Here is a 46,314-nt window from a genome sequence, read left to right on the forward strand (position 1 = left end):
GTTAACGGAGGTGATGAAAAACCTAAGTTAGCTTAACAATTCTTCAGGGTCTGTTACACAAAAGTTACCATTAATTTAAAAATACTTAACAGAATTTTAGAAAAAAGTTAGTTAAACTCTAGAAAAGGCAGAAGAAAATTTTAGAGGGTCTAATTATATGACAGCTATTACAACATCAAGAGTGGAATCAATCAAACCGCGCTGGCAAGCAATTGTCATGGTGGCCTTAATTTTCTGGCTCAGTGTTAGCCTGATTTTGGATCTAGTCATTATGCCCAGTCTCTACGTATCTGGCATGACGACATCTCCCGAGTTTGCAACGGCCGGGAATTTAATGTTCTGGGGATTCAACCGCGTTGAGTTAATCTGTTCGGGCCTGGTGGCAACGGGTTTGATGGTTTTGAGCAATTTAGTCGGTGACTTCGGCAAGCGCAGCCGCACAGCAATTTTATTATCATTGGTACTTCTGGCGATCGCCCTGATGGACACCTACGCCCTGACACCCCAAATGAGCGCCTTGGGAATGCAGCTAAATCTGTTCGATTCCGCAGCAGAAGTGCCCGCCGGGATGAATCTACTGCACCAAGGCTATTTTGCATTGGAAGCGCTGAAGTTGGCTGTTGCCGGTACGCTGCTGGGCTGGTGCTACCAAAACCAAGTTTAATCGACACAATGCTCAGATGTTGAGTGGAGAAAAACTCAACCTTTAGCAGCGGGCATGAATTCACGCCCGCTGCTAATTTTTTTTTAATTTTAACGCTCGTAAACTAGGCTGGAATTGCAGGCATTAGCTCTCCTACGGAATTGATATTCATCTGCGTTAATCTGTGTTTATCTGCCCTCATCTGCGGTTAAAAAAAGAGAATGTATTAACCGCAGATGACAATGGATTGACGCTAATTCACGCAGATGAAGAGAAGAGAGATAGGAAGAATTCCGATGCTAAACAGACTTGATATAACTATATTTTCAAGTTTCCTGACAGCCCAAAAACGGATACAAGCCCCCAAATCCTGTGGTTGAAAGATGATCAAAATTTTAGACTCTTGTTCAACTTCCCAGATTCATCTGTGGAGAAAATCTAAAATCTAAAATCGACCGACGGCACGCCCTACTCGGATGCTTCCGGTAAATCTGCTTTTGGCCACAGCAAGCGCAAGCCCATTACCGCAAATCCGATCGCGGCGAGTCCCTTTACCAGTCGTTCCGGCAACACCTCTGCCGTGCCCAAGCCGATCGCCACGCCGATTAAACTCGCCAGCAGCAGCGCCGACGCCGTACCGAAAAATACAGCCCGCGGCGAGTTACAACTGCTGCCCAGGGCGATTACAGCTAATTGACTTTTGTCTCCCAATTCTGACAAAAACACTGTAATAAAACTTACTCCCAAAAGTTGCCAGTCCATATTTTTTTCAGTTCTTAGTTAGCTCTTGTAGAAATCTACAACTTACCGACAGGCTGACAATTAACCCAGCACTTCCCACAGCAGAACCGCTGAAATCGCCAGCAAAATCACTCCGGCTGCTCTCTCCAAAGTTCTCGGAGCAATCCGACTAGCCAGCCACCTTCCCAGCAACACCCCCAGCAAACTGGTTGCTATCAAAGCCGAACCCGCACCCGCAAACACGATCCAAGGATTTCGAGATTCAGCCGTCATCAGTAAAATTGCAAGCTGAGTTTTGTCTCCAATTTCAGCCAAAAAAATAGTTGCAAAAGTCGAAGCAAAAATTGCCCACTGCTTCGAATTCAGTTTCTTTTCTTCCTGACAAATATCGGGATTTACAGTCACTGATAGTTCAGCGGGCTCCGGGGTTAAAGCAGCATAACTTTCAGAAGCCTCTTTTATTTGTAGTTGTACCTGTTGTGGCAAATCGTAATGGGGGTTTACTGAGTCAGAAGCAGACAAGCTTGGCGGAACAGAATCAAGTTTCACGGGCAATGAGTGCTAAACGCTATTGATTTTTGACTGGTACTTTTGATTCTAACTCTCTCTGTGCCTGCTTTTACCAAACCAGGGTCATCTTTTTCCCCCGAGCTTTCAGCAACTGATTCCTGGAACAACTCACCGCACCCAAAAAGGGATACAAGCCCCGAGATTTATCTGTCTATCGAGTCAATCTAAAATCTAAAATCTAAAATTGACTTACTGACTTGTTCAGGTGCCGTAAGTTCGATCGCCCGCATCTCCCAAACCAGGTACAATAAAGCCCTGTTCGTTAACTATTTCGTCGATCGTTGCCGTGTAAATCATCAAACTCGGGTACTCTGCACTCAGCCTCTTCAAAGCCGGAGGAGCAGCCACCACAGAGATAATCCGAATCAAGCTCGGGTCAATTCCCCGCTTCGTCAATTCCTGCATTGTCGCTATAATCGTGCCGCCAGTCGCCAGCATCGGCTCGCTAATTATCACCCGCGTTTCCGGGTTAAACTGCGCCGGCAACTTGTTCAAATAACAAGTCGGTTCCAGCGTCTCTTCATTCCTTGCCATGCCGAGGTGGTAAACCGAAGCCAGCGGCACAACCGTCTGAATTCCTTCCAGCAGTGACAAACCCGCCCGCAAAATCGGTACCACAACTAACGGAGCTTCTGGGTTGATAAAAGTCGCCGGACATTCGCCCAAAGGCGTCTGCACTATGGTTTCCACTGTCGGCAGCCATTCTCGAATTGCCTCGTAAGCCAGCCACCTTCCCAATTCTGTCATCGCAGAACGAAAAAGTACGGAGGGGGTGGCGGCGTCACGGGCAACAGCCAGCCAGTGTTTAATTAACGGATGTGGAGGAACGTAAACGCGCAGTTGCAGGGACATTAAAAAATTGGGGAGATTGCTAGGTTTGAGGCATTTTATGCTGCGGTCGATCCTCTTCGAGGGCTTCGCCAACGGGCGATCGATCGCTCTGTGCAACTTATCACATCCTTGAGGGCGCATACAAGCCAGAGATTGATAATCGACCGAAGAGCACTATTTTCAAGATTGCCATCGCCGCTTCCAACTCCTGCGCGACTATTGCCACAAGCACAAGCCGTCCGTTACAAACCATTCGCCGATCGACCTTCATCAGCTTATTGAAATATTTTTCCAATAGTATTGATATTAATTAGCAACAAGGCTATAGTAATTTTTAGTGTTCTCCTCTCAAAGGATCTGCAGACGGGGGCAGTCGGCAATGGTAGACTGTTCCCGCATTTTTTTTGGGAAAGAATTCGGAAGAAGTGCGATAAGCCGGAAGAAGTCAAGCGTGAAGAAGTCAAGGGTGAAAAAGGCAGAAGGCTAGATATACAAAGGGAAAATAGCAGAGGCAACAGTTCAGAGAGGGCGATCGACTGTAAAATCATAGAAATATTAAGATTTTTCAGCTAATGTCAGCTCCTACCCAATCCCAGTTATTTTCTCCCAACTCCCGCCCTACACAGCAAGAGTTTGATGTGATTGTCATCGGTTCCGGCATTGGTGGACTCGTGACAGCCACCCAGCTAGCCGCTAAGAAAGCCAAAGTTTTAGTGCTCGAAAGCTATACAATTCCGGGGGGTAGCGCTGGATATTTCGATCGAGAAGGCTACAGATTTGATGTCGGCGCCTCCATGATTTTTGGCTTCGGACAGCGCGGCACCACCAACCTCCTAACCCGCGCCCTGAAAGCAGTCAACGTCACCTTAGAAACGATTCCCGACCCCGTACAGCTTCACTATCACTTACCCAGCGGCTTGGAACTTGAAGTTCCCCAGGCTTATGACAAATACTTGCAAGAATTAACTGACAGGTTCCCTCACGAACGCGAAGGAATCCACAAATTTTACGGCGAATGCTGGAACGTCTTCAACTGCCTCAACGGCATGGAATTGCTATCCCTAGAAGAACCCGGATATCTCGTCCGAGTCTTTTTTCAGAATCCTTTAGCCTGTTTGGGATTGGTAAAATATCTGCCTCAAAATACTGGCGACATTGCGCGGCGCTACATCAAAGACCCTACTTTGCTGAAATTTATCGATATGGAATGCTACTACTGGTCTGTAGTACCCGCAGACTTGACGCCGATGATTAACGCCGGAATGGTATTTTCCGACAGACATTATGGTGGCATAAATTATCCCAAAGGCGGAGTCGGTCAAATTGCCCAAAAATTAGTAGAAGGATTAGAAAAATGCGGCGGCAAAATTCAATACAAAGCTAAGGCTAAAAAAATTATCACCGAAAACGGCCGCGCTGTCGGAGTTGAGCTAGCAACCGGCGAAGTTTATCGGGCAAAGCGGATAGTTTCTAACGCCACGCGGTGGGATACTTTTGAAAAATTGCTGCCTGCAGAAGAGATGCCAGCTAGCGAAAAGAAATGGCAGCAGCGCTATCAAAAAGCCCCCAGTTTCTTGAGTTTGCATTTGGGAGTGGAAGCAGGCGTAATTCCTGCTGGTAGTGCCTGCCACCACATTTTGTTAGAAGATTGGGACAAAATGGAAGCGCCGGAGGGAACTGTTTTGGTGTCAATTCCGACCGCACTCGACCCGGATTTAGCTCCCGCAGGATATCACATCGTTCACGCTTTTACCTCTAGTTGGATAGAAGAGTGGGAAGGACTTTCGCAGCACGAATACGAGGATAAAAAGGAAGAGGCGGCAGGGAGAATTATTGAAAGATTAGAAAAGATTTTTCCCGGTTTAGATGCCGGTTTGGATTATATGGAAGTTGGGACAGCGCGCTCTCACCGTCGCTTTTTGGGGCGCGAAGACGGAACTTACGGCCCGATTCCGCGACAGAAGCTAATGGGTTTGCTGGGAATGCCATTTAATCGAACTTCTATGCCTGGTTTGTATTGTGTGGGCGACAGTACGTTTCCCGGACAGGGTTTAAATGCGGTGGCATTTTCTGGGTTTGCTTGCGCGCACCGAATTGCGGTTGATTTGGGTTTTTAGCGGTCGTGGTAGGGTGCATCAGATTGTTTGCTTGAAATACGAGAGAAAATGTGAGGCTCCGCGACAGCCTACAAAAAGGCTAAAAACCCGGTTTCTGGAGAGAAACCGGGTTTTAAAACTGAAAATTGGCGTTTTCCATTCTTTTAAGGAGTTTACTGGTCGTAGCTGCCGCCGACGCCGATTTGGGTATTGTAGATTTTGGCCTCAGTTATGGTCATATCTTCCATTGATGCGCCGGATACATCAGTGGTGTTAATGATGGCGGCTGTCAAATTTGCCCGATCGAGGTCTGCGTCATTTAAACTGGCATTAGTCAGAAAAACTTGGGTTAAGTTAGCACCCGTCAAGTTAGCACCCGTCAAGTCAGCGCCTTCGAGGTTAGCACTAGATAAGTTTGCTCCTCGTAAATTTGCTTCTCTCAAATCAGCACCAATTAAATGGGTTCCCGTTAAATCTGCTCCGGACAAGTCGCACTGAAAACATTGCCCCGTTGACAATAACTGTTTGATGTGAGCGGGATTTTCAGCGCGAGACGGGCCGGCCAACAGTAGGGGAGTAATTAAAAAAGTAGCGGCTAATAGATTGCGTTTCATAATCCCTTTTCCTCACCTGACTCTGTATTTAACTTCTTGTCTTGATATCTACAATCTTACCACGGTTGTTTTCGGAAGCTGCGATCGAATTCACAGCTTGGCTGTGATATCGATTGCCCTCAACAACGCATAGATGGTCTCGACAAGCTCGCAAAACATAATTTCGCAAAACTTAACACTGCCGAATTTAATACAGTGCGCTTTTGTAGTAACCTTTTCTAGGTTAGCTAATATAGCCAACCGATGTGTCTTTCTGAAGATGGAGATGATTGGCAATACGAGGGATGATTTTAGGGATGATCCTATCGCAAAAAGTTTACATAAAATACTTTGTTTTTAATAAAAGTGTCACGAGACTGAAAAATTAATTTAAAATAAAGATAAGCTTATACCTTTATAGGTAGAGGAAAAGCAGTCACTGGCTTGATCCCCAGTCCAATCTCGGCTGCATTTTTAACAATAAATTTTAATTAGGTCTCAGCAGCGCCGTAAAAATCCACCTAGTGCTTGGAAAGCAGCACTTTTTTGTAATGTCGCAGAGTCTACGCGATCGCAAAACTCAATTAAATATGTTCAAAAACGATTCCTCCAAGTATCTGCCAACCTTAGCTCAAGTAATTGACCGCTACCCCTTGACAGTTGCGCCCGATACCCCACTAGCAGAAGTAATTACCCTGATGGGCCAAAGGCGCGGAACTTGCTCTCTAAACGCAGACATTCCACCAATCGATATCTATCAGCCACTAACAGAAATCGCAAATCCCCCCACCTCAAGCGCATTTAGAGACGCGACAGGTATCTGCGTCTTTGTCGTGGAAAAATCCCTAGAAAAATTATCCTCGGACTCGGCTCCACATTCTCAATTGCAAGGAATTTTTACCGAAAGGGATCTTGTCGATTTGATTGCCTCGGGCAAAAACTTAAAAGGTGTCACCATCGCCGCAGTGATGCGGCAGCCGGCAGCAACTCTGACCAAAGGTGAAGATCAAGACATTTTCAGCGCCCTAATTCTGCTGGGCAAACAAAGACTTCACCACCTGCCAATATTAGATCCTGGCGGTCAACTCTTAGGAGTAATTACCCCGGAAAGCATTCGCCAAGCCATGCTGAAACCGGCAAATATCTTAAAAATGCGTAGCGTGAAAGAAGTAATGACGGCACAAGTCATTCAAGCACCTGTCACCGCGTCAGTTATCAGTTTAGCTGAGTTGATGGCCCAGCACCGTGTTAGCTGCGTGGTAATTACAGAATCAACTGAATTATCCATGAATTTGCCGTTTCCGATTCCCGTAGGTATAGTCACGGAACGGGATATTGTGGAATTTCAAGCTTTAGATATAGATTTGTCGCAAACGATCGCCCAAACTGTGATGAGTACCCCCTTATTTAGCCTCAAGCAAGAAGACTCACTGTGGGTAGCTCATCAGGAAATGCAGCAGCGTTTAGTCCGCAGGTTGGTAGTAACAGGGGAACAGGGAGAACTCCTGGGAATAGTTACTCAAAGCAGCTTGCTGCGGGTACTTGACCCGATGGAAATGTCCGGGGCCATTGATGTTCTGCACGATTCAGTGGCAGAAAGGACTAGCGAATTGCAAAAAGCGATCGCATCCCTCAGCTTGACTAACGCCAGACTAGAAAGGGAAATTGCTACCCGCGTTAGGGCCGAGGCTAGGCTCCATCTTTTAGAATCTGCTGTAGTGAACGCTAACGACGCAATAGTGATTATGGATGCGGGAGACTGCGATATCTCCGACCCCACCATCATCTATGCCAACGAAGCTTTTACCCAAATGACGGGCTACCTACCCGAAGAAATCATCGGACAAACCCCCAGTTGCTTGCGTGGCCCTGAAAGCGACCCCACCCAAGTTGCTAAAATTCGCCGTACATTCTCTCGCCGAGAACCCCTACGCCTAGAATTGATTAACTACCGTAAAGACGGTTCAACTTATTGGGTGGAACTTAACAGCGTACCCATTGCCGACACATCCGGGAACGTTACCCACTGGGTGTCGGTGCAGCGCGATATTAGCGATCGCAAGCGCATGGAACAAGCATTTTTTGAAGAAAAAGAACTTGCTCAGGTTACTCTACAATCGATCGGCGATGCCGTAATCGCTACTGACGCCGACGGCTACATTTCCACCCTTAATCCAGTTGCCGAAAAACTCACGGGTTGGTCAACCTCGGAAGCTAAAGGTTTGCCCCTCGCCAGCGTGCTGAGAATAGTTGACGAAACTAGCCGGCAGCCGATTGAAGATATCGCCGAAATTGCTTTGTGCGAAGGTAGGATTGTTGACCAAGGCCGCAACAACTTGCTGATTGCCCACAACAACAGCGAATTTGCGATCGACCACTGCGTTGCCCCCATCCACGCTAGCAGCGGCGAAATTGTCGGGGCCGTCGTTGTGTTCCGAGATGTCACGCAAGTGCGAACTCAAGCGCGGCAACTCACCTGGCAGGCAACTCATGACCCCCTGACGCAATTAGTCAACCGCCGGGAGTTTGAGTACCAGCTAGAGCACGCCCTACACGGCGCTCAAGGTTACGGGCAAGAACACGTGATGCTTTACCTGGATCTAGATCGCTTCAAAATAGTTAACGACACCTGCGGTCATGCTGCAGGAGACGAACTGCTGCGCCAAGTCAGCCAGCTATTTAAAAGCAATATCCACAAAAGCGATATTTTGGCACGTCTGGGCGGCGATGAATTTGCCGTACTCCTGTACAATCGTCCCGTCGAACAAGGATTGAATGTTGCAGAAACGCTACTGCGAAGCATTCAGGGATTCCGCTTTGCGTGGCATGACAAAACTTTTTCGATCGGGGTCAGTATCGGTTTGGTTGCAGTCAATCCCAAAACAGCCTCGACATCTGTGATTTTGAGCGCGGCCGATATGGCCTGCTACGCTGCTAAAAATAAAGGTCGCAACCGGGTACAGGTTTATCAAGCCGGCGATCAAGAATTAATCAAACAGCACGGCGAAACCGAGTGGGTGGTGCAAATTAATCAAGCTTTAGAAGAAGATCGCTTTTGCTTGTACTCTCAGCCGATCGTACCTTTGCTCAATTCTCCAACCACCGGAACCCACTGCGAAATCCTCCTGCGCCTCCAGCTTGAAACTGGTGAGTTGGTGTCGCCCATGGCGTTTATTCCGGCTGCCGAACGCTACAACTTGATGCACGCGATCGACCGCTGGGTAATTCGCACTTTATTTAGCAATTTATCTAAAATTTTTACGGCCAATTTATTCGTCCAAAACCCTGGGGTAGGCAGCGATAAAATAGTTAGCTTCCCTGCTTGCTCTCTTTTATCTAATCCGAAATCCTTATTTGGCAAATATCCCAGCCTTTATTCAATCAACCTTTCAGGGGACAGCCTCAACGAAGAAAAGTTTATCGAGTTTATTCAGGAACAGTTTTCCATCCATCAAATACCGCCAGAAATAATTTGTTTTGAAATTACAGAAACCGTGGCGATCGCTAATCTCAGCAAGGCAGCAAGCTTGATTTGGCAACTCAAGGAACTCGGCTGCAAGTTTGCCTTGGACGACTTCGGCAGCGGGATGTCTTCCTTTGCTTACCTGAAAAGCTTGCCGGTTGATTATCTCAAAATTGACGGCAATTTTATTAAGAATATTGTCGATAATCCTATTGATATCGCCATGGTGGAAGCTATTACCAAAATCGCTCACGTCATAGGAATTAAAACTATTGCCGAGTATGTTGAAAATCAAAAAATTATGGATAAACTCAATGAACTTGGGGTAGATTACGCTCAAGGTTATCATTTGGGAAAGCCTCAACCTTGTAACTTCACATCTCCTATTTTAGAGGAAGTTTTGGGGGAGTTTTCTGTTGATTCTTTGGCTTTTGAAGCTAAGCTGGCTTGTTGAAAAGTTGACAGTTGACAGTTGACAGAAGGAAGAGGGAAGAAGGAAGAGGAAAGAGGGAAGAAGGAAGAGGGAGAATTGCCCAATTCCCAATTCCCAATTCCCAATGAAAACTGTCAACTGTCAACTGATAGCAGCTTCAATGTACTGACTGTCTAACAAAAAAGCACCTTTTTCAAAGCGAATTCCCCAATAATTGCCGGGACGCCGATCAATCACAACACCTTCAGCGCCGATCGCAATTAAATTCGCAGGCCGCAGCATCGGCATCGGTTCTGCAGTTTTGACGTAAGGCGGCATCGCCACAACTCGGACTTTTTGACCGATTGTAAATTCTTTTTCCATGAGTTTTATTCCCTAAAAAAACACCGTGATAAAGGAATTTTAACAAGGAATGTTTCTCTTTGATTGATTGATTAATTGATTGATTGATTAGGGATGATAATAAAAATGAGAACTATGAAGCGTAATTAAGCTAATTATCGGCAAAATTATTGATATTTTAGGCTGCCATCTTGGTTATATTCAAGTTCATAATATTTTCCCCCTAACCCTAAGTCATGAATACATCGTTGGTAGTTTTTGGCTCCCATATCGAAAGGGTTAGTCCTGTTCAATCTTGCCCATTCCGCTATCTTTAGCTGGTTACTTACCCCTGAAGCATCGGCTACGGTCTTGACAATCCAATCAAACAATTTTTTTCCTCTAAGCTGGATCTCACTCTACCTCTCTATATTAGCTATATCTTCATCTATAGGCAATCAAACATTTTTTGTCCTCTAAGCTGTATCTCACCCCTAACTAGGACGATCGCCCGTAACACCCCTGACCGATCGCGCTACAATTGTCAATCGGGATGAAAATGGCTGATTAGGAAAGTAGAGGAGTAGGTGATATGGCTACAAGTCGTCGCATTGAGCGTGTAGCTTCAATGATTAAACGGGAAGTCAGCCTGATGTTGCTGAATGGAATCAAGGACGACCGGGTAGGTGCCGGTATGGTTAGCGTTACCGATGTAATTGTTTCGGGAGACCTTCAGCATACAAAAATTTTTGTCAGCATCTACGGTACTGATGAGGCAAAGGCTGAGACTATGGAGGGTTTGAAATCTGCAACTAGCTACGTCCGCAACCAGTTGGGCCAACGATTGCAACTGCGCCGGACGCCGGGAGTGATTTTTCTCGAAGACAATTCTTTGGAACGGGGCGATAAAATGTTGATACTGCTGAATCAGCTTTCTGCCGATCGCAAACCAGGTATGTTAGATGACGAAGAATTGGCCGATGGCAATGATGATGATTTAGAAGCATACGAGGATTAGTGTCTGAAGGTAGTCAACAGTCCACAGTCAACAGTCCACAGTCAACAGTCCACAATTTCCCATTACCCATGATTGACAATCTTTCCTTACCAGAACTGGTGGCCCAGATGTTCGTGGTGCGCGCTTCTGGCTGCTTGTTCGACCACCAAATTCGCTATCCCGAATGGGAACCAACTGCCAGCAAACTCCGCTATTATCTGGAAAAGTTGGGCGTCGGCGGGGTGATTTTGGTCGGGGGAAGTGCTGCAGAGTTGGCAGTTCGATCGCAGCAATTGCAGTCTTGGGCTAAGTTTCCGCTACTGCTGGCGGCTGATATTGAGGAAGGTGTCGGCCAGCGGTTCGCGGGGGCAACTTGGTTCGGGCCGCCGATGGCGATTGCCGAAGTGGCGCGGCAGGATGCAGGTAAAGCCGATCGATATGCTGAACAAATGGGCGCGGTGACTGCGATCGAAGCTAGGGCGATCGGTCTAAATTGGATTCTCGCACCAGTAGTTGATGTTAACAACAATCCCGACAATCCTGTGATTAACGTCCGCGCTTTTGGCGAGACACCGGAAATTGTCGGGAAATTAGCCGCTGCTTTTATCCGCGGCGCAGGCGAACACCCGGTTTTGACTACAGCTAAGCATTTTCCCGGTCACGGGGACACTGCGGTTGATTCTCACTTGGAATTGCCGGTTTTGCCACATTCGCCAGCGAGATTAGCCCAGGTTGAGTTACCTTCTTTTGTCGAGGCGATGGCTGCTGGGGTCGATGCTGTGATGAGTGCTCACTTGCTGATTCCGGCTTGGGATGCGGAGTTTCCTGCTACTCTTTCTCGCAAAATTTTGATTGGGAAGCTGCGAGAAGAGTTGGGATTTGAAGGTTTGATTGTGACGGATGCTTTGGTGATGGGTGCGATCGCCAATAAGTATGGCGCTAATGAAGCTGCTGTTTTGGCTGCTGAGGCTGGTGCTGATGTTTTGCTGATGCCCCTTGACCCGGAAGCGGCGATTCTCGCAGTCTGCGAAGCTGTCACTCAAGGCCGGATTGATATATCACAGATCAAGGAATCTGTCAAGCGAATTTGGTCGGCTAAAGCTAAAGTCGGTTTGTCAGTAAAGGAAAAGGAAAAAGCAGTAGATTCAACCTCGATCGAGTTGATCGACTTAAGTTTGCTGGCAAATCCCAAGGCAAGGTCAACTGCTGCCGATATTTTGCGAGATTCTTTGAAATTTGGAGGTTCTCTGCCTTTAATGGCGAAAAAAAACCCAGAAAACCAGCTTTTGCGGAATTTGATTATTGTAGATGATGTTTTGGGGTGCGAGTTTTTGGGCAACCACACTCCGGCGATCGCGCTTCCCGAACAGTTTGGTTACGAATTGCAACTGATTGACGACCGCACAGCGGCGATCGCTGATAATACAGGTGCAGAGGATTTTTCTCCGACACTGCTGCAAATTTTCATTCGCGGCAATTGCTTCCGAGGCAGTGCTGGTTTGACCGAAGCAGCTCAAGATTGGTTTAAGAAATTATTAAAAACGGGAGAACTGCAAGCTGTGTTAATTTACGGCAGTCCCTACGTTTTAGAGCAATTTTTGCCACACTTGCCTCCGACTATTCCTTATGTATTTTGTTTTGGGCAGATGCCTGCAGCGCAATCTCTCGTTCTAGAAGTGCTATTCGGCATAGACGGAACTGGTAATGCTTGAGTGGCCAGACTTCTGAATCTTTCCTTTGCTGCTTGCGGGGTTAGGAGTTAAATTTATCAACCCGGTTTCTCACGAGAAATTCTGCCTTTGGTGGCGAAGTATCCAGAAACCGGGAATTGGACGCGGGTTCCTAAGTTCTAAATTGAGTTTTCCAGCAGATCCGCCTGCTTGTCGGGAAAATTTGCTGCTTCTCCAGATCCTAAGACAGATCCCATCACTTATTGATAATTCGTATAATTTATTTTTATTTACGGCAGTGAATTGTATAGCTGTATACGGACAAAATTTAACTTACATATTCGTAAGTTTGGACTATATTATTACCAGGGCCATAAAATTTTTTAGTAAAACATTGAGGGCGCATTATGATTCAGTCCACTATTCCCCAAATCCAATACTCTTTAGATGTGATCCAAGATGAAGCGCGTCACCTTGTCCACGAGGGCGTGCTGAGCCGCCAACAGCCTATCTACACGCTGTGCCAATTCATCCCACCCCGGGAATGGGCTTGTGTAGAGTGCGAATTAGAAAAATGCGACTTTTTGCTGCGCGATCGCATCGCCGACCTGATCGGTTCTGAAAAATGGGACAATGACTAAAGTTTGGTTCTCTTAAATTAAGTTGGCAAGTAAACTCCGGCTGTGTTAAAGACTCTTGATTCTTTAATGCTGGGAATTTTCGGCGCGCAAATTTTCCAACTCGGCCCTCAGCGCTGCCATGTGTGCAGTTAATTCTTGAATCTCTAGCTTTACGTTAGGCTGTACAACCGAATCGGGAGGGGCATCAGTCGCTGCATCTGATTGCTTGGGCGAGACAGATTCCCTGTCTGCATTCTCCCGATCGCCCGGTTGAGAAAAAATAGTATCTACAAAATTCCGAGCTTCTCGATCGGTCATTTCTCCTTTTTCCAGCAGCTCATCGGCTAGCTGGCCAAAATCTGACTTCAGTTTGTCAAGATTTTCTTCTCGCTTCAGAGGATCTTGCAATGTCTCAATTAAAAAGGAAGTTGCACCTAAAGTTAGGTGAAATCCTGTTTGCAGCATTTGAGGCAGGTTGTCGGGATTCATCTAAAAATGCCGCTAGAACGTTTTTCTGAGTTTTTGGTTCGCTAGTTGCTGAAAAGTGGTGGGCTTGCCACTTCTTAGCGGGAAGATGCTAATTTGTTGATGGCGATCGCCCCGAATCGGAAAGCTCAGCTTTTGGGGGGGACGCTTTTCTGTTGTTTCAATAATGGTATCATTACTTCGTAATTTTATAAATGTCAAGTGTAAACTTTTGTAACTAAGAATTCAGACATCCCCACTGGAACGATCAGTCTATCAGAACTTACCGACGGGGGGGAGAAACCCGGTTTCTACGAAAAATTTGCGAACAGGAACGAGAAATACAGGAAGAAACCGGGTTTCTGAGGTCAGCGTGCATCACTCCTATCTATTTAAGATTTGAGATTGGGAGATTTTAGGTTCAATCTAGTTAAGGATACAGCGCCTCACCGGTGGAGGGGTCAAATATAAATAGCCGATCGAAGTCAAGCTGTACCGTCAGTCGATCGCCCGATCGCAAGCGAACACTCGCAGGTATTTGTAACTGTACAGTAGTTTCAGCACTCAACAAAGGCAAACTCGCCCGGATTAAAGTTTCTCGCCCCAGAGGTTCCACTACTTTTACCTCTACATCCAGAGGGACTTTTTCTAATGCCCAAACATCCGTTTTCAAAGCATCATCTTCTACTGTTTGTGGGGTAAACATTTCTATATTTTCTGGACGGATGCCCAAATCAAATCCTTGTCCTTCTCTCGCCTGCAATTTTTTCTGAATCGAGGGCGGACAGGCTAAATGTTGATTTCCCACTTGAAAGGATTCGTTAGTATAAATAGCCGACAAAATGTTCATGGCGGGATTGCCTAAAAATGTTGCCACCATGCGGTTAGCGGGTTTCGCATAAATGCTTTGCGGGTCTCCTATTTGTTGAATTTTTCCCCCATTTAAGACTACAATTTTATCAGCTAAAGTCATCGCTTCCACTTGGTCGTGAGTGACGTAAACGGTGGTAATTCCCAGCCGTTGATGCAGTTGTTTGAGTTCTGCTCTAGTGTCGTCTCGCAGTTGAGCATCGAGGTTAGAAAGCGGTTCATCTAAAAGAAATACTTTCGGTTCGCGGGCGATCGCCCTTCCGAGTGCTACACGCTGCTGCTGTCCGCCTGATAGCTGTTTGGGCTTACGCTTGAGGAGGTGGTCGATCGAGAGCGATCGGGCTACTGTTTCAACTCGTTCTTGAATTTTAGTCGGGTCAACATTCCGCATCCGCAATCCAAAAGCCAGATTTTCCGCGACAGTCATGTGCGGGTAAAGCGCGTAATTTTGAAATACCATTGCTACATCCCGCTGTCTAGCAGGAATGTTGTTAACTAAATTATCTCCGATGTAAAGATTGCCGGAAGTTGCTGTTTCTAAACCTGCAATTGTCCGCATAATTGTCGATTTCCCGCAGCCGGAAGGCCCGACTAACACCCAAAATTCCCCGTCCGGGATTTTGAAGCTGATGTTTTCGATTGCAGTGACGTTTTGGTAGCGTCTGGTAATATTTTCTAAGCGAACATTTGCCATTTTGTGACTGTAATTGGTAATTGATAATTAGTGATTTTTACCTTCAGTCTTCAGCCTTCAGAAAACTGTTCCAATTCTAAAACTGTGCGGTCTAATTCTTCAACTAGAGGCGTTGATTCAGCTTGGCGGAATGCTTCTACTAAAGAACGATAATACCAGAGAGAACCGTCTTTGCCACCTTTGAAGCGTTCCCAAACACAGTCGCCCAATTGACGGGAATCTTTCAGGATCGATCGAACATTATAAAGTTTATCAGCAGCCGAGACTAATCTTACTGAGGCAGAAGCTGTAGAAATGCGATCGATATAAGCTTGTTTTCGCTGTCGCCAAGGGGGTTTCGGCGTCTCGTCACTGTCGGTACAGCCGTCTACAATCGCTGTGACTGTATCGCCAAAGCGGCGGCGGATGGCTTCGCGGGTGGTGGCGCCGCCTTGATCTTCGATCGCATCATGAAGCAAAGCTGCGATCGCCTCATCTTCATTTGCCCCATATTCTAAAGCTATACTAGCAGTGCCCAACAAATGGGCAATGTAGGGAACGCCGGAACCTTTGCGAACTTGGGTAGCGTGCAATTCCGTGGCATAGGTGAGGGCTTCAGAAAAACGGTTTGAGAGAATCATGAAAGTCACCTTTCTTAATTGCTATGATATATAAATTGTCGGGCTAAGTTGCAAAGACAAAATCTACAAATTTCCCTAAGATCATAAAGATGCGATCGAGAGCGATCGCTTGTAAACTTATAATCGTTAAACAGAGGTTGCGAGCATGACAGCTACTATACTTATACCAAAAAATGCCGACCAAAACTCAGAGCCAGAATTACCGCAAAAATCAGAAAATATAGCAGAAATCCCGCCAGAGTCTGAGCCTAAAAAAGTCATATCTCTGGAAGAATTTTTAGTCAGACCTGCTGATAGAATGGAATGGGTTGACGGCAACTTAGTGGAGAAAACAGGAATGACATTCAAGCACAGTCTAGCTCAATCTAAATTAGCGCGTTACTGGGGCAATTACAAAGACTCCAGCGGACAGGGAGGAGAAGTTCTCACCGAAATACTTTGCCGCACTAGCAAGCAGGGTCGCCGTCCCGATGTTGCTTACATTACTCCTGAACTGCTGCCACAATCCGGCAATTTTACAGCATTTTCCCAAAGTTTTCCTTTGATAGCAGAAGTTGCTTCCCCCGAAGATAGCGGCGAAGATTTATTTGCGAAAGGTCAGGAATATGTGGAATCGGGATGTTTAGAAGTGTGGTTGCTATTTCCTGAAGCTAGATTAATATTTGTGAATGCAGGGCAACGCTGGCGGTTGTTTAATGCGGATGAAGTTGTTAACACTCAAAGTGTGCTTGCAGGTTTTAGCGTAGCCGTCAGTGAATTGTTGGCTTGAGGAATTTGTTAAAATAATTTATTAAAACAATAAAAAGAGAAACTCCCGGTGAGAAACTTTAGCTTAAGACGGGGTTTAATAAGAATGTGGGAACGATCAAATCGAGTTTAAGATCGACCTACAGGTAAGTTTGAAGTATTGATACAGTTAACATCTGATTAGGGGACTGCGGCTTAGACTGAAAAGGACTGACCCTAAAGGGTAAGTAGATTTCTCCCACGACTAGAAGCCCAGGGCTTTATCTGCGATTTTCTATAAGCGGTAGTCTGCGAGGGGAATGGGGTTGAGAGATTTTTGGTGGAGTGCGTGCGATCGCCTTTAAATTTGAGCCAGAACGATCGCCCGATCTACTAAAAATCACACTCCGCTAATAGATCGCCCGCCGATCCCAGTCTCCGGGCCACTCCACCAACCAACGGCACATCAACCAACTCAGCGATAGCTGCACTTCCGTGGACAATAGAAAACCACTCGCAACTTACTAATGCGATTGCTTGTTGGAGGTACAAGATTAATTGTTAGCGTCGGTGTGTAGCCAGGAATTTAAACGCTTTGAAAGCTCTACCAAGGTGGATTGAACATCAACCTAGCAATTCCTCAAGTCTATTTTCCATACAAGCCACTAGCATTTCTATGTCAAACTCATCCGTGAATCTATTTAAACCTAAGCGCAAACTTTCCCTGCGATCGCTCTTGATTGTCCCGTTTGTATTACAAATCTTCGTAGCAGTTGGACTAACGGGATATATTTCCCTGCGGAATGGACAGAAGGCAGTTAATGATGTTGCCAGTCAGTTACGAAAAGAGATGAGCGATCGCCTCAACCTGCAAGTTCTGAACTATTTGGAAAAACCTTATATTGCCGGACAAGTGATCGTAGCTGCCGCCCAAGAGGGTCAGCTTGATTTAACAGATTTCACCAAACTGGAACGAACTTTGTGGCGGTTAGTCAGCCAAAATACCCTCGAAGACGTGCAAATTGGTTTAGAGGATGGCACGAATATTGCTTTAGATACAACAATCAATGACGGCATCGTTTCTCGCCTCAGTGACAAAGCACGTCTACCTCAACGCCAATTCTACAAACTTGATAATCGAGGTCAACGGGTCGCACTGCTCAAAACTCAGGCAGAGTTTGACCCCCGGACTCGACCCTGGTATAAAGTTGCACTGAAAGCCGGAAAACCAGCCTGGACATCTGTTCCCTACGTTAGCAGTTCGTATCAATCGGCTACCATGGCTCTATCCCAGCCGATTTACAATCGCGATGGAACGTTACTAGGGGTGCAAAAAAGTACCTTTCGGCTGGACAAGATTCATCGTTTTCTGAGCGAGTTGAAGGTGGGTCAAACGGGACAAACGTTTATCGTAGATCGATCGGGCAATCTGATTGCCAGTTCAAAGATCGGTCAGCCTTACATTCTGGATCTTAAAAATGAAGAGTTGCAACAAATTCCTGCCGTCAAGTCTGAAAGTTCTGTAATTCGTGCCACAGCGCAAGCTATCCTCGATCAATTTGGCAACTTCAACGCTATTCAACAGAGTCAACAGCTTGATTTTCTGCTGGCAAATCAGCATCTGTTCGTTCAAGTTTCAGCCATTCGAGACGAACGCGGCATTGACTGGTTGAGCGTTGTTGTAGTGCCTGAATCAGATTTCATGGCACAAATCAATGCCAATACTCGCACCACAATTTTGCTGTGTTTAGGGGCTTTGGTGGTAACGACTATACTGGGTCTTTTTACTTCGCGTTGGATTACCAAACCGATTTTGCAGCTACAAAAAGCCAGTCAGGCGATTAGTTCGGGACAGTTGGATCAAACACTTCAGGTGCAAGGTATTAGTGAATTAGAATCGCTGGCAGATTCCTTTAATCAGATGGCGGGTCAACTCAAAACCTCCTTTGTCCAACTGGAAAGCCGGGTTGAGGAACGCACCGCAGAACTGAAAGAAGCAAAACAGGTAGCCGATAGCGCGAACCAAGCAAAAAGCGAATTTCTCGCCAACATGAGCCACGAACTCCGCACACCCCTCAACGGCATTCTGGGCTATGCTCAAATCCTCAACCGATCCAAAGCGTTGCCAGCAAAAGAACGTCATGGGGTAGAAGTCATTTACCAGTGCGGTTCTCATTTGCTGACCCTGATTAACGATGTGTTGGACTTGTCCAAAATTGAAGCCGGCAAACTAGAACTCGCACCTAAAGCAATTCACTTTCCCTCATTCGTCCAAGGTGTCGCTGAAATCTGTCGCATTCGTGCCGACCAAAAAGGCATTGACTTCTTTTACAATCCCGATCCGCAGTTGCCTGAAGGGATTTTTGCGGATGAAAAACGGCTGCGTCAGGTGTTACTCAACTTGGTGGGAAATGCGATTAAATTCACCGACAAAGGTTCTGTCACGCTCAAGGTTGCGGTAGTTGAGAAGAATCCCAATCCGTCCACTCGCTGGGTCAAATTTCAAATTGAAGATACAGGCGTAGGAATTGCGCCCGAGCACTTGGATAAAATTTTCCAGGCTTTTGAACAAGTGGGCGATCGCCAGCGCCAAGCCGAGGGCACGGGTTTAGGATTGGCGATCAGCCAAAGGATTGTCCAACTTATGAACGGACAAATCCAAGTTAAAAGCCAACCCGAAGTCGGCAGTGAATTCTTTTTTGAGGTGGAACTGGCGATCGCCGCAGATTGGGCCGAGCAAAACTCCATCACAACTGGAAAACAAATTATTGGTTACGAAGGACAACGACGCAGCATTCTGGTGGTAGACGATCGTTGGGAAAACCGAGCCGTTCTCGTCAACTTGTTAGAGCCACTCGGATTCCAACTGACTGAGGCAGAAAATGGACAAGCAGGATTGGAAAAAATACGACAGTCTCAACCTGACTTACTGATTACAGACTTGGCGATGCCAGTTATGGATGGCTTTGAACTGCTCAAACAAATTCGCAGTGCAAAGGATTTGCAACCGCAGAAGATCATTGTCTCTTCCGCATCAGTATCACAAGCCTATCGACAGATGAGTTTAGATGCAGGGGCAAATGATTTCTTAGCAAAGCCAGTGGAAATCAGTGAATTATTTAACCTCTTAGCCACTCATTTAGAATTAAAATGGAAATATGAAATTACAGCCTCCAACGAGTCTGGTTCATCCATTCCAACGACTGCATTAGAAAATCCAGAAGGGAGTATTATTCCTTCCCCCGTTGAGTTAAAGACCTTACTAGAAATGGCACAAAAAGGCAACTTAAAACGGCTACGATCGCACACAGAGCAGATTGCTGGCTCTAACCCTGGCTACGCAGATTTTACCTCACAAATTATTCGACTGGCCAAGCAATTTAAAGCCGAAGAAATTGAAGAGTTGCTACAACAACACCTCACAGAGAAGAAAGCCGATGTCTAGTCCTGAATTAATTCTGGTGGTGGATGATACCCCTGCGAATTTAGAAGTGGTTTGTGAAACTTTAAGTGATGCGGGGTACGAAGTAGCAACCGCAATCAACGGCGATCGCGCTCTTAAGAGAGTCCAAGCTTATCCTCCTGATCTGATCTTGCTCGATGTTCAAATGCCCGGAATTGACGGCTTTGAAACCTGCCAACGTCTGAAGGCCGATCCGAAAACAGCCAGTATTCCCATCATTTTTATGACCGCTCTCTCCGATGCCGACAGTAAGGAGAAAGGATTTGTCCTGGGTGCTGTGGACTACATCACCAAACCATTTCAAGAAAAGGAGATGCTAGCACGGGTGAAAACTCATTTGCAGCTACGACAGTTAACTAAAAATCTCGAACAGCGTGTAGCTGATCAAACGGCTGATTTAGAAGCAGCACTTACACAACTGCAACAGTCTCAGATTCATTTAGTACAGACAGAAAAAATGTCGGCTTTGGGCAATTTAGTCGCGGGTGTCGCGCACGAAATTAATAACCCGCTTTGCTTTATTGCTGGCAATCTGAAACCCGCTCAGGACTATATTAAAGACCTCTTTAAACTAATTGAGTTATACCAAAAAGAACTACCTTATCCAAGTGCCTCACTACAGGAATTCGTGGAGGAAATAGATTTAGAATATTTACAAGAGGATTTACCCAAGTTAATAGATTCGATGCAAGAAGGAGTCGATCGCATTTGCACAATCAGCATTAGTTTAAGAACCTTCTCGCGTTCTGATTGCGATCGTCCTATTCATTACAATATCCACGACGGCATTGACAGCACAATCTTGATACTCAAACATCGCCTCAAAGCAAACGAATGTCGCCCGGAAATTCAAGTCATCACAGATTATGGCGATTTGCCACAGGTAGAATGCTTTGCCGGACAGTTAAATCAGGTATTTATGAATCTGCTGGCAAATGCGATCGAGGCCCTTGAGGAATCAAATCAAGGACGCAGTTTTGCTCAGATCAAAGCTAACCCCAACCAGATTACTGTCAAAACTCAATTGTCGGAATCTCAGGCAGTGATCCGAATTCAGGATAATGGGATTGGCATGACGGATGCGGTGAAGCCAAAAATTTTTGAGCATCTGTTTACCACCAAAGGCGTGGGGCAAGGAACAGGGCTAGGATTGGCGATCGCTCGTCAAATTGTAGTCCAGAAACACTCTGGATCTCTAGAAGTCAACTCAACTTTAGGTCAAGGTACAGAGTTTGTGATTTCAATTCCGGTGAAGGATCTCGCTGTAAAAGACATTCAGGCAACGATCTGCGTGGACGCAGCATAACAAATCATTGCAGCGGCGGCTTAAAGATGATTAATCCCCTCTTCAAACCCTCCAAACTATTGATATAGTAGTACGCGGTGCAAAAAACGGTAAACCATGACAGCCACAAATCTCGTCAATAAATTTGAGTACAAACCCCTATACAAACCGAATCAATTAATTTGCGGAACGGGGCAAACAGCCATTGTCAGCGGCTGGACAGTCAAAAGTGCGATCGGCAAACATTTACAACCCAACGAATTTGCTGCGATCGGACAACTATACTCTCCTACTCGCGGCATCAACTTCTTAATTAGAAACTTGCTGTGCAATCCCCACGTCCGCTTTTTAGTAATTCTCAACGCTACCAAAGAAGACAGCAACTCGGGTGCGGCAGCGTGCTTGCTCGACTTTTTTCGCAACGGCTTTGAAGCCGGCAAAAGCGATACTGGCAGAGATTGCTGGCTAATTAAATCTTCAATTTTTGGCTACATTGATATTGAAATAGCAGCAGAAGCCTTAGAACTATTGCGTCATTCAATAGAATGCAAAGAAGCCCAAAACATAGCCGATACAGTGACATTTGTCAAGTCTTTTTCCGCAAAAAAATCTGTGGAACCTTGGGGAGAACCCGTAACATTTCCGCTAGTCGAAATCGTCCCGACGGTACTCCCCGGTCAGAAATACGGACACAGAATCGAAGGCAAAACGATCGCCGAAACTTGGGTAAAAATAATCCACCGAATTAAGACCACCGGCACCTTGCGGCCGACTGGTTACGACGGACAATGGCAAGAATTAATCGACTTAATGGCAGTGATTACAGATGAACCTGCGGAGTTCTATTTTCCCGAACCGAATTACTTACCAATCGACCGCGATTTCCTCGAACAGTACAAACCGCAAATGCTCGAAGATGCCCCGTATAACGAAGGCATTAAATATACCTACGCACAGCGGATGAGGTCGTGGTTTGGCCGGGATCAAATTGAAGAAGTTATTGCCAAATTAATTAAGGAAATTGACGCGGCAAGTGCTGTAATTAGTTTGTGGGATGCGGGCGGAAATATTAACAGAAGACCTGACGGTTCCTCCGACCACCAGCACAGCGGCAGTCCTTGTTTAAATCACATTTGGGTGCGAGTTGTAGACGGTGAAATATCGCTAACTGCTACTCTCCGCAGCAACGATATGTTTGCGGCTTGGCCGGCAAATGCAATGGGTTTGCGGGCTTTGCAGCAGCACATTCGAGATGAAATTGCGAGGCGTTCCGATTATAATTTGACAATGGGCCCGTTGGTAACGCTGAGTCAATCGGCTCACTTGTATGACGATACCTTTGAAAATGCCGATCGACTAATTCAAACCCAATATGCTAAAATCTGCGAAGATCGAGACTTTTTCGATGCAGCAGGCAATTTTTTAGTTGAATTAGCCGACAATCAGATAGTTGTCACGCAAACCACCCCGGGCAGCGGCGAAGTGGTCACCTGTTATTCTGGAAAAAACCCTCTCAAGTTAGTGCGAGAAATTTGTGCGGCTTCCCCGGCTATCAAAGGCGAGCATATTGGTTATTTGGGAATAGAATTGCAGAAGGCTGCCGAGTGTCTGAAAACGAGCAAGCAATACATCCAGGATAGACGATGAATTTAGAAGAAGAAAGACCGACTTGGGACGAATACTTCTTAATGTTAGCAAAATTGGCCGCTACTCGATCGACTTGTCTGGCTTTTCCTGTAGGCGCGGTGATAGCTAAAAACAGGCAAGTTTTAGCAACGGGTTACAACGGTTCGCCGTCAGGTTCGGCACACTGTACTACTCAAGGCTTCTGCTATCCTGGTTTGAGTAGTTGCGACGCCAGTAAAACTTTGCCATCAAGGGCGGTTCACGCGGAAGCAAATGCGATCGCCAAAGCTGCTAAACACGGTATATCTACTGCTGGGGCTAGTATTTACGTCACTTTAGAACCCTGCATCTATTGTTTGAAATTAGTCATTGCCGCTGGAATTAGAGAAGTGTTTTACGAAACGAGTTTTAACAGTGGAGAAAAAGCTGCTTTGAGAGATACTTTTATCAGTGAAGGTATTGTTGAGTTAAAACAAATTCAGTTATCTGAAGATACAGCACAAAAGGCGGCTTTATTTTTGTTGAGTCCTACATCTGTGTCCAAAAATTTAGTATAGGAGCAATCCTCCCCGTGGTTGTCGCAACCACAGGAAATAACTGTGCTGTGTTCCTATAAATGATATTTATTTGCTGGCCATTTGTAGGGATACGGCATTGCCGTATCCTAAATCCCGCGTGATACAAATGATATTTATTTTACGCTTTGTAAAGACACAGCAATGCCGTGTCCTTACAACAAATAGTGATGGTAATTAACCAAAAAACGGCATTACAAATTGTGAATACTGTGTAGTTTGCTCAATCAAACTCCTTCACAGCTTGCAAATAGTCGATCGCCGCATCTATCCTCGAAGAATACCTAAAAGCAAACTGATCGAACCAATATCCCTCATCGGAATTTTTATCCAACTTTTTCAGCCAAACCTGAGCTTGCCTAACTTTCTGTCTGTGCGTTTGTACGTCCAACTGCAGCCCCGCGACTTTTTCTGCTGGCTGCGGTTCCAGTGAAGCCACTTCCTGAGCTTTATTTTGTGCTTCGTGCTCAGCCTTAAGCGGTTTCAGTGCAGCTACTTCCTGAGCTTTATTTTGCGCTTCGTACTCAGCCTTAATTTGAGCTAAATCCTTATCCAAAGAACCAGCATACAAATTTATATCTGATGTTTTAAATGTTTGATTTGACGGCACTGCTGCTTGTGGCAAAGGCGCTTGTGCTTGCACCGACGGCTGAGTTTTCAACTCAGCATTTTTTTGAGATGCTTGATACTCTGCCTTAAGTTCACCTAACAGGCGCTCGATCGATTCCATAACTTAAACCCCCTAAAAAATGCTGCTGGGCTAACTGGCCCAAATATAATCGCGTGAACTTCGCCCGCCTCCTCAATCAGTTATTGCATTCAGCAATACCTCTGTCAGGGTCATTCCTTCAATATCATCCATCGTCACAGTATCAACGATATCGAATTTAGCCCCGGCACTTTGCAGTTCGTCATCCAATATTTTGAGAAACTTAGTAGCTTCCGGCGCATTCCCTACTTGAATGAAAGAAATCGCCAGCTCTTCATCTCGATCAAGCTTCCGCGAAGCCTCTATGATAGTTTTCATCACTTCTTTGCGATCGTCCGGTTCCCCGTCCGTCACCACTAATATTGTTTCCCCATTTTGCTTGGTCTTACCGGATGCTTTGCGCTGAAAATAACTGTTCAGAGCGTCTTGCAGAACAGCAGCTAAATTCGTAGTTCCCGAAGGTTCGTTTTCTTGGAAAATTTGCACGACTTTAGCTGATGTTACGTTGTCATAGCGCTTGAAGCGACCGGAAAACACATAAACTGTTATGCCATCAGGATCAAGTTCTTCGCATTTATTCGCCAATGCGATCGTCGATTCTTGCATGAGCGCCCACCGACTTTTACCGCCCATCTGGTCTTTTGTGTACATACTGCCGCTTTTGTCAATAATCATGGTATAATCGCGGTTCTGAAGCATAAGATTTTTCCTGTTAATTAAGTTTTTCCCAAAAATATCAAAACCAGCGAGCAGAAGCTGTTGAGCTTTAGTTGCTCGCTGCGTTTTTTTAGTTGATTTGCGATCGCAAATACCGGAATTTAAGCTGCAACTAAAGCATCTTTAAGTGGCTTCCAGCTAAAAGCTCGATCGCCCCCCATCTCCACTGCTATTTTAACTCGCGGTTCTAACGTCGGCAAAACAGTCAAATACTCAATCTCCTGACTCGACAAAATCTGCCCTTCAATAATCCACAGCACCAGTCCTTTTGCTTTCGGCCGCAAATTGTCTAATTGAGTTTGCAACATCGGCGGCACATAGTACGTATAACCCACAGCCCCTTCATTGCCAGTAGTTTTCTTGCCCAAATGCGGCGGCCGCACCCCATGAACCCCCGTCAAATACATCGCCAAATCGCCCAAACCCCGTGCCGAAATCGTGTACGCACCGTAGCCCGCAGCCCTCAGCCTGCGGAGGTAGCGCCCCTCAAATCCTCCCTCTAAAGGAACGTACAGGGCCAGCGACCCCGACTTTTCCAAATCCCGAATCAGATCAGATCCCGTCGTAATCAGTCCCATAAATTTGTGTTTCCTGCTGTATCAAAATTTGGTCGATCGCTGCTTGCGAGCTGGAAATATTATAAATGCTAAAGTTGAGGCGAAAAATTCTCATCGCGGCCTTGACAAACGGCAAACACTTCATGTACTATTGTGAATTGTCGCCGTAAAGGATACTGAGTGGTTTTATGCTCAAGTCCTGGCACAAACAAGCAAGACCGAGACAAAACTCGGAGATCGAACAGGTGAAAAGCCTCGAATCTCAAACCTTGCAAGACTTCCACAAGCTCGCTCCCAAATTTAAAACTCAAATTTTAAACACCGAGGAAGGCTGTTGGTTGATAACAGTTAATTGCAGGAACACTGAAATAAATGTTTCTGCACAAGAGCAAGCGGATTGACGTAAATTTCGCAATCCGAAACCTCTTGCGTAAATAAAAGGAAAAAAATCCGTGTCTGTAGGCATTCTTGGCACTAAACTAGGCATGACTCAAGTGTTTGACGCCGAAGGGAGAGCCATCCCCGTCACCGTCATACAAGCAGGGCCTTGTACAGTAACTCAAATCAAAACAAAACAAACTGACGGCTACGGTGCCGTTCAAGTTGGATACAACGAAGTCAAACCAAAGGCTCTCAACAAGCCAGAACTAGGACACCTTGCCAAGTCGGGGGCGAATCCACTGCGCCACTTGCAGGAATACCGATTGGAAGACACCAGTTCATTTGAATTAGGTCAACAACTAAAAGCAGATACTTTTACACCGGGACAAATAGTAGATGTCATCGGTACCAGCATCGGTAAAGGTTTTGCAGGTTTTCAAAAGCGCCACAACTTTAAACGAGGCCCCATGTCTCACGGTTCCAAGAACCACCGCGAGCCTGGATCAATCGGGCCTGGAACTACTCCCGGTCGCGTTTATCCCGGTAAAAAAATGGCGGGACGTATGGGCAACGTTCAAGTCACCGTCCGCAAACTAACAATTGTCCGGGTGGATACAGAGCAGAATTTACTGCTAATTAAGGGAGCAGTTCCCGGCAAAGCTGGCGCCTTAGTCAATGTTGTGCCTGAGAAAAAAGTAGGACGTTAGTCAGTAGTCATTAGTCAGTAGTCAGCAGTCAGTAGATAGTGGTTGGCCGTTAGTAGCAAGCAATAACTAAGAACTAAAAGCTGAAAACTAAGAGCTGAAAACTAAGACCTGAGAACAGACAACAGACGACAGACAACAGACAACAGACAACTAACAACAGACAACTAACAACAGACAAAGGACAAAAGATATGGTTAACTGTGTAGTGCGAAATTGGCAAGGCGAAGAAGTTGGGGAAACAACTTTAGAACTGCGCGTAGCCAAAGAAGAAAATGCGTCTCACATCGTTCACAGAGCATTGACGCGGCAACTGAATAACGCCCGTCAAGGAAATGCTTGCACCAAAACTCGATCGGAAGTCAGAGGCGGTGGCCGCAAACCCTGGCGTCAAAAAGGCACAGGCCGAGCCAGAGCAGGTTCTATCCGTTCTCCGCTGTGGCGGGGCGGCGGTGTCATCTTCGGGCCAAAACCGAGAGACTTTGAAGTCAAAATGAACAAAAAGGAACGCCGTCTCGCTTTGCGGACAGCATTCCAAAGTCGCACCGAAGACATCATTGTGGTTGAAGAATTTGCAGAGCAATTTCCGAGACCGAAAAGCAAAGAATTGCTGAGTGCGATCGCCCGCTGGGGCATCGAACCCGATACAAAAGTTCTGTTAATCTTGCCAGAACCACAACTAAACGTCTACTTGTCAGGACGCAACATCGAATTAGTAAACGTCATTTTGGCAACGTCCCTGAATGTTTACGACGTTCTCGCCGCTGACAAAATTATCGTTACCTCTACAGCCATAGCTAAAATTCAGGAGATTTACGGTGAGTAAAATCGACCCCCGCGACTACGCAGATTTGATCCAGCGTCCGATTCTCACCGAGAAAGCTACCCGAATGATGGAATTAAATCAATTCACATTCGACGTAGCCCCCAAAGCGACCAAGCCTCAAATTAAAGCTGCAATCGAAGAGCTATTTAAGGTTAAAGTCACCGCAGTCAACACCCAAAACCCGCCGCGTAAAAAGCGTCGAGTTGGCAAATTCGTCGGCTTTAAACCTTGTTACAAGCGAGCAACCGTAACTCTGACCGACGGAGACTCCATCCGCAAACTCCTATTCCCAGAAGTTTAGCCAATTTTGGATTTTAGATTTTAGATTTTAGATTGCGGTTAACGGGTGAAAATAGCAAACCCAGAAAGCTAGCAAGTTAACTGATAATCCCAAATCTAAAATCCAAAACCGCCAAGTCCAAAATCCCAAATCTAAAATCTAAAATCTAAAATCGATTATGGGCATCCGTTCTTACCGACCTTATACCTCCAGCACCCGGGAACAGACCGTCTCGGACTTTGCTGAAATTACCAGATCAGAGCCAGAAAAGTCTCTAACCAGCAACAAGCACACCAAACAAGGCCGCAACAACCGAGGCGTCATCACTTGTCGCCACCGGGGAGGCGGTCACAAACGGCTGTATAGAGACATCGACTTCCGCCGCGACAAACACAGCATTCCCGCTACCGTCAAGGCGATCGAATACGACCCCAATCGCAACGCCCGCATCGCCCTCGTGTTCTACAAAGACGGCGAAAAACGGTACATCCTGCACCCGCTCAACTTAAACGTCGGTACAGTTATTGTCTCAGGCCCCGACGCGCCGATCGAAATCGGCAACGCCCTACCCCTGAAGAACATTCCCCTCGGTACCAGCATTCACAACGTCGAGCTAGTACCCGGAAAAGGCGGACAAATAGTCCGTTCCGCAGGCTCCAGCGCTCAGCTAATGGCAAAAGAAGGTAGCTACGTCACCCTCAAACTGCCATCCGGCGAACAGCGCAAAGTCCGCGCCGACTGCTACGCCACCATCGGTCAAGTCGGCAACACAGACGCCAGAAACCTCAGCCTCGGTAAAGCCGGCCGCACCCGCTGGAAAGGTCGCAGACCCACCGTTCGCGGTAGCGTCATGAACCCGGTAGACCACCCGCACGGCGGTGGCGAAGGCAGAGCTCCTATTGGGCGTCCGGGGCCTATGACTCCTTGGGGTAAACCAGCATTGGGTGCCAAAACTCGACGCAAAAACAAGCGCAGCGACGCTTTAATCGTCCGGCGCCGCCGCAAATCTTCCAAGCGTGGCAAGGGCGGCAGACAAAGTTAAGGAAGAAGGAAGAAGGAAGAAGGAGGAAGGAAGAAGAAAGAAGGAACAACAAAAAAGTTTTCCGCGCTCTTTTATTCCTCCGACTTTCTTCCCAATTCAATTCCAACTGCTAATTACTAATTACCAAAATCATGTCTCGATCGCTAAAAAAAGGCCCGTTTGTCGCAGATCATCTGATGACAAAAATAGAAAAACTCAACGCCGCCGGCCAAAAACAAGTAATTAAAACTTGGTCGCGCTCTTCCACAATCCTGCCCCAAATGGTAGGGCACACAATCGCCGTTCACAACGGCAGACAGCACGTACCCGTCTACCTCACAGACCAAATGGTCGGTCACAAACTAGGAGAATTCTCCCCCACTCGCACCTTTAGAGGTCACGCTAAAAGTGGTGACAGAAAGACAAGTAAAAAATAGCCTAATTAGGTGACAGGTAATAGGTGTTCGGAAAAACTTTTTCCCAATTACCAATTACCTTTTCCCCAATTACCAACTACCAATTACCCAAATCGAAATGGCTATAGATACCACATCCGAAATTAAGGCGATCGCCCGTTACATCCGGACATCGCCCTTCAAAGTGCGCCGAGTCCTCGACCAAATTCGCGGCAAAAGCTACCAAGAAGCGCTGATTTTACTCGAATTCATGCCCTACCGCGCCTGCGAACCAATCGTCAAAGTTTTGAGATCGGCAGTAGCCAACGCCGAACACAACGCAGGATTGGATAAATCCAAGCTGGTAGTTTCTCAAGCTTACGCAGACCAAGGCCCAGTCCTCAAACGCTTTAGACCCCGCGCTCAAGGTCGTGCCTACCAAATCCGCAAGCCAACTTGTCACATTACCGTAGTAGTAGCTCCGCTCGTAGAAAACTAAACCAGGGAAAATGTAATAGGTAATAAACAGCTTAAAGTTGAAAAAAATGGGTAATCACCAATTACCAATTACCAATTACCATTACCAATTACCAATTAACTCATCAACTATTATGGGCCAAAAAATACATCCAATTGGTTTTCGCCTCGGCATTACCCAAGAGCACCGCTCTCGCTGGTTTGCTGATCCCAAAAACTATCCCGAACTCTTGCAAGAAGACTATAAAATTCGCAAGTACGTTCGCAAAACCCTCAGCAATGCAGGCATTTCCTCGGTCAGAATTGAACGGAAAGCCGATCAAATCGACCTAGAAGTGTTCACAGCCAGACCAGGCGTTGTCGTAGGCCGCGGCGGAGCAGGCATCGAAACCTTGCGCGTCGGTTTGCAGCAGCAACTCGGTAGCAACCGCCAAATCCGCATCAACGTCGTGGAAGTCCAGCGAGTAGACGCCGATGCCACACTGATCGCGGAATACATCGCTCAGCAACTAGAACGGCGCGTATCCTTCCGCCGAGTCGTCCGCCAAGCAATCACCCGCGCCCAAAAAGTCGGCATCCAAGGCATCAAAATTCAAGTCAGCGGACGCCTCAACGGCGCAGAAATCGCCCGTACCGAATGGACACGCGAAGGAAGAGTCCCGTTGCACACGCTGCGGGCCGACATCGACTACTCCTACTGCACTGCTCAAACCATCTACGGTATTCTCGGCATTAAAGTTTGGGTTTTCAAAGGCGAAATTATTCCCGGACAAGAACAAGAAGCTGCACCAAATGCAGCAGTACCCCGGACTAAACAAAAGCGCCGTCGCCAGAACTTTGAAGATCGATCGAACGAAGGCTAACTAATTGTTAACTGTTAGTTGTCACTTGTTAAGTGTCAGTTGTTCCAAACCAATTAGCAATTAGCAATTACCAACTACCAATTACCAATTACCAATTACCCAACTCCCAAAGCCATGTTAAGCCCTAAAAGAACAAAATTCCGCAAACAACAGCGCGGGCGAATGAGCGGTATTGCCACCCGCGGCAACACAGTTAGCTTTGGCGACTTCGCGCTCCAAGCCATCGAACCCGCCTGGATCACTTCCCGCCAAATAGAAGCCGGACGCCGCGCCATGACTCGCTATATCCGCCGGGGCGGCAAAATCTGGATTCGCATTTTTCCCGACAAACCAGTCACCCAGCGCGCCGCAGAAACCCGGATGGGTTCTGGTAAAGGCTCACCTGAGTTTTGGGTTGCCGTCGTCAAACCCGGCCGGGTAATGTTTGAAATTGGCGGCGTAAGTGAAGAAACTGCCCGCGAAGCAATGCGTTTGGCATCTTTCAAATTACCAATTAAAACCAAGTTCATCACCCGCGAAGAAGACCAGTCATAGCGATAATCGAAGGTAGAAGTAGGTCGGCATTGGTCAAAATTTTAAACGGCTACAGCAATTTAAAATCGGTCATTCATAACTTTTCTTTCCTTCGACATTCAGCATCTAGACAATTCGGTCTTCTGTCATACCGAGAGCTAACGAGAAAGCACACAATTATGTCTTTGACCAAGATTAAAGAAGCTAGAGAATTAAGCGATGCTGCTGTAGCAGAGCAAATTTTAGCCGTCAAGCGCCAACTAATGGAATTGCGGCTCCAGCAAGCTACCGGCCGCATGGAAAAGCCTCACCTGTTCAAGCACGCCAAACACCGGCTAGCTCAATTGATGACAGTTGAACGCGAGCGCCAAATCGCTGCTGAGAAAGAAGCTGCAGAAAAATTAGCCGCATCTAAACAGGTAGCAAACCCTGCTGCAACCGCAGCAGTCAGCCAAGAGTCAGAAGCAGCAGAGCCGACGATCGCACAGTAGCTAAAAAAAGTCAATTGCACAACAAAAATAGGTAGCTATGGCAATTAAAGAACGAGTTGGCGTAGTAGTCAGCGACAAGATGGATAAAACCGTCGTGGTAGCAATCGAAAACCGCTCCTCCCACACCAAATACGGCAAAATCGTAGTCCGCACCAAGCGGTACAAAGCTCACGACGAAGAAAATCAGTGCAAATCGGGCGATCGCGTCCGCATCACTGAAACTCGCCCTTTGAGCAAAACCAAACGCTGGACGGTTGCTGAGATTTTCGGGACAAAAAACGGCTAACAGTTAATTGCGACATCGCGATCTCCCGATCAAAAATTAACCATCAACTAGCAGTCAACAGTCAACAGTCAACAGTTAACACTCAACAGTTAACACTCAACAATCACCATGATTCAACCCCAGACATACCTCAATGTCGCCGACAATAGCGGAGCCCGCAAACTGATGTGCATCCGCGTATTGGGAGGCGGCAACCGTCGCTACGGCGGAGTCGGCGATGTCATCATTGCCGTCGTCAAAGACGCCATCCCCAATATGGCCGTCAAAAAATCAGATGTCGTCCGGGCTGTCATTGTCAGAACCCGCAAAGGCCTGCGCCGCGACAGCGGCATGAGCATTCGTTTTGACGATAACGCCGCCGTTATTATCAACGTAGACGGTAATCCCAGAGGCACTCGTGTTTTCGGGCCCGTCGCCCGCGAATTGCGCGACAAAAACTTTACTAAAATCGTTTCCTTAGCCCCGGAGGTACTTTAAAATGTACGGAAAAAAGGGTAAACCAACTAGCGAACTGCAGCGCTACAGAATGCACGTCAAAGCAGGCGATACCGTGCAAATAATTACTGGCAAAGAGAAAGGAAAAGTCGGAGAAATCTTAAAGACATATCCTAAAGTCAGCAAAGTAATTGTTAAAGGTGTAAACATCAGAACCAAGCACGTCAAGCCCCAGCAAGAGGGAGAGTCCGGGAAAATACTCACGTTTGAGGCTCCCATTCACAGCTCAAATGTCATGCACTATTCCGAAAAAGAGAAAATAGCCAGCCGCGTTTGCTATACATTTAGCGAAGACGGCCGCAAACTCCGACAGCTCAAAAAAACAGGAGAAATCCTCGATAATTAGTCATTAGTCATTAGTCATTAACTGACAACTGTCAACTGACAACCGTCAACTGACAACTGACAAAGAACAATTCCCTGACCAAGCCCAGGGACAGTTAACGAAACACAAAAACTATGCCGGACAAACTCAAGGTTCTTTATCAAGGAAAAATCGTTCCCACACTGATGGATCAGTTTAAATATACTAATATCCATCAGGTTCCCAAACTCGTCAAAGTCACAGTGAACCGCGGTTTGGGAGAAGCATCTCAAAACGCTAAGGCACTGGATTCGTCGATTAACGAAATTGGCATCATCACCGGGCAAAAACCAGTGGTGACGCGGGCGAAAAAAGCGATCGCAGGCTTCAAAATCCGCAAAGGAGTACCCGTCGGCGTTATGGTGACGCTGCGCGGCGATCGTATGTACGATTTTCTCGATCGGCTGATCAACCTCGCACTCCCCCGCATCCGCGACTTCCGCGGCATCAGCCCCAAAAGCTTCGACGGTCGTGGTAACTACAGCTTGGGTCTGAGAGAACAGCTAATTTTTCCAGAAATAGAATATGACCGCATCGATCAAATTCGAGGCATGGACATTTCAATTATCACCACAGCAAACACCGACGAAGAAGGACGCGCCTTGCTTAAAGAAATGGGAATGCCGTTCCGGGACAACTAAGCACTAGAGTAAGAAGCAAAAGATGGCAGCTAACGATACCATAGCAGATATGTTGACGCGCATTCGCAATTCTTGCATGGCGCGCCACCAAACAACGCAAATTCCAGCTACAAAAATGACCCGCAGCATCGCCCAAGTCCTCAAAAGTGAAGGCTTTATCAGCGAATTTGAAGAAGCAGAACCAGAAGGGATTAAGCGACATTTAGTGCTTTCTCTAAAGTACAAAGGTAAAACTCGCAAGCCTATTATCACGGCACTTAAGCGAGTCAGCAAACCAGGACTGCGCGTTTACTCGAACCGTAAAGAATTGCCCAGAGTATTAGGCGGAATTGGCATTGCCATTATTTCCACCTCCAGCGGCATTATGACCGATCGAGAAGCTCGACGCCAAGGTTTGGGCGGTGAAGTGCTTTGTTATGTTTGGTAGTCATTAGTCATTAGTCATTAGTCGCTGGTCGTTGGCAACAGACTCCAAAATCAATCACTAAGGACTAATAACTCAAGACTAATAATCAAGGACTAATAACTAAAAACAAAGGACAAAAAACTATGTCGCGAATTGGCAAGCGTCCGATTAGCATTCCCACTAAAGTCACCATCACCCTAGACGGTCAAAAAGTAGCCGTCAAAGGCCCTAAAGGTGAACTTTCCCGAGTAATCCCAGCGGAAATCCTCATGGGAATTGAAGGCGAGACTTTACTCGTTACCCGCCGAGACGAATCTCGCGTCGCCAGACAACTGCACGGCTTGTGCCGCACCCTAGTCGCCAACATGGTCGAAGGTGTATCCCAAGGTTTTCAGCGGCGTCTCGAAATTATCGGTACAGGTTATCGGGCACAGGTTCAAGGACGGAACCTGATTTTAAACGTCGGTTACAGCAAACCCGTTGAAATGCCCCCTCCAGAAGGCATCACAATGGCAGTTGAAGGCAACACCAACGTCATTGTCTCCGGCATTGACAAAGAACTCGTAGGCAACACAGCAGCCCGCATCCGCGCGGTGCGTCCGCCTGAAGTCTACAAGGGCAAAGGCATTCGCTACAGCGGCGAAGTCGTCCGGCGCAAAGCTGGTAAAACAGGCAAAACAGGTAAGAAGTAACAATGAAGCTTACTCGCAAAGAATCAGTCCAGCGCAGACACCGCCGTGTTCGGCGCAAGGTGTTCGGCACCGCCGAACGTCCCAGACTCGCGGTATTTCGCTCGGATCAGCACATCTACGCTCAAGTAATCGACGACACGGCACAGCACACTTTGGCTGCTGCGTCAACCCTTGATCCCGAATTGAAGTCAAATCTCAGTTCTGGCGGCAACTGCTCCGCGAGCGTGCAAGTCGGTCAGTTGATTGCCAAACGCTGTTCCAGCGCTGGCATAGTCAAAGTCGTATTCGATCGCGGGGGCAACCTCTATCACGGTCGTGTCAAAGCCCTCGCAGAAGCAGCTCGCGAAGCCGGGTTAGACTTTTAGAGGGGGTAATGGGTAGCGGGTAATGAGTAATTAAAAAGTAAAAAGTTGAAAGTTGAAAGTTAAAAGGCAAAATCCAGATTTCTTCTATTTTTACTTTTTACTCAAACAATTACCATTTGCCGATCGCCTTTCACCAATTACTAATTCCCACAGGACAAAACTATGGCAGAACAAAAAGAACAGCGCAACAAGAAAAAAAGCAGCAGCAACAACAAAGGGCGCGAAAAAGAATCCGAATGGCAAGAACGGGTTGTTCAGATTCGGCGCGTTACTAAAGTAGTCAAAGGTGGTAAAAAACTCAGCTTCCGCGCCATAGTCATTATCGGCAACGAACGCGGTCAAGTTGGAGTAGGAGTCGGCAAAGCTAGCGACGTAATCGGTGCCGTTAAAAAAGGCGTCGCTGACGGCAAAAAGCACCTAATTGAAGTGCCCCTCACCAAATCTAACTCCATCCCTCACCCCATCAACGGTGACGGTGGCGGAGCTAAAGTCATGATGCGGCCAGCCGCTCCGGGAACCGGGGTAATTGCAGGGGGAGCAGTGCGAACTGTTCTCGAACTAGCAGGAGTCCGCAATATCTTAGCCAAACAGCTAGGTTCTGGAAATCCCTTAAACAACGCCCGAGCAGCAGTCAATGCCCTCTCCACCCTCCGCACCTTGTCCGAAGTTGCTCAAGAGCGCGGAATTCCAGTAGAAAATCTCTACGGTTAGGGCACGCGAGAATGGGAAACTGTAAGTTTTGAGTGTTAAGTGCTTGCGGTGAAAATAAAAAAATCCGCAACTTAAAACTCACGCACTCAAAACTACTGCCTACCCGCTCTCTAAATACCAATTACCAATTACCAATTACTAAAACTATGAGATTGCAAGACGCCCGACCCAAAGCAGGCTCCCAAAAGCGCCCCCGACGCTTGGGCAGAGGTATTTCTGCCGGTCAAGGCGCGAGCTCCGGCAAAGGGATGCGCGGTCAAAAATCTAGAGCCGGTAGCGGCACTAGACCCGGTTTTGAAGGAGGTCAAAATCCTCTCTACCGCCGTCTCCCCAAGTTGAAAAGCTTCCCTCTAGTGAACCGGAAAGAGTACACTACCATTAATGTAAGTAAATTAGCATCGCTGCCAGCAAACACCGAAGTTACTCTCACCTCTTTGATCCAAGCAAAAATTGTCACCACAGACGACGGGCCGCTGAAAATCTTAGGAGATGGTGAACTGAATGTACCTTTGCAAGTGCGCGCCTCGGCTTTTACCGCAGGTGCTCGAACCAAAATTGAAGCTGCAGGCGGAAGTTGCGAATTAGTTGCCTGAAGATTTGAGGTTTGAGAGTCTGTCCAAATCTCAAATCCTCAAGCTTGCTATCAGAAAATGATTTAGTCGAAAATCCCAAATCTAAAATCCAAAATCGTAACTATGGACGTTAGTAGAGAGAAAGCGCCAACTGCACAAGAGACGTTCATGCAGATGGCTCAAGCTGCTGGTTTGCGAGGCCGCATCCTCGTAACTGTTGGCTTACTGATTTTAGTACGCCTGGGTGTCCACTTGCCAGTCCCCGGCATCGATCGAGTCGCCTTTGCCCAAAACGTCCAAAATAGCCCTTTAATTGGCTTTCTGGACTTGTTCTCAGGAGGCGGCTTGTCAGCGTTGGGGATTTTCGCGCTGGGGATTTTGCCCTACATTAATGCTTCAATTATTGTGCAACTTCTAACCGCGGCTCTGCCAAGTTTAGAAGAATTACAGAAAAATGAAGGGGAAGCAGGGCGACGCAAAATTTCTCAAATTACTCGCTACGTTTCTTTAGGCTGGGCAATTCTGCAAAGTGTTGGCATTGCGATTTGGGTCAGCCCTTTTGCTCAATCTCCAGCGCCTTTATTCATAGCACAAACTGCTTTGGCTCTGACAGCAGGCTCAATGTTTGTGATGTGGATATCGGAAGTGGTGACGGAGCGAGGCATCGGGAACGGAGCGTCGCTGCTTATCTTTATCAACATTGTGTCGGTTTTGCCACGTTCTTTGGGACAAACTTTTGAATTGGCTCAAAGTGGGGACACGCAAGTGGTCGGCCGTGTAGTCGTTCTGCTGCTGGTCTTTTTGGTGACGATTGTCGGGATTGTTTTTGTTCAGGAAGGTACTCGTCGCATTCCGATTATTTCGGCCCGCCGCCAAGTCGGCCGCAAAGTTTATCGGGAGAGCCGGAGCTATCTGCCCCTGCGCTTGAATCAAGGCGGAGTGATGCCGATTATTTTTGCATCTTCGGTTTTGATTGTGCCTTCTTTCCTCGCTCAGTCTCTCAATAACCCGTTTTTGGTTCAAGTTGCTAATGTTTTGAGTCCGAACGGGCCGGCGCCTTGGGCTTACGCGCTGTTTTATCTGACTTTGATTCTGTTTTTCAGCTATTTCTACGCTTCGTTGATTGTCAACCCCGTAGATATGTCTCAGAACTTGAAGAAAATGGGCGCCAGTATTCCTGGAATTCGTCCCGGTCAGAAAACCAGCGATTATGTGGAGAAGGTTTTGAACCGTTTGACTTTCTTGGGAGCGATATTTCTCGGTCTGGTGGCCATTGTACCAACTGCTGTAGAAAGCGCGATCGGCGTGCAAACTTTTAGAGGCTTTGGCGCAACGTCCCTACTGATTCTAGTGGGTGTCGCGATCGAAACTGCTAAGCAAATTCAAACTTACGTCATCTCCCAACGATATGAAGGAATGGTGAAGTAATCGCAATGCAATTGATTTTTATGGGGCCTCCAGGGGCAGGAAAGGGAACTCAGGCTCAGATTTTAGCAGCTCTCTGGAAAATACCCCACATTTCTACCGGTGACATCCTACGCGCCTGCGTGGTTGCCAAAACGGACTTGGGTCAAAAAGCCAAAGCCTACATGGATGCTGGTGAGTTGGTTCCAGACGAGTTATTGATGGATATCGTACAAGAGCGCATGAAGGAACCAGATGCTAGTGCAGGCTGGATTCTGGACGGCTTTCCCCGTACTGTGGCACAGGCAGCGTTTTTTGACAAACTGCTGTGTGATGTTGGTACTGGGGGAACTACGTCTGGTAAGGACTGCGCTCTTAGAGCTGTCAATTTGGACGTTCCTGACAATATTTTGGTGGCTCGCCTGTTGTCGCGGGGTCGCCAAGATGACAATGAGGAGACAATCCGCCGTCGGTTGCAAGTTTATCGCGAGCAAACTGAACCTTTAATTGAGTTTTACAGAAACCGCGAACAGTTAGTTGCTGTTGATGGCGCTCGACCGATGGAATTAGTCACCGCAGAACTGCAACAATCTCTCTCGATCAACTCTTGAACCCTCTCAATACAGCTTGTTACTCACAAGCTTTTGCTAAGATATGTTAACTAGGAGCTTTTTGTGCTATCAGGTTTTGTGAGGGTTGCTAGAGACCGGATTGAACTCGATACTAATTGCCACAACTTTACTCAAGTAAAGCTAAAGCGAGCGGTTGGTTGAGTCAAGAAGTTGATCGAGTCGCCCTAATTATTGCCCCCCGTTCCCGTTTGACTCCTAGCAGTAAATAGGTTTTGAGGCCAACCCCGGGACACTCCTAGTTAATCAAATGTAGAGTTGAGGTAAATACCAAATTGTCTAAGCAAGATTTAATTGAAATGGAAGGGACAGTGACGGAATCCCTGCCCAATGCGATGTTTCGCGTTGACCTAGATAATGGGTTTAACGTGCTAGCTCACATTTCCGGCAAGATCCGCCGCAACTACATCAAAATTCTGCCTGGCGATCGCGTCAAAGTTGAATTGACTCCCTACGACTTGACCAAAGGCAGGATTACTTATCGCCTTCGGAAAAAATAGGCTTAGATAAAACTTTCTAAAAACTAATTCTAAGTTTAATTAGAGAGAATTTGGTAAAAAGCGTCAATTTTATGCTATAATGCTACGTTTGTAGTGTTGCCGAGAAGGGCGTCAACAACCCACCGGTGTACCGGGTTAAGTCATTGTTACACCGTAAAAGTATCGCTCGCCAACACTCTGGCGCAGGCGAACTTTACCCAGCAATGGGAGTGGGTGCAAGCGGGCTCCTTCATGAAACAACCCGCACTTTATACAATTTAATCGAGGAGAGGCCTACACCTTGCCCAGCCTCTCCTCCCACCGCTCTACGGGCAGTCCCAGCGTGCCTGCTCTCCGGTAGAGCGGGGTTCTCCAGGCAGGAAGAAAGATGAAAGTTCGAGCATCTGTCAAAAAAATTTGTGAGAAATGTCGCGTCATCCGCCGTCGCGGTCGAGTGATGGTGATATGCACTAACCCGAAACACAAACAACGCCAAGGTTAGAAAAAAAGAAGATTGGGCACTGCACGCAGGTGCATCCTAATTGAACATTGTAGCCAAACAGGAAAACTAGGGAGACAAAAAGTGTGGCACGGATTGCCGGGGTAGACCTTCCACGCGATAAGCGCGTCGAAATAGGTCTGACATACATTTACGGAATAGGCTTGTCGCGGGCCCAAAAAATTATCGCTGCAACAGGCGTAAATCCTGACACTCGCGTCAAGGATTTAACAGAGGCCGACGTGACAGCTCTGCGGGCTCATGTAGAAACCACATACCAAATCGAAGGAGACCTCCGGCGCTGGGAGTCAATGAACATCAAGCGCCTGATGGACATCGGAACTTATCGCGGTCGGCGTCACCGTTTGGGTCTGCCGGTGCGGGGACAACGAACCCGTACCAACGCCAGAACCCGTCGTGGCGTCCGCCGAACAGTTGCGGGCAAGAAAAAGGCACCTTCCAAGAAGTAACATCTTTTTGGGAAAAATACGCTGGGGGCTGCTGGCTCCTAGCGCTTCGGAACATTAGTTGAGAGAAACGTTAAAGAGACTAATATGGCGCGACCACAAACAGGCAAGAAATCTGGTGCAAAAAAGCAGAAACGGAATGTACCCAATGGGGTAGGCTACATCCAGTCTACCTTTAACAACACGATTGTGACTATTACCGACCTTAACGGCGAAGTAATATCCTGGGCATCGGCAGGTTCCAGCGGTTTTAAAGGAGCGAAGAAGGGGACTCCCTTTGCAGCTCAAACAGCAGCAGAAAGTGCTGCCCGCAGAGCCAATGACCAAGGGATGCGCCAAATAGAAGTAATGGTGAGCGGGCCCGGAGCAGGTCGAGAAACTGCTATTCGGGCGCTGCAAGGGGCGGGACTGGAAATTACCCTGATTAGAGATGTTACCCCAATTCCTCACAACGGCTGTCGCCCTCCCAAGCGGCGTAGAGTCTAAAACGATTTGAGATTTTAGATTTTAGATTTTGGATAATGGCTAACTGCTTAAAGTCAAAAACTAATGGTTCTAACTGTTGCCCCGTCCATCCAAAATCCGAAATCCATTCAGGGGTATGCTCTGCAATCTAAAATCCAAAATCAAAAATCCACAGTGGAAAAGGGAGGTCACTCCGTGGCGCAGTTTCAAATTGAATGTATAGAGTCTAACACTGACAAAGACCGGAGTCAGTACGGAAAATTCGTCCTGGAACCGCTCGATCGCGGTCAAGGAACAACTGTTGGGAATGCGCTTCGGCGAGTTCTGCTGTCAAATTTGGAAGGAACAGCAGTAACTTCAGTCCGAATCGCGGGCGTCAATCACGAGTTTGCCACGATCGAAGGGGTACGTGAGGACGTTCTGGAAATTCTGCTGAACATGAAAGAGGTCGTCCTCAAAACTCATTCTCAGCAGCCGCAAATCGGCAGGTTGCGGATTGAGGGGCCCGTCACAGTTACTGCCGATCGATTTGATTTGCCGTCAGAGGTGGAATTGATCGATCGCTCCCAGTACATTGCAACTCTCTCGCCCGGCTCTGTTCTGGAAATGGAATTCAGAATTGAAAAAGGCATCGGATATCGAGCAGTAGACCGCAGTCGCGATGATGGGTCGGCTTTGGATTTTCTCCAAATTGACGCCATCTTTATGCCGATTCGCAGAGTCAACTACAGCGTTGAAGATGCTCGGTTGGGTGGCACAGCCGAGAAAGATCGGCTGGTGATGGAAATCTGGACTGATGGCAGTGTGACTCCTCAAGAAGCTCTGAGTCAATCGGCCCACATCCTGGTAGATTTGTTTGCACCTCTCAAAGACATCACCCAAGATTCTCTCAAACCAGAGTATCCAGGTGAGGCCGATCCTACGAGCCAAATCCCGATCGAAGAATTGCAGTTGTCCGTCCGGGCTTACAACTGTCTCAAGCGGGCTCAGATCAACTCAGTCGCAGACTTATTGGATTATACCCAAGAAGACTTGCTCGAGATCAAGAATTTCGGGCAGAAGTCCGCAGAAGAAGTGATTGAAGCTTTACAAAAACGCTTGGGCATTACCTTGCCACAGGAAAAATCAGCTAAAAGTTAATCAACGGGTAACGGGTAAAAAAGTTCTGAATTTTAAGTCGGTGAGTTTTTAAGTTAAAGAATTCACCGCTCAAAACTCGCGGACTATCCCGGCGCCCAATTACCAATTACCAATTACCAACTGCCATGCGTCACCGCTGTCGCGTTCCCCAACTCAGCAAACCGGCTGACCAGCGTCGCGCCCTACTGCGCTCGCTGACCACCGAGTTAATCCGCCACGGTAAAATCACTACCACTCTCGCCCGCGCCAAAGCGCTGCGCTCAGAGGCGGACAGGATGATTACCCTGGCCAAAGATGGCTCCTTGGCCGCTCGCCGCCAAGCTATGGGCTATATCTACGATAAACAGTTAGTACACGCCTTGTTTGAGGCGGCACAAGAACGGTATGGCTCGCGCAACGGGGGCTACACCCGCGTAGTACGAACAGTCCCCCGTCAAGGAGACAATTCCGAAATGGCGATCGTTGAACTGGTTTAATTCAATTTTGGGTTGGAGATTTGTGATTTATGACTGACAATCCAAAATCCCCAATCGAAAATCCCCAATCGATACAGCGCGTTGCTCTGGTGATCCAATACCTCGGCACTAACTTTCACGGTTGGCAGCGACAGCCGAACCAGCGTACAGTACAAGAAGAAATTGAAACAGCAATATCGACTGTTCTGGAACGCCCGGTAACGCTGCACGCTGCCGGGAGAACTGATGCGGGAGTTCACGCTGCTGCTCAAGTAGCGCATTTCGATGCCCACGGCCCAATTCCGGCTCACCGCTGGGCAAGCGTTCTCAACTCTCGACTGGCAAAAGATATTTTAATTCGAGCTTCGGCAAAGGTGGAACCTACCTGGCACGCTCGGTTCTCAGCCAGTTGGCGGCGCTATCGCTACACCCTTTATACAGACCCGACCCCTAATTTGTTTGTGCGTCCTTTTGCTTGGCACTGCTATCACGCCCCTGTGAATGAATCTTTGATTCAGACAGCTTTGACACCCCTAATCGGGCGGCATCACCTGGCTGCTTTCCACCGCGCGGGTTCTGCCCGCCCCCATTCCTGGGTGGACGTGCAAGCGGCCGAGTGTCAGCGTTCTGGGCCTCTTATCTATATTGAGGTTCAGGCGAGCGGGTTTCTGTACGGGATGATGCGGCTGCTGGTGGGGTTGCTGGTGCAGGTGGGTCGCGGGGAAAGACCGATCGACAATTTCACAGATATCTGGGTCAACGAACGCCGAGAAATGGTAAAATATGCCGCTCCCGCTCAAGGTTTGTGCCTGCTGCGGGTTGGCTATTCAGAATTTCCCTTTCCCCCAGATGTCTGGTACGACACTCAGCCAAAATTAGTCATTAGTCATTAGTCATTAGTCATTAGTCATTAGTCATTAGGTAACTACTAATAAAAAACTAAGGACAACTAACAATTAAAAACTGACAACTGACAACTGACAACTGACAACAGTTAACAGTTAATAGACAACTAACAACAAACAATGAACAAAACTTACGTCCCTACTCAAGACTCCCTAGAGCACAAGTGGTACGTGGTCGATGCCGCCGACCAGCGGCTGGGCCGTCTGGCAACTGAAGTTGCCATGTACCTCCGAGGGAAACACAAACCGACTTACACTCCTTCTATGGATACCGGCGACTTCGTAATTGTCATCAATGCGGACAAAATCGCTGTTACTGGCAAAAAACGCACCCAGAAAATCTACCGTCGCCATTCTGGAAGACCGGGCGGCATGAAAACAGAAACTTTTGCCAAATTGCAAGCACGTTTGCCCGAAAGAATTGTCGAAGAAGCTATTCGGGGAATGCTGCCTCACACTTCTCTGGGCAGACAACTGTTTACTAAACTGAAGGTGTACGCTGGCCCCAACCACCCGCACCAAGCTCAAAAACCAGAAGAATTAATTGTTCACACGATTCCCGGAGGAAATGAGTAATGCAAGCAACAGATACATCTGGTCGCGCTGTGTACTGGGGTACCGGCCGCCGCAAGCGTTCCGTAGCGCGGGTGCGCTTGGTTCCCGGCACTGGCATACTGACGGTCAATGGTAAAGAGGGGGATTTGTACCTGCAATTCAACCCTACTTATTTGGCTCTCGCTAAGGCCCCTCTGGAAACTTTGGGTCTGGAAAATGAGTATGACATTTTGGTAAAAGTCGAAGGCGGTGGCTTGACAGGTCAGGCTGACTCGATTCGCTTGGGTGTCGCTAGAGCACTTTGTCAATTAGACCCGGACAACCGCAAGCCTCTGAAGACTGAGGGCTATTTGACTCGCGACCCGCGGGCGAAAGAGCGGAAAAAGTACGGTTTGCGGAAGGCTCGGAAGGCTCCTCAATACTCGAAGCGGTAATCGAGCAAAGAAGGAAGAAGGAAGAAGGAAGACGGAAAAATTATCCAGATTCCATCCTTCTTTTTTTCAAGGTCTATTTCGGATTCCTGATTCGCGCTTTCGCAGCCAACGATTGCGGAAAATTGCTGCTTTTGTTGGTATGCAAGTCCTAGGACAGCTAAAATGGTAGTAAAGTCAAAAATTAGAGAGTAAAAAACAATGGCGAAAGCTGGTATTCACCCTGAGTGGCATCCCGAAGCTCAGGTTTATTGCAACGGCGAACTTGTGATGACGGTTGGCTCGACTAGACCAAAACTGCAAGTTGATGTTTGGTCAGGAAATCATCCTTTTTATACTGGCACTCAGAAGACTATTGATACTGAAGGTCGTATAGAACGCTTTAGGCGGAAATATGGCATGACAGATGTGGAAATGCCCAAGGTAGATGCTTCCTCTGGACCTCTGAAAATGGAAGCTCCTCCAGCAGAGGCTAAGCCTGCTGGTAAAGGCAAAAAGAAGAAGTAGCCGGATTGTCATTTGTCCGCAGTTTGTTAAGAGTAGTTCTTTCTACCGACAACTTACCGCCCTCGGATTTTAGATTTTAGATTGAAGATTTGCTATGCAGGCAGTTGAGTTCGATCGAGATTCTATCCCAACTGTTCTTCAAATCTAAAATCTAAAATCTAAAATCTAAAATCTAAAATCGATTGACAAAGGACAACTGACAATGGCTGAATCTTATTTGCTGGATAAATTGAAGTCGGTAGAGCAAACTTTTAATGAGTTGACTCGCCGCATGGCTGACCCGGATGTCGCTAGGGACAATCAAGAGTTTCAACGGGTAGCAAAAGCTCGATCGTCCTTGGAGGAAGTGGTCGATACTTTTGCTCTGTGGAAAACCACTCAGGAAGATTTGGTGGGCGCGCGACAGGTTCTCAAGGAAGCAGCGGGCGATCGAGAAATGCAGCAAATGGCTGCGCTGGAAGTTGAGGAACTTGAGTCAAAACTGGAGAGTTTGGAAAGTCGTTTGAAGGTTTTGCTGCTGCCGCGCGACCCGAATGATGACAAGAATATTATGCTGGAAATTCGGGCGGGTACTGGCGGAGATGAGGCTAGTATTTGGGCGGGAGATTTGCTGCGACTGTATTCGCGTTACGCTCAAACTCAAGGCTGGCAGGTGAAGTTGGTGAGCGAGTCGCTGGCGGAAATGGGCGGCTTTAAAGAGGTGATTCTGGAAATTACAGGCGACAGCGTTTACAGCAAGCTGAAGTTTGAGGCGGGAGTACACCGGGTGCAGCGAGTGCCTGTGACTGAGGCTGGCGGCCGGGTTCATACTTCGACGGCGACGGTGGCTGTGATGCCGGAGGTGGATGATGTGGAGATTCACATCGATCCGAAGGATATTGAGATGAGTACGGCTCGATCGGGCGGCGCTGGCGGTCAAAATGTGAACAAGGTGGAAACTGCTGCGGATTTGTTTCACAAGCCGACGGGAATTCGGATTTTCTGTACTGAGGAGCGCAGTCAGTTGCAGAATAAGGAGCGGGCGATGCAGATTTTGCGGGCTAAGCTCTATGAGATGAAGTTGCGGGAGCAGCAGGATGAGGTGAAGTCGCGACGTTTGGCTCAGGTTGGTACTGGTTCGCGATCGGAGAAGATTCGCACCTACAACTATAAGGACAATCGGGCTACCGACCACCGTTTGGGGGAGAATTTCTCGCTCAATAGTGTTTTGGAAGGGGATATTGAGGGGATTATTCAAACTTGCATTTCTCAGGATCAGCAGGAACGTTTGGCTGAGTTGGCTGCTTCTACTAATTGATGGAGTGATTGGGGACTAGGCGCATTGTTTGCTCAGCCTCAGTTCCCTTGTTACGCGGGAGATCTGGTTGAGTAGGGCTTCCCAAATTGCATCGGCGATCGCCACTGGATATTTGAAATGTTCGAGGTCGTATTGTACAATGACTTCTAGGGGTGCTAGGATTTGCTGGTTTCGACAACTGGCAATTGCTGCGATCGCCTCTTGTTGCCATCTGGCAAATAGTCTGTAGCTGAAAAAGGAACTGCATTTTTGTCCTTTCTTGTTCAGGTAAACAACTATTACTTGATGTTGTTTGGGGTAGACTTTGACGATGCGGTTGACGGGCATTCTCAGGGCTTCGGCTGCTTCTTTTTTGGAGATTTGCCAGCGCTGGGGTTTGAGCCAACCGGAGGCTGTGAGGCTTTGACGGGTGTGGCTGGGCTTGTGATTTTTTTGAGTCCGTCTCTTTGTCATTGCTATTTCTCCTAAATTCGTTTTCATTAAAATTAAAACGTTCAATCTAATTAAAAGAATATCTGTTAAATCTTCTCCTGTCAAGCAAGACAGGTAAATTTGTTGGTACACAAGTAAACTAGGAATTGTGGTTATCTCGTGGCTGATACCGTGGACGCAGAAGCTAAGAAAAAACTGAGTGAGGTTGTTAAATTAGCGCGGGGCTCGATGAGTCTGACTGCTTTTGGCAAGCTGTTGGGAGTTTCTGCTGCTTCTGTCTTGTATTGGGAAAAGGGGCAGGTAATTCCAGATACGAAAAATTTGACTCAGATTGCGACAAGAGCAGGCTTTACGATGGAAGAGCTCATGGCTCACCTAGAAGGCAAGCCGGTGCAGGAACCTCTGGATACCAACGAGCTGCTTAAGAAAATTCAATGTATGCCACTGAGTGACTTAGCAGTGATTGTTCGAGCTGGTATGGAGCGACTGGCTGCTGCTGCTGTAGCTTCTGGAAAGTATGGTTGATGTTCTGTAAACTGGGAATTGTGGTTATCTGGTGGCTGATACCGTGAACGCAGAAGCTAAGAAAAAATTGATCGAGATTGTCAAACTAGCTCGCGGTTCGATGAGTCAGCGGGCATTCGGCAAGCTTCTGGGCGTCTCTGCGACTGCGGTTCAGTTGTGGGAAAAAGGTCAGAGCATCCCAGATACAGAAAATTTGGCTCAGATTGCTGTGAGGGCTGGGTTTACACTTGAAGAGCTGCTCGCTCATCTCGAAGGCAAACCCATGCGTGAACCGGTAGATATAGTCATTTCAAATAAGTATGAGACACTATTCATGCACAATAAGCACGAATAATTTCATCAAGAGATGTGCCAGG

56 protein-coding genes are annotated in these 46,314 nt (G+C 47.2%); 44 read left to right on the forward strand and 12 right to left on the reverse strand.

Annotated features, from left to right (window positions below; translation table 11 throughout):
* The first annotated feature begins 157 nt into the window (after window positions 1-157).
* Window positions 158-664 (forward strand): hypothetical protein, encoded by a 507-nt coding sequence (locus tag QUA40_RS01240; RefSeq protein WP_333121132.1) that lies wholly within the window; start codon window positions 158-160, stop codon window positions 662-664.
* Between the two features lie 447 nt (window positions 665-1,111).
* Here QUA40_RS01240 and QUA40_RS01245 read toward each other — a convergent pair whose 3' ends face one another.
* The 3 genes from QUA40_RS01245 to upp form a co-directional block, all read right to left on the reverse strand.
* Window positions 1,112-1,405, reverse strand: coding sequence for a TMEM165/GDT1 family protein (locus tag QUA40_RS01245; protein WP_333121133.1), 294 nt, complete (start codon window positions 1,403-1,405; stop codon window positions 1,112-1,114).
* A 60-nt stretch (window positions 1,406-1,465) separates the two neighbouring features.
* Window positions 1,466-1,933: a TMEM165/GDT1 family protein gene (locus tag QUA40_RS01250; RefSeq protein WP_333121134.1), complete on the reverse strand. Its 468-nt coding sequence runs from the start codon at window positions 1,931-1,933 to the stop codon at window positions 1,466-1,468.
* Between the two features lie 222 nt (window positions 1,934-2,155).
* Window positions 2,156-2,806 carry a uracil phosphoribosyltransferase gene (upp, locus tag QUA40_RS01255; RefSeq protein ID WP_333121191.1) on the reverse strand — a complete coding sequence of 217 codons (651 nt, stop codon included), beginning with the start codon at window positions 2,804-2,806 and terminating at the stop codon, window positions 2,156-2,158.
* Window positions 2,807-3,357: 551 nt separating this feature from the next.
* On the opposite strand from upp, the gene crtH reads away from it, so the two are divergent.
* Window positions 3,358-4,902 (forward strand): carotenoid isomerase, encoded by a 1,545-nt coding sequence (gene crtH, locus QUA40_RS01260; protein WP_333121135.1) that lies wholly within the window; start codon window positions 3,358-3,360, stop codon window positions 4,900-4,902.
* A gap of 152 nt (window positions 4,903-5,054) precedes the next feature.
* On the opposite strand, the gene QUA40_RS01265 is transcribed toward crtH, so the two are convergent.
* Window positions 5,055-5,495, reverse strand: coding sequence for a pentapeptide repeat-containing protein (locus tag QUA40_RS01265; protein ID WP_333121138.1), 441 nt, complete (start codon window positions 5,493-5,495; stop codon window positions 5,055-5,057).
* A gap of 530 nt (window positions 5,496-6,025) precedes the next feature.
* Between QUA40_RS01265 and QUA40_RS01270 the strand changes: the two genes are divergently transcribed.
* Window positions 6,026-9,391: an EAL domain-containing protein gene (locus tag QUA40_RS01270; protein ID WP_333121140.1), complete on the forward strand. Its 3,366-nt coding sequence runs from the start codon at window positions 6,026-6,028 to the stop codon at window positions 9,389-9,391.
* Between the two features lie 120 nt (window positions 9,392-9,511).
* Here the strand turns inward: QUA40_RS01270 and sipA are convergent, their stop codons facing one another.
* Window positions 9,512-9,733: a regulatory protein SipA gene (gene sipA, locus QUA40_RS01275; RefSeq protein WP_333121141.1), complete on the reverse strand. Its 222-nt coding sequence runs from the start codon at window positions 9,731-9,733 to the stop codon at window positions 9,512-9,514.
* A gap of 550 nt (window positions 9,734-10,283) precedes the next feature.
* Here sipA and rbfA point away from each other — a divergent pair.
* The 3 genes from rbfA (at window position 10,284) to QUA40_RS01290 (ending at window position 12,999) form a co-directional block, all read left to right on the forward strand.
* The gene (gene rbfA / locus QUA40_RS01280; RefSeq protein ID WP_333121142.1) at window positions 10,284-10,709 is read left to right on the forward strand and encodes a 30S ribosome-binding factor RbfA; all 426 of its coding nucleotides are present in this window, start codon (window positions 10,284-10,286) and stop codon (window positions 10,707-10,709) included.
* A gap of 68 nt (window positions 10,710-10,777) precedes the next feature.
* The gene (locus tag QUA40_RS01285) at window positions 10,778-12,400 is read left to right on the forward strand and encodes a glycoside hydrolase family 3 N-terminal domain-containing protein (protein WP_333121143.1); all 1,623 of its coding nucleotides are present in this window, start codon (window positions 10,778-10,780) and stop codon (window positions 12,398-12,400) included.
* Window positions 12,401-12,765: 365 nt separating this feature from the next.
* The gene (locus QUA40_RS01290; protein WP_333121145.1) at window positions 12,766-12,999 is read left to right on the forward strand and encodes a DUF4327 family protein; all 234 of its coding nucleotides are present in this window, start codon (window positions 12,766-12,768) and stop codon (window positions 12,997-12,999) included.
* 63 nt (window positions 13,000-13,062) lie between these two features.
* Here QUA40_RS01290 and QUA40_RS01295 read toward each other — a convergent pair whose 3' ends face one another.
* The 3 genes from QUA40_RS01295 to QUA40_RS01305 form a co-directional block, all read right to left on the reverse strand.
* On the reverse strand, window positions 13,063-13,467 hold the full coding sequence (locus QUA40_RS01295; RefSeq protein WP_333121147.1) for a hypothetical protein: 405 nt from the start codon (window positions 13,465-13,467) through the stop codon (window positions 13,063-13,065).
* A 406-nt stretch (window positions 13,468-13,873) separates the two neighbouring features.
* Window positions 13,874-15,007: an ABC transporter ATP-binding protein gene (locus tag QUA40_RS01300; protein ID WP_333121148.1), complete on the reverse strand. Its 1,134-nt coding sequence runs from the start codon at window positions 15,005-15,007 to the stop codon at window positions 13,874-13,876.
* Window positions 15,008-15,057: 50 nt separating this feature from the next.
* Window positions 15,058-15,627, reverse strand: coding sequence for an HD domain-containing protein (locus QUA40_RS01305; protein WP_333121149.1), 570 nt, complete (start codon window positions 15,625-15,627; stop codon window positions 15,058-15,060).
* A 145-nt stretch (window positions 15,628-15,772) separates the two neighbouring features.
* Between QUA40_RS01305 and QUA40_RS01310 the strand changes: the two genes are divergently transcribed.
* The 5 genes from QUA40_RS01310 (at window position 15,773) to QUA40_RS01330 (ending at window position 23,284) form a co-directional block, all read left to right on the forward strand.
* On the forward strand, window positions 15,773-16,396 hold the full coding sequence (locus QUA40_RS01310; protein WP_333121151.1) for a Uma2 family endonuclease: 624 nt from the start codon (window positions 15,773-15,775) through the stop codon (window positions 16,394-16,396).
* A 633-nt stretch (window positions 16,397-17,029) separates the two neighbouring features.
* Window positions 17,030-19,798 carry an ATP-binding protein gene (locus QUA40_RS01315; protein ID WP_333121152.1) on the forward strand — a complete coding sequence of 923 codons (2,769 nt, stop codon included), beginning with the start codon at window positions 17,030-17,032 and terminating at the stop codon, window positions 19,796-19,798.
* Window positions 19,791-21,122 (forward strand): response regulator, encoded by a 1,332-nt coding sequence (locus QUA40_RS01320; protein WP_333121153.1) that lies wholly within the window; start codon window positions 19,791-19,793, stop codon window positions 21,120-21,122. Before QUA40_RS01315 ends, QUA40_RS01320 begins: the two co-directional genes overlap by 8 nt.
* Window positions 21,123-21,218: 96 nt before the next feature.
* Window positions 21,219-22,748 carry a thymidylate synthase gene (locus QUA40_RS01325; RefSeq protein WP_333121155.1) on the forward strand — a complete coding sequence of 510 codons (1,530 nt, stop codon included), beginning with the start codon at window positions 21,219-21,221 and terminating at the stop codon, window positions 22,746-22,748.
* On the forward strand, window positions 22,745-23,284 hold the full coding sequence (locus QUA40_RS01330) for a dCMP deaminase family protein (RefSeq protein ID WP_333121157.1): 540 nt from the start codon (window positions 22,745-22,747) through the stop codon (window positions 23,282-23,284). The genes QUA40_RS01325 and QUA40_RS01330 overlap by 4 nt, the downstream gene beginning before the upstream one ends.
* A 241-nt stretch (window positions 23,285-23,525) precedes the next feature.
* On the opposite strand, the gene QUA40_RS01335 is transcribed toward QUA40_RS01330, so the two are convergent.
* From QUA40_RS01335 to QUA40_RS01345, 3 genes are all read right to left on the reverse strand, one after another.
* Window positions 23,526-24,032 (reverse strand): salt stress protein, Slr1339 family, encoded by a 507-nt coding sequence (locus QUA40_RS01335; protein ID WP_333121159.1) that lies wholly within the window; start codon window positions 24,030-24,032, stop codon window positions 23,526-23,528.
* Window positions 24,033-24,104: 72 nt separating this feature from the next.
* Window positions 24,105-24,710, reverse strand: a complete 606-nt coding sequence (locus QUA40_RS01340) for a VWA domain-containing protein (protein WP_333121161.1) — start codon at window positions 24,708-24,710, stop codon at window positions 24,105-24,107.
* A gap of 119 nt (window positions 24,711-24,829) precedes the next feature.
* Window positions 24,830-25,306 carry an NAD(P)H-quinone oxidoreductase subunit N gene (locus QUA40_RS01345; RefSeq protein WP_333121162.1) on the reverse strand — a complete coding sequence of 159 codons (477 nt, stop codon included), beginning with the start codon at window positions 25,304-25,306 and terminating at the stop codon, window positions 24,830-24,832.
* Between the two features lie 431 nt (window positions 25,307-25,737).
* Here QUA40_RS01345 and rplC point away from each other — a divergent pair, with 431 nt between their 5' ends.
* The 31 genes from rplC (at window position 25,738) to prfA (ending at window position 45,001) form a co-directional block, all read left to right on the forward strand.
* Complete coding sequence (gene rplC / locus QUA40_RS01350; RefSeq protein ID WP_333121163.1) at window positions 25,738-26,373, forward strand: 50S ribosomal protein L3; 636 nt, start codon at window positions 25,738-25,740, stop codon at window positions 26,371-26,373.
* A 190-nt stretch (window positions 26,374-26,563) separates the two neighbouring features.
* The gene (gene rplD, locus QUA40_RS01355) at window positions 26,564-27,196 is read left to right on the forward strand and encodes a 50S ribosomal protein L4 (protein ID WP_172190394.1); all 633 of its coding nucleotides are present in this window, start codon (window positions 26,564-26,566) and stop codon (window positions 27,194-27,196) included.
* Window positions 27,189-27,497, forward strand: coding sequence for a 50S ribosomal protein L23 (locus tag QUA40_RS01360; RefSeq protein ID WP_172190395.1), 309 nt, complete (start codon window positions 27,189-27,191; stop codon window positions 27,495-27,497). The genes rplD and QUA40_RS01360 overlap by 8 nt, the downstream gene beginning before the upstream one ends.
* A 157-nt stretch (window positions 27,498-27,654) precedes the next feature.
* A complete protein-coding gene (rplB, locus tag QUA40_RS01365; RefSeq protein ID WP_333121164.1) occupies window positions 27,655-28,518 on the forward strand; it encodes a 50S ribosomal protein L2 in 864 nt (287 codons plus the stop codon).
* 131 nt (window positions 28,519-28,649) lie between these two features.
* Window positions 28,650-28,934 carry a 30S ribosomal protein S19 gene (gene rpsS / locus QUA40_RS01370; RefSeq protein ID WP_333121166.1) on the forward strand — a complete coding sequence of 95 codons (285 nt, stop codon included), beginning with the start codon at window positions 28,650-28,652 and terminating at the stop codon, window positions 28,932-28,934.
* Window positions 28,935-29,031: 97 nt separating this feature from the next.
* On the forward strand, window positions 29,032-29,391 hold the full coding sequence (rplV, locus tag QUA40_RS01375) for a 50S ribosomal protein L22 (RefSeq protein WP_190657986.1): 360 nt from the start codon (window positions 29,032-29,034) through the stop codon (window positions 29,389-29,391).
* Window positions 29,392-29,503: 112 nt separating this feature from the next.
* Window positions 29,504-30,232 carry a 30S ribosomal protein S3 gene (rpsC, locus tag QUA40_RS01380; RefSeq protein WP_242719701.1) on the forward strand — a complete coding sequence of 243 codons (729 nt, stop codon included), beginning with the start codon at window positions 29,504-29,506 and terminating at the stop codon, window positions 30,230-30,232.
* 114 nt (window positions 30,233-30,346) lie between these two features.
* Window positions 30,347-30,766, forward strand: coding sequence for a 50S ribosomal protein L16 (gene rplP / locus QUA40_RS01385; protein ID WP_333121167.1), 420 nt, complete (start codon window positions 30,347-30,349; stop codon window positions 30,764-30,766).
* Window positions 30,767-30,924: 158 nt separating this feature from the next.
* Window positions 30,925-31,236, forward strand: coding sequence for a 50S ribosomal protein L29 (rpmC, locus tag QUA40_RS01390; RefSeq protein WP_333121169.1), 312 nt, complete (start codon window positions 30,925-30,927; stop codon window positions 31,234-31,236).
* A gap of 37 nt (window positions 31,237-31,273) precedes the next feature.
* Entirely contained in the window at window positions 31,274-31,522 is a 249-nt protein-coding gene (gene rpsQ / locus QUA40_RS01395) for a 30S ribosomal protein S17 (RefSeq protein ID WP_006634992.1), read from the forward strand.
* 108 nt (window positions 31,523-31,630) lie between these two features.
* Complete coding sequence (rplN, locus tag QUA40_RS01400; protein ID WP_172190401.1) at window positions 31,631-31,999, forward strand: 50S ribosomal protein L14; 369 nt, start codon at window positions 31,631-31,633, stop codon at window positions 31,997-31,999.
* Window position 32,000: 1 nt separating this feature from the next.
* Window positions 32,001-32,363 (forward strand): 50S ribosomal protein L24, encoded by a 363-nt coding sequence (gene rplX, locus QUA40_RS01405; RefSeq protein WP_333121171.1) that lies wholly within the window; start codon window positions 32,001-32,003, stop codon window positions 32,361-32,363.
* A 113-nt stretch (window positions 32,364-32,476) separates the two neighbouring features.
* Entirely contained in the window at window positions 32,477-33,022 is a 546-nt protein-coding gene (rplE, locus tag QUA40_RS01410; protein WP_006634989.1) for a 50S ribosomal protein L5, read from the forward strand.
* A gap of 22 nt (window positions 33,023-33,044) precedes the next feature.
* The gene (rpsH, locus tag QUA40_RS01415; RefSeq protein ID WP_332978141.1) at window positions 33,045-33,449 is read left to right on the forward strand and encodes a 30S ribosomal protein S8; all 405 of its coding nucleotides are present in this window, start codon (window positions 33,045-33,047) and stop codon (window positions 33,447-33,449) included.
* Between the two features lie 122 nt (window positions 33,450-33,571).
* Window positions 33,572-34,120, forward strand: coding sequence for a 50S ribosomal protein L6 (gene rplF, locus QUA40_RS01420; protein WP_333074731.1), 549 nt, complete (start codon window positions 33,572-33,574; stop codon window positions 34,118-34,120).
* Between the two features lie 2 nt (window positions 34,121-34,122).
* Window positions 34,123-34,485 (forward strand): 50S ribosomal protein L18, encoded by a 363-nt coding sequence (gene rplR, locus QUA40_RS01425; protein ID WP_333121173.1) that lies wholly within the window; start codon window positions 34,123-34,125, stop codon window positions 34,483-34,485.
* A gap of 162 nt (window positions 34,486-34,647) precedes the next feature.
* Window positions 34,648-35,196 (forward strand): 30S ribosomal protein S5, encoded by a 549-nt coding sequence (gene rpsE / locus QUA40_RS01430; protein ID WP_190745441.1) that lies wholly within the window; start codon window positions 34,648-34,650, stop codon window positions 35,194-35,196.
* Between the two features lie 146 nt (window positions 35,197-35,342).
* Complete coding sequence (rplO, locus tag QUA40_RS01435; RefSeq protein ID WP_006634984.1) at window positions 35,343-35,789, forward strand: 50S ribosomal protein L15; 447 nt, start codon at window positions 35,343-35,345, stop codon at window positions 35,787-35,789.
* A 102-nt stretch (window positions 35,790-35,891) separates the two neighbouring features.
* Window positions 35,892-37,196: a preprotein translocase subunit SecY gene (gene secY / locus QUA40_RS01440; protein ID WP_333121174.1), complete on the forward strand. Its 1,305-nt coding sequence runs from the start codon at window positions 35,892-35,894 to the stop codon at window positions 37,194-37,196.
* Window positions 37,197-37,201: 5 nt separating this feature from the next.
* Window positions 37,202-37,783, forward strand: coding sequence for an adenylate kinase (locus QUA40_RS01445; protein ID WP_333121176.1), 582 nt, complete (start codon window positions 37,202-37,204; stop codon window positions 37,781-37,783).
* 293 nt (window positions 37,784-38,076) lie between these two features.
* Window positions 38,077-38,301 carry a translation initiation factor IF-1 gene (gene infA, locus QUA40_RS01450; protein WP_006276978.1) on the forward strand — a complete coding sequence of 75 codons (225 nt, stop codon included), beginning with the start codon at window positions 38,077-38,079 and terminating at the stop codon, window positions 38,299-38,301.
* 367 nt (window positions 38,302-38,668) lie between these two features.
* Entirely contained in the window at window positions 38,669-38,782 is a 114-nt protein-coding gene (gene rpmJ / locus QUA40_RS01455) for a 50S ribosomal protein L36 (protein WP_015178722.1), read from the forward strand.
* A gap of 83 nt (window positions 38,783-38,865) precedes the next feature.
* Window positions 38,866-39,249: a 30S ribosomal protein S13 gene (gene rpsM / locus QUA40_RS01460; RefSeq protein ID WP_006634981.1), complete on the forward strand. Its 384-nt coding sequence runs from the start codon at window positions 38,866-38,868 to the stop codon at window positions 39,247-39,249.
* A gap of 84 nt (window positions 39,250-39,333) precedes the next feature.
* Window positions 39,334-39,732, forward strand: coding sequence for a 30S ribosomal protein S11 (rpsK, locus tag QUA40_RS01465; protein ID WP_332978136.1), 399 nt, complete (start codon window positions 39,334-39,336; stop codon window positions 39,730-39,732).
* A 174-nt stretch (window positions 39,733-39,906) separates the two neighbouring features.
* Window positions 39,907-40,851, forward strand: coding sequence for a DNA-directed RNA polymerase subunit alpha (locus tag QUA40_RS01470; protein ID WP_333121192.1), 945 nt, complete (start codon window positions 39,907-39,909; stop codon window positions 40,849-40,851).
* A 125-nt stretch (window positions 40,852-40,976) separates the two neighbouring features.
* Entirely contained in the window at window positions 40,977-41,327 is a 351-nt protein-coding gene (gene rplQ / locus QUA40_RS01475) for a 50S ribosomal protein L17 (RefSeq protein WP_242719721.1), read from the forward strand.
* A gap of 29 nt (window positions 41,328-41,356) precedes the next feature.
* The gene (truA, locus tag QUA40_RS01480) at window positions 41,357-42,199 is read left to right on the forward strand and encodes a tRNA pseudouridine(38-40) synthase TruA (protein WP_333121178.1); all 843 of its coding nucleotides are present in this window, start codon (window positions 41,357-41,359) and stop codon (window positions 42,197-42,199) included.
* 132 nt (window positions 42,200-42,331) lie between these two features.
* Window positions 42,332-42,787, forward strand: a complete 456-nt coding sequence (rplM, locus tag QUA40_RS01485) for a 50S ribosomal protein L13 (protein ID WP_015178725.1) — start codon at window positions 42,332-42,334, stop codon at window positions 42,785-42,787.
* Window positions 42,787-43,200: a 30S ribosomal protein S9 gene (gene rpsI, locus QUA40_RS01490; protein WP_006634975.1), complete on the forward strand. Its 414-nt coding sequence runs from the start codon at window positions 42,787-42,789 to the stop codon at window positions 43,198-43,200. Before rplM ends, rpsI begins: the two co-directional genes overlap by 1 nt.
* 198 nt (window positions 43,201-43,398) lie before the next feature.
* On the forward strand, window positions 43,399-43,704 hold the full coding sequence (rpmE, locus tag QUA40_RS01495) for a 50S ribosomal protein L31 (RefSeq protein WP_333121182.1): 306 nt from the start codon (window positions 43,399-43,401) through the stop codon (window positions 43,702-43,704).
* 202 nt (window positions 43,705-43,906) lie between these two features.
* The gene (gene prfA, locus QUA40_RS01500) at window positions 43,907-45,001 is read left to right on the forward strand and encodes a peptide chain release factor 1 (RefSeq protein WP_333045772.1); all 1,095 of its coding nucleotides are present in this window, start codon (window positions 43,907-43,909) and stop codon (window positions 44,999-45,001) included.
* Window positions 45,002-45,016: 15 nt separating this feature from the next.
* Here the strand turns inward: prfA and QUA40_RS01505 are convergent, their stop codons facing one another.
* Entirely contained in the window at window positions 45,017-45,454 is a 438-nt protein-coding gene (locus tag QUA40_RS01505) for a hypothetical protein (RefSeq protein ID WP_333121184.1), read from the reverse strand.
* A gap of 138 nt (window positions 45,455-45,592) precedes the next feature.
* Between QUA40_RS01505 and QUA40_RS01510 the strand changes: the two genes are divergently transcribed.
* Window positions 45,593-45,958, forward strand: a complete 366-nt coding sequence (locus QUA40_RS01510; RefSeq protein WP_333121186.1) for a helix-turn-helix transcriptional regulator — start codon at window positions 45,593-45,595, stop codon at window positions 45,956-45,958.
* Between the two features lie 43 nt (window positions 45,959-46,001).
* Complete coding sequence (locus tag QUA40_RS01515; protein WP_333121188.1) at window positions 46,002-46,292, forward strand: helix-turn-helix transcriptional regulator; 291 nt, start codon at window positions 46,002-46,004, stop codon at window positions 46,290-46,292.
* Window positions 46,293-46,314 lie beyond the last annotated feature (22 nt).

The sequence above is a fragment of the Microcoleus sp. Pol11C3 genome (assembly GCF_036701485.1).
Lineage (GTDB): Bacteria > Cyanobacteriota > Cyanobacteriia > Cyanobacteriales > Microcoleaceae > Microcoleus.

Excerpts from the sequence above, each read along its gene's own strand:
- QUA40_RS01240 (WP_333121132.1), top strand. The coding sequence starts at position 158 with ATGACAGCTATTACAACATCAAGAGTGGAATCAATCAAACCGCGCTGG.
- QUA40_RS01245 (WP_333121133.1), bottom strand. The coding sequence starts at position 1,405 with ATGGACTGGCAACTTTTGGGAGTAAGTTTTATTACAGTGTTTTTGTCA.
- upp (WP_333121191.1), bottom strand. The coding sequence starts at position 2,806 with ATGTCCCTGCAACTGCGCGTTTACGTTCCTCCACATCCGTTAATTAAA.
- crtH (WP_333121135.1), top strand. The coding sequence starts at position 3,358 with ATGTCAGCTCCTACCCAATCCCAGTTATTTTCTCCCAACTCCCGCCCT.
- QUA40_RS01265 (WP_333121138.1), bottom strand. The coding sequence starts at position 5,495 with ATGAAACGCAATCTATTAGCCGCTACTTTTTTAATTACTCCCCTACTG.
- QUA40_RS01270 (WP_333121140.1), top strand. The coding sequence starts at position 6,026 with ATGTCGCAGAGTCTACGCGATCGCAAAACTCAATTAAATATGTTCAAA.
- sipA (WP_333121141.1), bottom strand. The coding sequence starts at position 9,733 with ATGGAAAAAGAATTTACAATCGGTCAAAAAGTCCGAGTTGTGGCGATG.
- rbfA (WP_333121142.1), top strand. The coding sequence starts at position 10,284 with ATGGCTACAAGTCGTCGCATTGAGCGTGTAGCTTCAATGATTAAACGG.
- QUA40_RS01285 (WP_333121143.1), top strand. The coding sequence starts at position 10,778 with ATGATTGACAATCTTTCCTTACCAGAACTGGTGGCCCAGATGTTCGTG.
- QUA40_RS01290 (WP_333121145.1), top strand. The coding sequence starts at position 12,766 with ATGATTCAGTCCACTATTCCCCAAATCCAATACTCTTTAGATGTGATC.
- QUA40_RS01295 (WP_333121147.1), bottom strand. The coding sequence starts at position 13,467 with ATGAATCCCGACAACCTGCCTCAAATGCTGCAAACAGGATTTCACCTA.
- QUA40_RS01300 (WP_333121148.1), bottom strand. The coding sequence starts at position 15,007 with ATGGCAAATGTTCGCTTAGAAAATATTACCAGACGCTACCAAAACGTC.
- QUA40_RS01305 (WP_333121149.1), bottom strand. The coding sequence starts at position 15,627 with ATGATTCTCTCAAACCGTTTTTCTGAAGCCCTCACCTATGCCACGGAA.
- QUA40_RS01310 (WP_333121151.1), top strand. The coding sequence starts at position 15,773 with ATGACAGCTACTATACTTATACCAAAAAATGCCGACCAAAACTCAGAG.
- QUA40_RS01315 (WP_333121152.1), top strand. The coding sequence starts at position 17,030 with ATGTCAAACTCATCCGTGAATCTATTTAAACCTAAGCGCAAACTTTCC.
- QUA40_RS01320 (WP_333121153.1), top strand. The coding sequence starts at position 19,791 with ATGTCTAGTCCTGAATTAATTCTGGTGGTGGATGATACCCCTGCGAAT.
- QUA40_RS01325 (WP_333121155.1), top strand. The coding sequence starts at position 21,219 with ATGACAGCCACAAATCTCGTCAATAAATTTGAGTACAAACCCCTATAC.
- QUA40_RS01330 (WP_333121157.1), top strand. The coding sequence starts at position 22,745 with ATGAATTTAGAAGAAGAAAGACCGACTTGGGACGAATACTTCTTAATG.
- QUA40_RS01335 (WP_333121159.1), bottom strand. The coding sequence starts at position 24,032 with ATGGAATCGATCGAGCGCCTGTTAGGTGAACTTAAGGCAGAGTATCAA.
- QUA40_RS01340 (WP_333121161.1), bottom strand. The coding sequence starts at position 24,710 with ATGCTTCAGAACCGCGATTATACCATGATTATTGACAAAAGCGGCAGT.
- QUA40_RS01345 (WP_333121162.1), bottom strand. The coding sequence starts at position 25,306 with ATGGGACTGATTACGACGGGATCTGATCTGATTCGGGATTTGGAAAAG.
- rplD (WP_172190394.1), top strand. The coding sequence starts at position 26,564 with ATGGTTAACTGTGTAGTGCGAAATTGGCAAGGCGAAGAAGTTGGGGAA.
- rplB (WP_333121164.1), top strand. The coding sequence starts at position 27,655 with ATGGGCATCCGTTCTTACCGACCTTATACCTCCAGCACCCGGGAACAG.
- rpsS (WP_333121166.1), top strand. The coding sequence starts at position 28,650 with ATGTCTCGATCGCTAAAAAAAGGCCCGTTTGTCGCAGATCATCTGATG.
- rplV (WP_190657986.1), top strand. The coding sequence starts at position 29,032 with ATGGCTATAGATACCACATCCGAAATTAAGGCGATCGCCCGTTACATC.
- rpsC (WP_242719701.1), top strand. The coding sequence starts at position 29,504 with ATGGGCCAAAAAATACATCCAATTGGTTTTCGCCTCGGCATTACCCAA.
- rplP (WP_333121167.1), top strand. The coding sequence starts at position 30,347 with ATGTTAAGCCCTAAAAGAACAAAATTCCGCAAACAACAGCGCGGGCGA.
- rpmC (WP_333121169.1), top strand. The coding sequence starts at position 30,925 with ATGTCTTTGACCAAGATTAAAGAAGCTAGAGAATTAAGCGATGCTGCT.
- rpsQ (WP_006634992.1), top strand. The coding sequence starts at position 31,274 with ATGGCAATTAAAGAACGAGTTGGCGTAGTAGTCAGCGACAAGATGGAT.
- rplN (WP_172190401.1), top strand. The coding sequence starts at position 31,631 with ATGATTCAACCCCAGACATACCTCAATGTCGCCGACAATAGCGGAGCC.
- rplX (WP_333121171.1), top strand. The coding sequence starts at position 32,001 with ATGTACGGAAAAAAGGGTAAACCAACTAGCGAACTGCAGCGCTACAGA.
- rplE (WP_006634989.1), top strand. The coding sequence starts at position 32,477 with ATGCCGGACAAACTCAAGGTTCTTTATCAAGGAAAAATCGTTCCCACA.
- rpsH (WP_332978141.1), top strand. The coding sequence starts at position 33,045 with ATGGCAGCTAACGATACCATAGCAGATATGTTGACGCGCATTCGCAAT.
- rplF (WP_333074731.1), top strand. The coding sequence starts at position 33,572 with ATGTCGCGAATTGGCAAGCGTCCGATTAGCATTCCCACTAAAGTCACC.
- rplR (WP_333121173.1), top strand. The coding sequence starts at position 34,123 with ATGAAGCTTACTCGCAAAGAATCAGTCCAGCGCAGACACCGCCGTGTT.
- rpsE (WP_190745441.1), top strand. The coding sequence starts at position 34,648 with ATGGCAGAACAAAAAGAACAGCGCAACAAGAAAAAAAGCAGCAGCAAC.
- rplO (WP_006634984.1), top strand. The coding sequence starts at position 35,343 with ATGAGATTGCAAGACGCCCGACCCAAAGCAGGCTCCCAAAAGCGCCCC.
- secY (WP_333121174.1), top strand. The coding sequence starts at position 35,892 with ATGGACGTTAGTAGAGAGAAAGCGCCAACTGCACAAGAGACGTTCATG.
- QUA40_RS01445 (WP_333121176.1), top strand. The coding sequence starts at position 37,202 with ATGCAATTGATTTTTATGGGGCCTCCAGGGGCAGGAAAGGGAACTCAG.
- rpmJ (WP_015178722.1), top strand. The coding sequence starts at position 38,669 with ATGAAAGTTCGAGCATCTGTCAAAAAAATTTGTGAGAAATGTCGCGTC.
- rpsK (WP_332978136.1), top strand. The coding sequence starts at position 39,334 with ATGGCGCGACCACAAACAGGCAAGAAATCTGGTGCAAAAAAGCAGAAA.
- rplQ (WP_242719721.1), top strand. The coding sequence starts at position 40,977 with ATGCGTCACCGCTGTCGCGTTCCCCAACTCAGCAAACCGGCTGACCAG.
- truA (WP_333121178.1), top strand. The coding sequence starts at position 41,357 with ATGACTGACAATCCAAAATCCCCAATCGAAAATCCCCAATCGATACAG.
- rplM (WP_015178725.1), top strand. The coding sequence starts at position 42,332 with ATGAACAAAACTTACGTCCCTACTCAAGACTCCCTAGAGCACAAGTGG.
- rpsI (WP_006634975.1), top strand. The coding sequence starts at position 42,787 with ATGCAAGCAACAGATACATCTGGTCGCGCTGTGTACTGGGGTACCGGC.
- rpmE (WP_333121182.1), top strand. The coding sequence starts at position 43,399 with ATGGCGAAAGCTGGTATTCACCCTGAGTGGCATCCCGAAGCTCAGGTT.
- prfA (WP_333045772.1), top strand. The coding sequence starts at position 43,907 with ATGGCTGAATCTTATTTGCTGGATAAATTGAAGTCGGTAGAGCAAACT.
- QUA40_RS01505 (WP_333121184.1), bottom strand. The coding sequence starts at position 45,454 with ATGACAAAGAGACGGACTCAAAAAAATCACAAGCCCAGCCACACCCGT.